The organism is Microbacterium sp. bgisy203 (assembly GCF_965345155.1).
Lineage (GTDB): Bacteria > Actinomycetota > Actinomycetes > Actinomycetales > Microbacteriaceae > Microbacterium.
Window position 1 is genome coordinate 279,660 of the sequence record NZ_CBDRLZ010000003.1, and the last position, 56,565, is coordinate 336,224.

The 56,565-nt window shown below is 71.6% G+C and carries 49 protein-coding genes, 1 tRNA gene and 1 other RNA gene (2 of these 51 running past the window's edge); 28 read left to right on the top strand and 23 right to left on the bottom strand.

Going from position 1 to position 56,565, the window contains the following annotated elements; translation table 11 throughout:
• The 5 genes from cydC to ACRVYW_RS07195 all read right to left on the bottom strand — a co-directional run.
• Positions 1 to 210, bottom strand: partial view of a thiol reductant ABC exporter subunit CydC gene (gene cydC / locus ACRVYW_RS07175; RefSeq protein WP_431803095.1) — the 5' portion only. It extends 1,473 nt beyond the left edge of the window; only the first 210 of its 1,683 coding nucleotides appear in the window; the start codon lies at positions 208 to 210; its stop codon lies off the left edge, out of view.
• Entirely contained in the window at positions 207 to 1,952 is a 1,746-nt protein-coding gene (cydD, locus tag ACRVYW_RS07180) for a thiol reductant ABC exporter subunit CydD (RefSeq protein ID WP_431803097.1), read from the bottom strand. Before cydD ends, cydC begins: the two co-directional genes overlap by 4 nt.
• Before the next feature lie 48 nt (positions 1,953 to 2,000).
• Positions 2,001 to 3,032: a cytochrome d ubiquinol oxidase subunit II gene (gene cydB, locus ACRVYW_RS07185; RefSeq protein ID WP_431803099.1), complete on the bottom strand. Its 1,032-nt coding sequence runs from the start codon at positions 3,030 to 3,032 to the stop codon at positions 2,001 to 2,003.
• 11 nt (positions 3,033 to 3,043) lie between these two features.
• A complete protein-coding gene (locus ACRVYW_RS07190; RefSeq protein ID WP_431803101.1) occupies positions 3,044 to 4,486 on the bottom strand; it encodes a cytochrome ubiquinol oxidase subunit I in 1,443 nt (480 codons plus the stop codon).
• Positions 4,487 to 4,607: 121 nt separating this feature from the next.
• A complete protein-coding gene (locus ACRVYW_RS07195) occupies positions 4,608 to 5,231 on the bottom strand; it encodes a helix-turn-helix transcriptional regulator (protein ID WP_431803103.1) in 624 nt (207 codons plus the stop codon).
• Between the two features lie 219 nt (positions 5,232 to 5,450).
• Between ACRVYW_RS07195 and ACRVYW_RS07200 the strand changes: the two genes are divergently transcribed.
• Positions 5,451 to 8,207, top strand: coding sequence for a lamin tail domain-containing protein (locus ACRVYW_RS07200; RefSeq protein ID WP_431803105.1), 2,757 nt, complete (start codon positions 5,451 to 5,453; stop codon positions 8,205 to 8,207).
• 55 nt (positions 8,208 to 8,262) lie between these two features.
• Here the strand turns inward: ACRVYW_RS07200 and ACRVYW_RS07205 are convergent, their stop codons facing one another.
• The 3 genes from ACRVYW_RS07205 to ACRVYW_RS07215 form a co-directional block, all read right to left on the bottom strand.
• Positions 8,263 to 8,544 (bottom strand): putative quinol monooxygenase, encoded by a 282-nt coding sequence (locus tag ACRVYW_RS07205; RefSeq protein ID WP_431803107.1) that lies wholly within the window; start codon positions 8,542 to 8,544, stop codon positions 8,263 to 8,265.
• Between the two features lie 105 nt (positions 8,545 to 8,649).
• Positions 8,650 to 9,681 carry an LLM class flavin-dependent oxidoreductase gene (locus ACRVYW_RS07210; protein WP_431803109.1) on the bottom strand — a complete coding sequence of 344 codons (1,032 nt, stop codon included), beginning with the start codon at positions 9,679 to 9,681 and terminating at the stop codon, positions 8,650 to 8,652.
• Between the two features lie 302 nt (positions 9,682 to 9,983).
• Positions 9,984 to 10,475: an FBP domain-containing protein gene (locus ACRVYW_RS07215; protein ID WP_431803111.1), complete on the bottom strand. Its 492-nt coding sequence runs from the start codon at positions 10,473 to 10,475 to the stop codon at positions 9,984 to 9,986.
• A gap of 271 nt (positions 10,476 to 10,746) precedes the next feature.
• Between ACRVYW_RS07215 and ACRVYW_RS07220 the strand changes: the two genes are divergently transcribed.
• Both ACRVYW_RS07220 and ACRVYW_RS07225 read left to right on the top strand, forming a co-directional pair.
• Complete coding sequence (locus ACRVYW_RS07220; RefSeq protein ID WP_431803113.1) at positions 10,747 to 11,703, top strand: aldo/keto reductase; 957 nt, start codon at positions 10,747 to 10,749, stop codon at positions 11,701 to 11,703.
• Positions 11,704 to 11,749: 46 nt separating this feature from the next.
• On the top strand, positions 11,750 to 12,565 hold the full coding sequence (locus ACRVYW_RS07225) for a methyltransferase domain-containing protein (protein WP_431803115.1): 816 nt from the start codon (positions 11,750 to 11,752) through the stop codon (positions 12,563 to 12,565).
• A gap of 73 nt (positions 12,566 to 12,638) precedes the next feature.
• Here the strand turns inward: ACRVYW_RS07225 and ACRVYW_RS07230 are convergent, their stop codons facing one another.
• Complete coding sequence (locus ACRVYW_RS07230) at positions 12,639 to 13,310, bottom strand: TetR/AcrR family transcriptional regulator C-terminal domain-containing protein (RefSeq protein ID WP_431803117.1); 672 nt, start codon at positions 13,308 to 13,310, stop codon at positions 12,639 to 12,641.
• Between the two features lie 122 nt (positions 13,311 to 13,432).
• On the opposite strand from ACRVYW_RS07230, the gene ACRVYW_RS07235 reads away from it, so the two are divergent.
• Together ACRVYW_RS07235 and ACRVYW_RS07240 are read left to right on the top strand one after the other, a co-directional pair.
• On the top strand, positions 13,433 to 14,446 hold the full coding sequence (locus ACRVYW_RS07235; protein ID WP_431803119.1) for an SDR family NAD(P)-dependent oxidoreductase: 1,014 nt from the start codon (positions 13,433 to 13,435) through the stop codon (positions 14,444 to 14,446).
• 88 nt (positions 14,447 to 14,534) lie between these two features.
• Positions 14,535 to 15,641 carry a DNA glycosylase AlkZ-like family protein gene (locus tag ACRVYW_RS07240; RefSeq protein ID WP_431803121.1) on the top strand — a complete coding sequence of 369 codons (1,107 nt, stop codon included), beginning with the start codon at positions 14,535 to 14,537 and terminating at the stop codon, positions 15,639 to 15,641.
• Between the two features lie 73 nt (positions 15,642 to 15,714).
• Here ACRVYW_RS07240 and ACRVYW_RS07245 read toward each other — a convergent pair whose 3' ends face one another.
• Positions 15,715 to 16,803, bottom strand: a complete 1,089-nt coding sequence (locus tag ACRVYW_RS07245; RefSeq protein ID WP_431803123.1) for a zinc-binding metallopeptidase family protein — start codon at positions 16,801 to 16,803, stop codon at positions 15,715 to 15,717.
• Between the two features lie 117 nt (positions 16,804 to 16,920).
• On the opposite strand from ACRVYW_RS07245, the gene ACRVYW_RS07250 reads away from it, so the two are divergent.
• Both ACRVYW_RS07250 and ACRVYW_RS07255 read left to right on the top strand, forming a co-directional pair.
• The gene (locus tag ACRVYW_RS07250; protein ID WP_431803125.1) at positions 16,921 to 18,234 is read left to right on the top strand and encodes an O-acetylhomoserine aminocarboxypropyltransferase/cysteine synthase family protein; all 1,314 of its coding nucleotides are present in this window, start codon (positions 16,921 to 16,923) and stop codon (positions 18,232 to 18,234) included.
• Complete coding sequence (locus tag ACRVYW_RS07255) at positions 18,231 to 19,556, top strand: LLM class flavin-dependent oxidoreductase (RefSeq protein ID WP_431803127.1); 1,326 nt, start codon at positions 18,231 to 18,233, stop codon at positions 19,554 to 19,556. Before ACRVYW_RS07250 ends, ACRVYW_RS07255 begins: the two co-directional genes overlap by 4 nt.
• Positions 19,557 to 19,755: 199 nt before the next feature.
• Here ACRVYW_RS07255 and ACRVYW_RS07260 read toward each other — a convergent pair whose 3' ends face one another.
• From ACRVYW_RS07260 to ACRVYW_RS07275, 4 genes are read right to left on the bottom strand one after another with little or no spacing between them, the layout of a single operon-like run.
• A complete protein-coding gene (locus ACRVYW_RS07260) occupies positions 19,756 to 20,688 on the bottom strand; it encodes a glycine betaine ABC transporter substrate-binding protein (protein ID WP_431803129.1) in 933 nt (310 codons plus the stop codon).
• A 60-nt stretch (positions 20,689 to 20,748) separates the two neighbouring features.
• Complete coding sequence (locus tag ACRVYW_RS07265) at positions 20,749 to 21,519, bottom strand: ABC transporter permease (protein ID WP_431803131.1); 771 nt, start codon at positions 21,517 to 21,519, stop codon at positions 20,749 to 20,751.
• Positions 21,516 to 22,208: an ABC transporter permease gene (locus tag ACRVYW_RS07270; RefSeq protein WP_431803133.1), complete on the bottom strand. Its 693-nt coding sequence runs from the start codon at positions 22,206 to 22,208 to the stop codon at positions 21,516 to 21,518. The genes ACRVYW_RS07265 and ACRVYW_RS07270 overlap by 4 nt, the downstream gene beginning before the upstream one ends.
• The gene (locus ACRVYW_RS07275) at positions 22,205 to 23,107 is read right to left on the bottom strand and encodes an ABC transporter ATP-binding protein (RefSeq protein WP_431803135.1); all 903 of its coding nucleotides are present in this window, start codon (positions 23,105 to 23,107) and stop codon (positions 22,205 to 22,207) included. Before ACRVYW_RS07275 ends, ACRVYW_RS07270 begins: the two co-directional genes overlap by 4 nt.
• A 94-nt stretch (positions 23,108 to 23,201) precedes the next feature.
• Between ACRVYW_RS07275 and ACRVYW_RS07280 the strand changes: the two genes are divergently transcribed.
• From ACRVYW_RS07280 to ACRVYW_RS07290, 3 genes are all read left to right on the top strand, one after another.
• The gene (locus tag ACRVYW_RS07280; RefSeq protein WP_431803137.1) at positions 23,202 to 24,665 is read left to right on the top strand and encodes a dihydrolipoyl dehydrogenase family protein; all 1,464 of its coding nucleotides are present in this window, start codon (positions 23,202 to 23,204) and stop codon (positions 24,663 to 24,665) included.
• A gap of 134 nt (positions 24,666 to 24,799) precedes the next feature.
• Positions 24,800 to 25,456, top strand: a complete 657-nt coding sequence (locus ACRVYW_RS07285) for a PadR family transcriptional regulator (protein WP_431803139.1) — start codon at positions 24,800 to 24,802, stop codon at positions 25,454 to 25,456.
• Between the two features lie 93 nt (positions 25,457 to 25,549).
• Entirely contained in the window at positions 25,550 to 27,190 is a 1,641-nt protein-coding gene (locus tag ACRVYW_RS07290) for an ABC1 kinase family protein (protein ID WP_431803337.1), read from the top strand.
• A 48-nt stretch (positions 27,191 to 27,238) separates the two neighbouring features.
• Here ACRVYW_RS07290 and ACRVYW_RS07295 read toward each other — a convergent pair whose 3' ends face one another.
• A complete protein-coding gene (locus tag ACRVYW_RS07295; protein WP_431803141.1) occupies positions 27,239 to 28,099 on the bottom strand; it encodes an SDR family oxidoreductase in 861 nt (286 codons plus the stop codon).
• 115 nt (positions 28,100 to 28,214) lie between these two features.
• Positions 28,215 to 28,883 (bottom strand): NADPH-dependent F420 reductase, encoded by a 669-nt coding sequence (locus ACRVYW_RS07300; protein ID WP_431803339.1) that lies wholly within the window; start codon positions 28,881 to 28,883, stop codon positions 28,215 to 28,217.
• A gap of 71 nt (positions 28,884 to 28,954) precedes the next feature.
• Between ACRVYW_RS07300 and ACRVYW_RS07305 the strand changes: the two genes are divergently transcribed.
• Positions 28,955 to 30,247 (top strand): M18 family aminopeptidase, encoded by a 1,293-nt coding sequence (locus ACRVYW_RS07305; RefSeq protein WP_431803143.1) that lies wholly within the window; start codon positions 28,955 to 28,957, stop codon positions 30,245 to 30,247.
• A gap of 34 nt (positions 30,248 to 30,281) precedes the next feature.
• Here the strand turns inward: ACRVYW_RS07305 and msrA are convergent, their stop codons facing one another.
• Positions 30,282 to 30,818, bottom strand: a complete 537-nt coding sequence (gene msrA, locus ACRVYW_RS07310) for a peptide-methionine (S)-S-oxide reductase MsrA (protein WP_431803145.1) — start codon at positions 30,816 to 30,818, stop codon at positions 30,282 to 30,284.
• Positions 30,819 to 31,093: 275 nt separating this feature from the next.
• Between msrA and ACRVYW_RS07315 the strand changes: the two genes are divergently transcribed.
• Positions 31,094 to 32,413 carry an MFS transporter gene (locus tag ACRVYW_RS07315; RefSeq protein WP_431803147.1) on the top strand — a complete coding sequence of 440 codons (1,320 nt, stop codon included), beginning with the start codon at positions 31,094 to 31,096 and terminating at the stop codon, positions 32,411 to 32,413.
• A gap of 91 nt (positions 32,414 to 32,504) precedes the next feature.
• On the opposite strand, the gene ACRVYW_RS07320 is transcribed toward ACRVYW_RS07315, so the two are convergent.
• The gene (locus tag ACRVYW_RS07320; protein ID WP_431803149.1) at positions 32,505 to 33,536 is read right to left on the bottom strand and encodes a lactonase family protein; all 1,032 of its coding nucleotides are present in this window, start codon (positions 33,534 to 33,536) and stop codon (positions 32,505 to 32,507) included.
• 46 nt (positions 33,537 to 33,582) lie between these two features.
• Between ACRVYW_RS07320 and ACRVYW_RS07325 the strand changes: the two genes are divergently transcribed.
• From ACRVYW_RS07325 to ACRVYW_RS07355, 7 genes are all read left to right on the top strand, one after another.
• Positions 33,583 to 34,023 (top strand): DUF3054 domain-containing protein, encoded by a 441-nt coding sequence (locus ACRVYW_RS07325; protein WP_431803151.1) that lies wholly within the window; start codon positions 33,583 to 33,585, stop codon positions 34,021 to 34,023.
• Between the two features lie 26 nt (positions 34,024 to 34,049).
• Positions 34,050 to 34,739 carry an SDR family oxidoreductase gene (locus ACRVYW_RS07330; RefSeq protein ID WP_431803153.1) on the top strand — a complete coding sequence of 230 codons (690 nt, stop codon included), beginning with the start codon at positions 34,050 to 34,052 and terminating at the stop codon, positions 34,737 to 34,739.
• The gene (locus ACRVYW_RS07335; protein ID WP_431803155.1) at positions 34,736 to 35,284 is read left to right on the top strand and encodes an NYN domain-containing protein; all 549 of its coding nucleotides are present in this window, start codon (positions 34,736 to 34,738) and stop codon (positions 35,282 to 35,284) included. The genes ACRVYW_RS07330 and ACRVYW_RS07335 overlap by 4 nt, the downstream gene beginning before the upstream one ends.
• Before the next feature lie 10 nt (positions 35,285 to 35,294).
• Positions 35,295 to 36,170 (top strand): hypothetical protein, encoded by an 876-nt coding sequence (locus ACRVYW_RS07340; protein ID WP_431803157.1) that lies wholly within the window; start codon positions 35,295 to 35,297, stop codon positions 36,168 to 36,170.
• A gap of 113 nt (positions 36,171 to 36,283) precedes the next feature.
• The gene (locus tag ACRVYW_RS07345; RefSeq protein ID WP_431803159.1) at positions 36,284 to 37,111 is read left to right on the top strand and encodes an SDR family NAD(P)-dependent oxidoreductase; all 828 of its coding nucleotides are present in this window, start codon (positions 36,284 to 36,286) and stop codon (positions 37,109 to 37,111) included.
• Between the two features lie 81 nt (positions 37,112 to 37,192).
• A complete protein-coding gene (locus tag ACRVYW_RS07350) occupies positions 37,193 to 37,426 on the top strand; it encodes a FitA-like ribbon-helix-helix domain-containing protein (RefSeq protein WP_431803161.1) in 234 nt (77 codons plus the stop codon).
• Positions 37,410 to 37,832 carry a type II toxin-antitoxin system VapC family toxin gene (locus ACRVYW_RS07355; protein WP_431803163.1) on the top strand — a complete coding sequence of 141 codons (423 nt, stop codon included), beginning with the start codon at positions 37,410 to 37,412 and terminating at the stop codon, positions 37,830 to 37,832. Before ACRVYW_RS07350 ends, ACRVYW_RS07355 begins: the two co-directional genes overlap by 17 nt.
• On the opposite strand, the gene ACRVYW_RS07360 is transcribed toward ACRVYW_RS07355, so the two are convergent.
• Positions 37,810 to 38,739 carry an ATP-grasp domain-containing protein gene (locus tag ACRVYW_RS07360; RefSeq protein WP_431803165.1) on the bottom strand — a complete coding sequence of 310 codons (930 nt, stop codon included), beginning with the start codon at positions 38,737 to 38,739 and terminating at the stop codon, positions 37,810 to 37,812. The genes ACRVYW_RS07355 and ACRVYW_RS07360 overlap by 23 nt on opposite strands.
• A gap of 188 nt (positions 38,740 to 38,927) precedes the next feature.
• On the opposite strand from ACRVYW_RS07360, the gene ACRVYW_RS07365 reads away from it, so the two are divergent.
• The 3 genes from ACRVYW_RS07365 to ACRVYW_RS07375 all read left to right on the top strand — a co-directional run bounded on the left by ACRVYW_RS07365 (position 38,928) and on the right by ACRVYW_RS07375 (position 41,665).
• Complete coding sequence (locus ACRVYW_RS07365; RefSeq protein WP_431803167.1) at positions 38,928 to 39,608, top strand: NUDIX hydrolase; 681 nt, start codon at positions 38,928 to 38,930, stop codon at positions 39,606 to 39,608.
• An 83-nt stretch (positions 39,609 to 39,691) separates the two neighbouring features.
• A tRNA-Ser gene (locus ACRVYW_RS07370) sits at positions 39,692 to 39,783 on the top strand.
• A 361-nt stretch (positions 39,784 to 40,144) separates the two neighbouring features.
• On the top strand, positions 40,145 to 41,665 hold the full coding sequence (locus ACRVYW_RS07375; RefSeq protein ID WP_431803169.1) for a dicarboxylate/amino acid:cation symporter: 1,521 nt from the start codon (positions 40,145 to 40,147) through the stop codon (positions 41,663 to 41,665).
• A gap of 238 nt (positions 41,666 to 41,903) precedes the next feature.
• Here ACRVYW_RS07375 and ACRVYW_RS07380 read toward each other — a convergent pair whose 3' ends face one another.
• The 3 genes from ACRVYW_RS07380 to ACRVYW_RS07390 are packed head-to-tail and all read right to left on the bottom strand — an operon-like array spanning position 41,904 to position 46,435.
• Complete coding sequence (locus ACRVYW_RS07380) at positions 41,904 to 44,216, bottom strand: transglutaminaseTgpA domain-containing protein (RefSeq protein ID WP_431803171.1); 2,313 nt, start codon at positions 44,214 to 44,216, stop codon at positions 41,904 to 41,906.
• Complete coding sequence (locus tag ACRVYW_RS07385) at positions 44,203 to 45,447, bottom strand: DUF58 domain-containing protein (protein WP_431803173.1); 1,245 nt, start codon at positions 45,445 to 45,447, stop codon at positions 44,203 to 44,205. Before ACRVYW_RS07385 ends, ACRVYW_RS07380 begins: the two co-directional genes overlap by 14 nt.
• 10 nt (positions 45,448 to 45,457) lie before the next feature.
• Positions 45,458 to 46,435, bottom strand: a complete 978-nt coding sequence (locus ACRVYW_RS07390) for an AAA family ATPase (protein ID WP_431803175.1) — start codon at positions 46,433 to 46,435, stop codon at positions 45,458 to 45,460.
• Positions 46,436 to 46,543: 108 nt separating this feature from the next.
• Here ACRVYW_RS07390 and ffs point away from each other — a divergent pair.
• The 5 genes from ffs to ACRVYW_RS07415 all read left to right on the top strand — a co-directional run bounded on the left by ffs (position 46,544) and on the right by ACRVYW_RS07415 (position 53,497).
• Positions 46,544 to 46,640, top strand: an RNA gene (gene ffs, locus ACRVYW_RS07395) — signal recognition particle sRNA small type.
• 121 nt (positions 46,641 to 46,761) lie between these two features.
• Positions 46,762 to 48,915: a phosphate acetyltransferase gene (gene pta / locus ACRVYW_RS07400; RefSeq protein WP_431803177.1), complete on the top strand. Its 2,154-nt coding sequence runs from the start codon at positions 46,762 to 46,764 to the stop codon at positions 48,913 to 48,915.
• Entirely contained in the window at positions 48,912 to 50,105 is a 1,194-nt protein-coding gene (locus ACRVYW_RS07405) for an acetate/propionate family kinase (protein WP_431803179.1), read from the top strand. Before pta ends, ACRVYW_RS07405 begins: the two co-directional genes overlap by 4 nt.
• A gap of 90 nt (positions 50,106 to 50,195) precedes the next feature.
• Positions 50,196 to 50,924, top strand: a complete 729-nt coding sequence (locus tag ACRVYW_RS07410; RefSeq protein ID WP_431803182.1) for an HAD family hydrolase — start codon at positions 50,196 to 50,198, stop codon at positions 50,922 to 50,924.
• 29 nt (positions 50,925 to 50,953) lie between these two features.
• Positions 50,954 to 53,497: a glycoside hydrolase family 65 protein gene (locus tag ACRVYW_RS07415; protein WP_431803341.1), complete on the top strand. Its 2,544-nt coding sequence runs from the start codon at positions 50,954 to 50,956 to the stop codon at positions 53,495 to 53,497.
• Positions 53,498 to 53,551: 54 nt separating this feature from the next.
• On the opposite strand, the gene ACRVYW_RS07420 is transcribed toward ACRVYW_RS07415, so the two are convergent.
• Entirely contained in the window at positions 53,552 to 54,652 is a 1,101-nt protein-coding gene (locus tag ACRVYW_RS07420) for an NAD(P)-binding domain-containing protein (RefSeq protein ID WP_431803184.1), read from the bottom strand.
• 94 nt (positions 54,653 to 54,746) lie between these two features.
• Here ACRVYW_RS07420 and ACRVYW_RS07425 point away from each other — a divergent pair, with 94 nt between their 5' ends.
• Positions 54,747 to 56,565, top strand: partial view of a DNA polymerase III subunit gamma and tau gene (locus ACRVYW_RS07425; protein ID WP_431803186.1) — the 5' portion only. It continues 422 nt past the right edge of the window; the window shows 1,819 of its 2,241 coding nt (coding positions 1-1,819); the start codon lies at positions 54,747 to 54,749; its stop codon lies off the right edge, out of view.

Consider the following 56,565-nt stretch of genomic DNA (forward strand, 5'->3'; position numbering starts at 1 on the left):
CGCGCGGCTCAGCGCGAACGCGCGCACGCCGACGACCGCGACCGAGAGGTACATGACCGCGGGCTGCTCGCTCGCGCGCACGATGAGCCACGCGCTGCAGGCGAGGAGGGCGACGGCGGATGCCTCGGACAGGAACCCCGATGCCGCGCCCGGCCAGAAGCGTCGCAGGGACGGCATCGCACGGCGGAGGATGTCGTTCGCGGTCGTCATGAGACCACCTCCGCGGTGCGGGCGGAGAGCGTCACGACGCGGTCGGCGATCTCGCGGGCGGAGCGCCGGTGCGAGACGAGGACGACGGTGGCCCCGGCATCCGCGAGAGCGCGGACATTCGCCCACAGTGCGGCCTCGGTCTCGGCATCCAGCGCCGAGCTCGGCTCGTCGAGGGCGAGCACGGGCGCGAGGCCGCGCAGGTGCCGGTGGAACGCACGGGCGACGGCGACGCGCTGCGCCTGCCCGCCGGAAAGGCCCGAGCCCTGCACGCCGAGCTCGGCGGCCGGATCGAGATCGCCCGCCTGCGCGAGCTCGAGGGCCTGGACTGTCAGCGGGTGCGGGTGAGTGCCGGCGTCGGGGTCGGGGTCACCGAGACGGACGTTCTGCCCGATCGTCCCCGCGATGAGCCCCGGGTTCTGACCCGCCCACGCCAGCCACGACGCGGGGGAGAGCGTCGCCGCCTCGACGCCGTCGACGAGTGCGTTCCCCTCGTAGTCGGCGGCGCCGCGGAGTGCGGCCAGAAGGCTCGACTTGCCCGATCCGCTCGGCCCCTCGACGAGGGTCACGGTGCCGGGCTCGGCGGCGAAGGTCACGGGGGGCAGCAGCAGGTCGCCGCGCCGCACGCGCAAGTCGCGCACCTCGAGCCGGCGCGTCACGGGGGCAGGAGAAATCGTGGAGGCAGGACCGTAACCGGCCGCACCGTCCTGTGTCGGTGATATCTCCTGCGTCGGCGACGCCGCCCCGGCGCCGGACCCCGACGCCGCCGCCTCATCGAGGACGGCGAACACGTCGTCGGTCGCGGCGACGCCCTCGGCGGCGGCGTGGAACTGCACGCCGACCTGACGCAGGGGCAGGTACGCCTCCGGCGCGAGGAGCAGGACGAACAGGCCCACGGTGAGCGTCAGCGACCCCTCGAGCAGGCGGAAGCCGATCGAGACGGCGACGATCGCCACGGAGATGGATGCCAGCAGCTCCAGCGCGAACCCGGAGAGGAACGAGACCCGCAGCACGCGCATCGTCTCGCGCCGGTAGCTACGGGTGACCCGGTCGATCGAGTCGGCGGCGCGGTGCTGGCGGCCGAAGACCTTGAGCGTCGACAGGCCCTGCACGGTGTCGGCGAAGCGCGCCGCGAGGTGGCCGAGCGTCTTCCACTGCTTCTGCTGGACGCTCCGCGTCGCGAGACCGATGAGGATCATGAAGACGGGGATGAGCGGGAGCGTGAGGAGCACGGTGAGGCCTGAGATCCAGTCCTGCCACCACATCACGGCGAGGAGGACCGGCGTCGTGATGACCGTGAGCACGAGCTGCGGCAGGTAGCGGCCGAAGTAGGCATCCAGCGCTTCGAGTCCCCGCCCCGCCGTGATCGCGAGCTGCGCCGTGTTGCGGGACGCGAGCCATGCGGGGCCGAGGGCGTCGACGGCATCCACGAGCCTTTCGCGCAGCTGCACCTGCACGCGCGCCGCCGCCCGCGCCGACAGGGCCTCGCGCGCCCAGAGCAGGAGCGCGCGAAGCACCACGACGACGGCGAGGGCGATGAGGGTCTGCTGCAGCCGCGCCCACGGGACGCCGTCGATGACGCCGGTGATCGCCTGGGTCAGGAACCACGCGAACGCGATCACGACGAGCGTCTGCGCCGCGCCGATGAGGGCGATCGCGACGAAGAAGCCGCGGGAGGCGCGCGCGTAGCGCAGCAGGCGCGGGTCGACCGGGCGCGAGCGCGCGGGAGCCGGGTCGGATGCCATGCTTCGATCCTGCCTTACGAACGCCCCGCGAGCCCCTCGGGCGACGCGTCAGTGCACCTCGGCGGCAGCCCTCTCGATCGACGAGCGGCTGACGCGCTTGCGGAACACCCAGTAGGTCCAGCCCTGGTAGAGGAGGACGAGCGGCAGGAAGATGACCGCCGCCCACGTCATGATCGTGAGCGTGTAGTCGGAGCTCGACGCGTTCTCGATCGTGAGGCTGTACGCCGGGTCGGTCGTGGAGGGCATGACGTACGGGAAGAGTGCGAGCCACAGTGTCAGCACCGCGAACACGATCGTCACGGCTCCGGCGGCGAACGCCTTTCCGTCGCGGTCGATCCAGTTGAGGTACACCGACAGCAGCAGCGCCACGGCGGCGATCACGCCGCACGCGATCACGGCCCACAGGAGCGGCGCCTCGCGCCCGGCCGCGATGACGACCGTCCAGACGACGCAGCCGGCGGCGAGCACGACCGTCGGGATCGCGAGCTTCTTCGCGAGCGCCTGCGCGTCGTGATGGACCTGCCCGTCGGTCTTCAGTCCGACGAAGTAGACGCCGTGGAGGAAGAACAGGAACAGGGTCGTGAGGCCCACCCACAGTCCGTAGGGGTTCAGGAGCGTGAGGAGCGAGCCGGTGAACTCCTTGTTCTCGTCGATCGGCACACCCTGCACGATGTTGCCGACGGCGACGCCCCACAGGAGCGCGGGGACGACCGAGCCGATGACGATCATGATGTCGTAGCGGCGACGGGCGGCCGGGTCCTCGGTGCGGTGGCGGTACTCGAACGAGACGCCGCGGAGGATGAGGGCCAGCAGGATCAGCAGCAGCGCGAGGTAGAACCCGCTGAAGAGCGTCGCATACCACTCCGGGAACGCGGCGAACAGGCACGCGCCGGCGACGATCAGCCATGTCTCATTGAGGTCCCAGACGGGCCCGATCGTGTTGATCACCTGGCGGCGTGAGACGTCGTTCTTGCCGAGGAAGGGGAGCGACATGCCGACACCGAAGTCGAAGCCGTCGAGGACGAAGTAGCCGACGAACAGCACGCCGACGATGAAGAACCAGAGGTAGGCGAGATCCATGACCGGGCTCCTTAGTAGACCGTCGCGAATTGGTCGTCGAGTTCGGATGCCGAGTCATCCGGCGGCTCGATTCCTCCGGGCCCCTTCTGGGCGGCCTTCTTGATGAGCTTGAACTCGACCACCGCCAGGGCGGCGTAGATCGCGGTGAACGCGATGAGGGAGATCAGCACGTTCCACGCCGGGACGCTCGGCGAGACGCCGTCCTCGGTGAGCATGAGACCGAACACGATCCAGGGCTGACGGCCCATCTCGGTGAAGATCCAGCCGACGAGGCTGCCGAGCATGGGAAGCGGGGCCGACCAGATCGCGACGCGCCACGCCCAGTCGGGGACCGGCTTCGTGGCGTTCTTGCGGGTGAGCCAGAGGCCGACGATCGCGATGAGCACCGCGATACCGCCGAAGCCCATCATCCAGCGGAACGACCAGTAGGTGATCCAGATCGTGGGGGCGAAGTTCAGGCCCTCCGCCCCGAGCTGCGCGGCCCAGGCAGGCCACTGCTCGGAGTACTGGGCGTTGAGATCGTTGAGGCCCTCGACGCAGCCGTCGAAGGTCTGCGTCGAAAGGAACGACAGAAGATAGGGAACGCGCAGCGACCAGACCTCGCCCGTGCCGTCGGGTGTGCCGATCGAGAAGATCGAGAACGAGGCATCCCGCCCGCACGCCGTATCCCACAGGGCCTCGGCGGCGGCCATCTTCATCGGCTGCGTCGCGACCATCTGGAGGCCCAGCTGGTCGCCGGCGATGACGACGCCGACGAACGAGGCGATCATGAACCAGAGACCGAACTTCAGCGCGGGGCGCATCGTGTCGACGTGCTGGTGGCGGCGCAGGTGCCAGGCCGCGGTCGCGATGACGACGGCCGCAGCGAACATGAACGACGCGAACATGGTGTGCGGGAAGGTCGCGAGGGCGACGCGGTTCGTGAGGACGGCGAAGAAGTCGTTGAGCTCCGCGCGGCTGCCGTCGGCGGCCATCTGGTAGCCGACCGGGTTCTGCATCCAGGCGTTGGCGGCGAGGATGATGTAGGCCGAAAGGCTCGCCCCGATCCACGCCATCCAGATCGTCGCGAGGTGGATGCGGCGGGGTAGGCGCGTCCAGCCGAAGATCCACAGGCCCAGGAACGTCGCCTCGAGGAAGAACGCGAGCAGGCCCTCGAAGGCGAGCGGCGCGCCGAAGATGTCACCGACGAAGCGGGAGTACGACGACCAGTTCATGCCGAACTGGAACTCCTGCACGATGCCGGTCACGACGCCCATCGCGAAGTTGATGAGGAACATCCCGCCGAACAAGCGCGTCAACTGGAACCATTTGACGTCGCCCGTGCGGTGCCAGACGGTCTGGAAGATCGCGACGACCAGGCCCATGCCGAGGGTGAGCGGCACGAAGATGAAGTGGTACAGCGTCGTCAGGCCGAACTGCCAGCGGGCGAGCAGCAGCGGGTCCAAGAAGTCCATCTCGGTCCTCTCTCAGGGCCGGGCGCGGCGGCCCGGTCTTCCTTGTGACTGAAGGTACACAGGTTGCGCTCAGCGGCGAAGAGACCGGGCCGTGAATAAACCTCGCGCGCCCTCCTCGCGGTCAGGGCGTCTGCGAGGCGTGCAGCAGCTGCACGATGCACTCCCGCGGATCGCACGACGAGCGCATGCCGTCGACGGAGAGCGGGCCGTCGGCGGCGCTCAGCACGCTCTGCATGATGCCGAGGTGCACGCTGCAGAGGACTTCGCGGTGGGATGCCTGGGCCGACGCGTGCGCGCAGGGCGTGAGTTCGACCGTGAGTTCGTCCTCGTCCACCAGCGGGTCGAAGCCGGCGTCGACGAGGTCTTCGACGAGAGCGTCGATCTGGTGGAGGGCGCTCTGTTCCAAATCGGGCGCGGCACCCGGGATGACGCGGCGCATGAGGTCGCCGCGTTCGGCGGCGGCGCGGACGCGGCGGTGCTGGACGGCGCTGCGGGCGACGACTCCGTCCGTCGCGCTGTAGAGGACGCGGGGTCGGCCACGCGTCGTGCGGTTCTCGGTCTTCGACACGACGTAGCCGTCGTCGATGAGCCGTTGGAGGTGTTCGCGCACCGTGTTGGGGTGGAGCTTGGTCGCCGAGACGAGTTCGGAGACGGTGCGCTCGGGGCGATCCTGCACGAGGTGGAGGATCTCGACGCGTGAGTAGTTGGAGATGGCGCTGTAGCCCGCCGGGCGACCTGTGGTCATACCACTATTATTCACGGCCTCGGCCCTCTCCGCCAGCGCCGCGCCGAATCTCTTCGGCGGAGGCACCGCGCGGGCGCGACGCGGTGCGGCGAGCGTGGCGCCGCAGATCGTTCCGCATCCGTTCACCCGGCGTGTGCCGCGCGTTCGCCCGGGCTCGGCACTCTCTCCGGGAACCCCCGCTCCGCCGCGCCGTCGGGCGCCGACCCCCCGGGAAACCACATGCTCTCCGTCGCTTCGCGCGCGCGCCTGCTCGCCGCCACCGCCCTCTCCATCGCCGTCGCCGCCGTCGCGGCCGCCGCCGTCGTCGTTCCCGCGCAGGCGGCGACCGAGACCGTCGTGATCAACGAGGTGGAAAGCAGCGGTCCGGACTGGATCGAACTCACTAACACCGGAACGGATGCCGTCGACATCTCCGGCTGGATCGTCAAGGACGACAAGGACGAGCGCACCGACGCGGTTCCCGCCGGAACGGTGCTCGCCCCGGGCGCGTACTACGTCTTCGGGGGGCCCGACATGACCTTCGGCCTTGGCAAGGCCGACGCCGCGCGCCTGTTCCGTCCAGGCGGGGGCCTCGTCGACACCTTCACGTGGACGACCGAGGCCGCGACGACCTACGGCCGCTGCGCGGACGGCGTCGGCGCATTCACGGTGACCGCCGCCCCGACGCCGGGCGCGAGCAACGCGTGCGCGACCCCGACGGCCACGCCGACCGCGACCTCGAGCCCTGCTCCGACGCCGAGCTCCTCGCCCGGGGTGCCGCTCCCGCCGGCGGGCGCGCTCGTCGTCAACGAGATCGAGTCGAACGGCGACGACACCGACTGGTTCGAGCTGTACAACACGACGGAGGCGCCGATCGACGTCTCGGGCTTCGTCGTCAAGGACGACGACGACAGTCGCACCGATCGGCTCCCGGAGGGATCGGTGGTACCTGCCCGCGGCATCCTGCTGGTCGATCAGAAGACCGCGACCCAGCCCGGGTTCGACTTCGGACTCGGCAACGCCGACCGGGTGCGCGTGTTCGCGCCCGAGGTGGCGACGCTCGTCGCCCAGGCCTCGTGGACCGAGCACGCGCCCGGGACGAGCTACGGGCTCTGCCCCGACGGCGTCGGTGAGCTCCGGATCACGAGCACGACGACGAAAGGCGCCCCCAACGACTGCTCACTGCCCGTGCGCATCAACGAGGTCGAATCGAACGGCGGCACGCCGGGCGACTGGATCGAGCTCGTCAACCGCTCGGCGTCGGAGGTCTCGGTCGCGGGCCTCGTCGTGACCGATTCGGAGGTTGCCGGTCACCGCTACACGATCCCCGCAGGTACGACGATCGCCGCGCAGGGCCGCCTCGTGCTCGACGAGTCCGCCTTCGGATTCGGCCTCGGCGGCACGGATGCCGTGCACCTCTTCGACGCGGACGGGGAGACCGAGCTCGACGCGACGTCGTGGGCGGGGCACGCCGCGACGACCTGGGGTCGGTGCCCCGACGGTACGGGAGCCTTCGCGGTCACCGCCGAGTCGACCAAGGGTGCGCCGAACCGTTGCGCCGGAGAGACGGTCGTCGAGGCGTGGCCGGGCGGCGCCGACGTCACGGTGCTCGATGAGGAGGGGACCTTCGCCGGCGATCTGTCGGGACTGGACTGGGCCGACGGGGGACTGTGGGCGGTCGAGAACGGCAACGGCATCCTGTATCGCCTCACGGGCGAACGGCTCGCGCCGTCGTCGTCCTGGACCCTCCGCTACCCCGACGGCACCGGGCGTGTCGACGCGGAGGGCGTGACCGCGGTCGGGTCCAACGTGTACGTCTCGAGTGAGCGGAACAACGCGCAGGGCTCCGTCAGCCGGCCGTCGGTGCTGCGGTACACGCCGGTCGCTTCCGGCGGTGACCCGCTCGCCGCCGATGCCGAGTGGAACCTCGCCGCCGACTTCCCGGGGCTTGGGGCGAACGCGGGGCTCGAGGGCATCACCTGGGTGCCGGATGCCTTCCTCACGGAGCAGGGGTTCCTCGACCAGCGGACGGCGACCGCGTACGACCCCGCCCGCTACCCGGGGCACGGCGACGGCCTCTTCTTCGTCGGCGTCGAGGGCACCGCGAAGGTCTACGCCTACGCGCTCCAGGAAAGCGGCGCCTTCGCGCGGGTCGCGACGGTCGACACTCCCTTCGCGCTCGTGGCCGACGTGCAGTTCGACCGCGGCCTGCTCTGGGTCGCGTGCGACGAGGCGTGCGACGGTCGCACCGCGACGTACGAGATCGGCCCCGACGGCGCCTTCGCCGCAACGCACGTGTACGCGCGGCCGGCGAACGCCCCGAACGTCGCGAACGAGGGCTTCGCGATCGGTGCCGCCTGCGCGGACGGGGTCGCGCGGACGTTCTACGCCGACGATGCCGACACCGACGGGTTCTCGCTCCGGTCGGGAACGCTCGCGTGCACGGCGGGCGCGGAGCCGGAGCCCGAGCCGACCGTTTCGCCGGAGCCGACCGTTTCGCCGGAGCCGACCGTTTCGCCGGAGCCGACCGTTTCGCCGACTCTTCCCGCGACGGGCGGTGCGCCGTCCGCAGCGGAGCTGGTCGATGATGTCCGCGGCGGGCTCGTCGGGCCGGCTTCGGTCGCGGCGGGCGGCACGGTGACCCTCACCGTCCCGCGCGCGGCACCCGGACAGGCAGTGCACGGCTGGCTGTTCTCGACGCCCACCGACCTCGGCGCCGCGACCGCATCGGACTCGGGGACGGTGGCGCTCATGATCCCCGCGTCCACTCCCGCCGGGCTGCACCGCATCGCCGTGACGGATGCCGCCGGTGCGGTGCTCGGGTGGACCGAGCTCGAGGTCACGGCACCGCACGGCGCCGCATCCACGGGTTCGGCTGGTTCGACGGGTCTCGCGGCCACGGGTGGCGACGGTCACGTGGCGGGCATCCTCGCGATCGCCGGGGTGCTGCTGCTGGCGGTGGGCGCGGGATTCGCGCGCCGAGCGCGGCGCGGCTGAGCGGTGGGGCACCGGCCGGCGGCGGCAGAGAACCGTCGTCGGGCCGGCGCGCGCCTCAGCCGGTGACGGTATAGCGGCGCTGGATGCCGGCGGTCCCGCGCCCCCAGGCGCTCGCCGCCGCGCGCTCTTGATGCGCGGCGAGAGCGTCGCGATCGCGGAATCGCTCGTTCACCGTCCACTCGAACGGGCTCGCGGGCAGGACGTCGAAGGCCAGGCATCCCGGCTCGGCGCGGGTGAGCGCGATGTGCTCGGGCAGGAGCTCGCGCACCCGCGCCGCCTCGGCGTCATCGGCGCACACGAGAACACCCTCCAGCGAGACCGCGGCGACATCACCCATGGCTCCAGCGTGGCACGCCCCGCATGCCATGGTCACGCGATCCGCGTGTTCCGTGTTCAGTCTCCGCGCCATTCAGTCTCAGCGCCGTGCCCGCACGCCGCGGCGTCACGCCTCGGTGTTCGGCTTCCACCCGAGCGCGGGTGCGACGTGCTGCGCGAACGACTCCACGATGTGCAGATTGAAGGCGACCCCGAGCTGCGAGGGGATCGTCAGCATGAGCGTGTCGGCGCTCATGACCGCGGCATCCTGCTGCAGCTGCTCGATGAGGACGTCGGGCGACGCCGCATAGGTCTTGCCGAAGGTGGAGCGGAGGCCGTCGATGTAGCCGATGCCGTCGCCCTCCTGGCTGTGCCCGAAGTACAGCTCGTCCTGGGCGGTCGTGATCGGGAAGACCGAACGGCTCACCGAGACGCGCGGGGTGCCGGGGTGCCCAGCCTCCTTCCACGCGGCGCGGAAGCGGTCGATCTGCTCGGCCTGCAGGATGTCGAAGGGGCGGCCGTCGGCCTCGGTGACGAGGGTCGACGACATGAGGTTGAGACCTGTGCGTCCGGCCCATTCGGCGGTGTCGCGGGAGCCGGCGCCCCACCAGATGCGGTCGCGGAGGCCCGGCGACTGGGGCTCGATGCGCTGCAGACCGGTGCCGCCGCCGAACGGCGAGTTCGGGTCGCGCTCGGCGATGCCCTCGCCGCCGATCGCGCGCCAGAAGAGATCGAAGTGCTCGCGGGCGAGATCCGCACCGCGCGGGTCGTTGCCGCCGGTGTAGCCGAACTTCTCGTAGCCGCGCACGACCGTCTCGGGTGAGCCGCGGCTCACGCCGAGAGCGAGCCGGCCGTCGGAGATGAGGTCGACAGCGGCGGCCTCTTCGGCGAGGTAGAGCGGGTTCTCGTAGCGCATGTCGATGACGCCGGTGCCCATCTCGATGCGCTTCGTCGTCGCGGCGATCGCGGCGAGCAGCGGCATGGGGGATGCCTGCTGGCGCGCGAAGTGGTGCACGCGGTAGAAGATGCCGTTGGCGCCCAGGTCGTCCATGCCCTGCGCGAGGTCGATCGCCTGCTTCAGCGAGTCGCCCGCCGTGAGCTGCTGCCCGTTGCCGAGCGGTCCGTAGTGTCCGAACGAGAGGGTTCCGAAGCGTTGCATGATGGCTGCAACGCTACGCCGTCGGAGTGTATTCCGCTGAATGGATGCCGGGATGCGCGCTCCTCCCTCTGCCCGCGCCGCACCTCCCGCCCCCGCCCCTTCTCCCGCGCCTCCCTACCGCCGCACCTCCCGCCCCCGCCCCTTCTCCCGCGCCTCTTCTCCCGCGAGACCGCGTGTTCGCGACGAGACCGCTGGAACTTTCGCGGGGTCTCGTCGCGAAAAGCGGGTCTCGCGGGAAGGAAGAGGGGGTCGGGGGAGGGAGGAGGAGGGAGGAGGAGGGGGCCGGGGTGTCTCGCAGCGGGTCAGAGGCCGTCGCGGACGGAGCGGACGAAACCCTCGACCGACTCGCGCATCGCGGTGATGCGCGCCGCGCGGGCGGCCTCGCGATCGAAGCCGGTGTAGGCGAGCGGCGGGAGCTTGCGGGCGTTGACGTTGCACTGGAACCGGTCGCAGACGAGCGTGCCGACGGTGTCGCCGCGGCGCCCGGCATCGCCCGTGCGCTTCGCAGTGAACAGGAGCACGTCGTTCGGCAGCTGGACGTCGTTGCACCACGAGCACTGCGCGCGCGTGCGCGGCTTCGACTCGGCCTGGCGGAGGAGAAGTCCCGTCGGTTCGCCGTCGAGTTCGACGACGACGTAGCCCACGAGGGCGAGCTTGCGGTCGCGGGCGCCGTAGAAGTCCACGGCATCCCACGCCGTGTCGGCGAAATCCTCGGGGAGGGTGAGGTGCGAGCGTTCGGACTTGGTGACGTTGATGAGGCTGGCGCGGATCTGCGCCTCGGTGAGAGCGTGCATGAGGTCCCTTTCGGGGAATCGTGAGGGTGAGGATGCCGCGGAGTCCGGGTCGGTGACGGCCGCGGCTCAGAGGGGCGCCCGGTCTGCGGGCGCGACGAGCGGGGCGCCGTCCACCTGTGTGCTGCGGTCGCGGCGCCGGGGCGGCGTCATCTCTCGACGGCGGAGGATCCGCCGACGACCTCCCCTCGGCCACGCGGGCTGCTCACGATGTTCACGCCTCCAGGGTACGCCCGCCGCCCCGAGTGTCGGCGGGGCGTGCTTGGATCGGAGCATGACCCGCATCGGACACAGTGAGCTCGACGTCTTCCCCCTCGCCCTCGGTGGCAACGTGTTCGGCTGGACGGCCGACCGCGACGAATCGTTCGCGATCCTCGACGCGTTCCACGCCGGCGGCGGCAACTTCATCGACACGGCGGACTCCTACAGTGCGTGGGTCGACGGCCACGAAGGCGGGGAGAGCGAGCGCATCATCGGCGCGTGGCTCGCCGACCGGAGGCCCGACGGCGTCGTCGTCGCGACGAAGGTGAGCCAGCACCCGCAGTTCCGCGGTCTCGGAGCGGCGAACGTGCGCGCGGCCGCCGAGGCATCGCTCGAGCGCCTCGGCGTCGAGTCGATCGACCTCTACTACGCGCACTTCGACGATCCCGAGACGCCGCTCGAAGAGACCGTCGCCGCGTTCGGCCAGCTGGTCTCCGACGGGCTCGTGCGGGACACGGCGGTGTCGAACTACTCGGCCGACCGCATTCGCGAGTGGGTGCGCATCGCGCGCGAGCTGGGCGTGCCCGAGCCTGTCGCGATCCAGCCGCACTACAACCTCGTGCACCGCGAGACCGAGACCGACATCGTGCCCGTCGCCGAGGAATACGGCATGAGCCTCGTGCCGTACTTCGCGCTCGCCAAGGGGTTCCTGACGGGCAAGTACCGCTCGACGGATGCCGATGCCGACGGCCACACCTCGCCGCGGGCCGAGGCGGCGGCGAGGTACGCGACGCCGCAGGGGCTGCAGATTCTCGAGGTGCTTGAGCGTGTGGGCGACGCGCATGGCGTGTCGATGGCCTCGGCGGCGCTCGCGTGGCTGCGCGCGAAGCCGACCGTTGCGGCTCCCATCGCGTCGGCGTCGAAGGTCTCGCAGGTCGCCGACCTGCTCGCCGGGGCGACCACCGACCTCACCGCCGACGAGGTCGCCGAGCTCGACGCCGTCTCGGAGTGGACGCCCGCCGACATGTGACACCGCACGGGCGCGGCGATCAGACGCAGCAGGACAGGATGGACGCATGCCCGACGCCTACACCCACGGCCACCACGACAGCGTCCTGCGCTCGCACCGATGGCGCACGGCCGAGAACTCCGCCGCCTACCTGCTGCCCGAGCTCGCCCCGGGGACGTCCGTGCTCGACGTCGGCGCCGGCCCCGGCACGATCACGCTCGACATCGCGGCGCGGGTCGCGCCGGGCGCGGTCCTCGGGGTGGATGCCTCCGCCGATGTCATCGCGCAGGCGGATGCCGACCGCGTCGCCGCCGCGGTGAAGAACCCCGCGCTGGAGAACCTGACCTATGCGGTCGACGACGCGTACGCGCTGGACTCTCCCGACGACACGTGGGACGTCGTGCACGCTCATCAGGTGCTCCAGCACCTCGCGCGACCCGTCGATGCGCTGCGGGAGTTTCGCCGCGTCGTGAAGCCGGGCGGCGTCGTTGCGGCGCGCGACGTCGACTACGAGGGCGTCATCTGGTGGCCGCGCCTCCCCGCGCTCGACGAGTGGATCACCGTGTACCTCGCCGCGCATCGCGCGACGAGCGGCGAACCCGCCGCGGGCCGCGAGCTGAAGGCGTGGGCGCGGGCGGCCGGCTTCACCGACGTGCGCTCATCGGCATCCCTCTGGCTCTACGAGACCCCCGAGGACCGGGCGTGGTGGGGCGGCATGTGGGCCGATCGCGCGCTGCACTCGTCCTTCGCCGAGACCGTCGTCTCCCGCGGCATCGCCGACCGTCCGGCGCTCGAGCGGATCAGCGCGGGGTGGCGCGAGTGGGCCGAGAACCCCGACGGGTGGATCCTCCTGCCGCACGGAGAAATTCTCGCCCGCGGCTGAGCCGCGAGGGGAAATTCTCGCCCGCGGCTGAGCCGCGAGGGGAGATTCTCGCCCGCGGCTGACGCGTCGCCCGTCAGGACTCGCGCGGCGCGAGTCGTTCGATGCCCGCGAGGAACGTGTCGAGATCGAACGCGAACTGGGCCGCGCCGAAGTTGTCGACGCGCGCGTCGACGAGGCTCCGCAGGGCCGGGTATCCCGCGCGCTCGACGGCGAGCGCGGCGCGCAGGTCCTCGATCTGCGGATGCCCTCCCGACCGGCTGCCGGTGACGGCATCCTGCGCGAAGCCGCGGCAGATCGTGACGAGCAGGTGCATCGCGCGGCTGACGGTGACGGTGTCGAATCCTGCGGCGAGCATCCGCTCGGCGATCACCTCCGCGGGCTCCGCGATGACGAGGTCGCGGGGATTCGTGAAGCGGAAGTAGGGGAGCCACTGCCCGATGTCGACGAGGCTCCGCCACAGGCTCTCGGCGTAGGCGCGGCAGGCATCCTGCCACGTCGTGCCGAGGTCCCGGTCGTCGAGGTCGACGCGGCGGCGGAACGCGTCGATGGCGAGCAACTCGAGGAGGCTCTCGCGGTCGGTGACGTGGTGGTTCAGCGCCTTGCGGTCGACGCCGAGCGCCGTGGCGACGCCCTGCATCGTGAGGGCGTCGGGATCGATTCCGCGGGCCGCCCCGAGGATCACCTCGAGGTCGAGGCCGGCCCGTGCGCCGCGGCCGCGACGGGAGGGAGCCTTCGGAGTGGACACGTCTCGACTCTAGTCTCGCGCGTGCGTTATTTCCCGCAGGGGAATAAGATTTCCCTAGCGGGAATTGCACCGGACGAACGATCCGGGTGCACCCCGCGCCCGCTCACGAAGGAGATCGAGACATGTCGGAGAAGACACCCCTCACCGCGTCCAGCACCATCGGCGCCTGGCTCGACAGCGAGAACGGCGGTCCGCTCGTCCGCGGACTGCTGGCCGCGTCCGGCGCCTCGGAGGAGATCCTCGCGCCGCTGCGCGGTCTGCCTCTGCAGCAGCTCGTCGCGCTCAGCCAGGGCCAGACGCCCCAGTCGGTCGTCGACGACCTCGTCCTGAAGGCGAACGACGGCGTCATGCCCACTGACACCGGCGACGCGGGCTGGGTCGAACAGGTCACCCCCGGCCGCTTCACCGGAAAGACCGTCATCGTCACCGGAGCTGCGAGCGGCATCGGTCGCGCCACCGCGGCGCGCATCGCCCGAGAGGGCGGCCGCGTCATCGCCGTCGACGTGTCGGCCGAGAAGCTCGGCAGTCTCGAGGAGGCGCTCCCGGACGCCGACATCGTGACGGTCACCGGTGACATCACGAGCCAGGAGTCGGTCGACGCGATCGCCGCCGCCGCGGGGGAGCGCATCGACGGTCTGGCCAACGTCGCCGGGATCAACGACGACTTCTCGCCGCTCCACGAGACGACGGATGCCATGTGGGAGCGCGTCATGGCGGTGAACGTCACCGGGGCGTTCAAGCTCACCCGAGCCGTGCTCCCGGCCATGATGGCGGCCGGTCGCGGATCGATCGTCAACATCACATCCGAGGCGGGTCTGCGCGGCTCGGCGTCGGGCAACGCCTACACGACGTCGAAGCACGCCGTCATCGGTATGACCCGCTCGGCGGCGTTCATGTACGGACCGCAGGGCATCCGCGTCAACGCCGTCGCGCCCGGAGGGGTCGCCACCGGCATCCCCTTCCCGCCGCACGTGTCGGAGGCAGGGCAGGCGCGCCTGCAGCCGTTCCAGGCGTCGATCCCGACGCTCGCGACGGCGGAGCAGCTGGCGGCATCCATCACATTCCTGCTCTCCGACGACGGGGTCAACCTCAACGGCGTCATCCTGCCGAGCGACGGCGGGTGGTCGGTGCAGTAACCGCTGCGGTGGCCGCAGCCGCCGGGTCGCCGAGGTCGCCGACACGCACCATCTCGTGCGTGTCGGCGGCCCGGCGTAGCCTTCGGTCATGACCGACGACGCCGTCCACGACCTCAGCCGTGACGAGGCCCGGCGGCTCGTCGTGCGCGCGCAGCTGCTCGATGCGGAGCGCCCGGGCGACGTCGTCGAAGTGGCCGAGCAGCTCGGCTCGATCAAGATCGACCCCACCGCGGTCATCGCCCCCTCGGAGCAGACGATCGCGTGGAGCCGGATCGGCTGGGCCTACGAGCCGGGGCAGCTGCGGAAGGCCGTGGAGCAGGACCGGCTGCTGTTCGAGTACGACGGGCACTTCCATGCGGCATCCCTCCTGCCCGCGCTCCTCGCGCGCATGCGCGGGCGGGTCTTCCGCGCGCGGGCCGCGGGGTGGATGGAGGCGAACGCCCGCTTTCGCGCCGACGTGCTCGCGCGCCTGCGCGCGGAGGGACCGATGCTCGCGGCGCAGATCCCCGACACCAGTCAGGTCGCGCATGGTGACGAGGGCGGCTGGTACGGCTCGAATCAGGTGCCGATGATGCTCGATCTCCTCTCGTATCTCGGCGAGGTCGGGATCGTCGGGCGTGAGGGTCGTCAGCGCATCTGGGACATCGGCGAGCGCGTCTTCGCGGGCGTGCCCGAGCGCGACTACGACGAGGCCGGTGCCGAGCTCGACGCGCGGCGCCTGCAAGCGGCGGGCCTCGCGCGGCAGAAGTCGCCGTGGACGCCCATCGGCGACGCCGGGGAGCCCGCGCGGGTGGAAGGATCGGACTGGAAGTGGCGCGTCGACCCCGCCGCGCTCGAGACGCTCCACGACGATCCCGGCGGTCGCGTCGCGATCCTGAACCCCTACGACGGCATGCTGTTCGATCGACCGCGGCTGAAGGAGCTGTTCGACTTCGAGTACATCCTCGAGCAGTTCAAACCCAAAGCGCAGCGCGTCTACGGCTACTTCGCGCATCCGATCCTGGTCGGCGACCGGTTCGTGGGCCTTCTCGACGCGGCGCTCGACAAAAAGAAGGAGAATCTCGTCGTCACCGCGGTGCACGAACTCGACCTGACCGCGCCCCTCGACCCCGAGGAACGCGAGATGGTGGATGCCGAACTCCGCGATCTCGCCGAGTGGGTGGGGGTGCCGCTCGTCTTCGCGGGCGAGCGGTGACCGGGCCAGCGGTGCGGGCGGTGACCGGGCCAGCGGTGACGCGGGCGAGCGGTGACCGGGCCGCCGGTGCCGCTCAGTTGCGTTCGTCGCCCTGTGGGGCGAGAGCGAGTTCCACCTGTTCGGCGGTCGTGAGGCGCGCGCGCGTGATGATCTCGTGGATGAACGCGAGCTTGCGCTGCACCGGCGGGGTGATCGTGAAGGGGTACAGGTCGGCGAGCCCCATCGACCGGTTCACCCGGTTGAACGCCTGCGAGAGCGCAGCCCAATCGCTGAGTGTCCGTCCGACCGACTGATCGCCGTAGTCCTCGCGCGGTTCGACATCGGTGTCGCGGAGGGTCGACGCGCCCGCCTCGAGGTGGATGCCGATCGCCGCCGCCGTCTGCAGCGTCCCGACGATGTGCAGGTAGTGGGCGAAGGTCTCGGCGAAGTCCTCCCACGGGTGCATCGTCGCGTACTCCGAGATGAACGCGTCCGACCAGTTCTGCGGCGCGCCGAACTCGTAGTGCCGGTTCAGGGCGTCGCGGTAGCTCTCGCGCTCGTCGCCGAACAGCTCGCGGCAGCGCGACCACGTGGCGTCGTCGGTGATGAGCACGTTCTGGAAGTAGTGCCCCGCCTCGTGGCGGAGGTGCCCGAGGACGGTGCGGTACGGCTCACCGAGCTTGACGCGCACCGCCTCGCGGACATCGTCGAGGCTCTCGGCCAGATCGGTCGTGATGATGCCGTTCGCGTGCCCGATCGTCACCTTCTCACCGTCGGAGCGGCTCGACAGCAGATCGAACCCCAGGCCGCCCGGCTTCTGGTACCAGCCCTCGATCGGCGGACCCAGGTCCCCGATCTGCAGGACGAGCCGGCGCTTGGCCTCTTCGACCGTGGCGAGCTTCTCGAGCGCGATGGTGTCGTCCGCGTCGGGGCGCCGCCGTGTCAGCCGGCACGAGGAGCAGCGCCCCGCGGGCGCGTCTTCACGCACGAGCCAGTTGCACCCCCAGTCGCGTTCCGAGCAGGTGAACCACGTCACGCCGTCGACGACCGTGCGGCCCGCGTGCACCGCCTCGAAGACGCGCTCGATCACCTGGAGCCCCATCTCCGTCCCGCACGCGGGGCAGACGAGGGTGTCGAGGTAGACGAAGCGGCGGCACGAGGGGCAGCGCGGGGTGGTGCTCACCTGATCACCGTACTGCGGCGGTGCACGTCCGCCGCGCGCGTAATACGACGACACGCGATCCGCGTCGGGGTGCCTCCGGGCGCGACGATGGAACCCACAGGCGCGGAAGGGGCGACGATGGCACGGCGGGGATTCACGACACGGCAGGTGCACGAGCGTGCGGCATCCGCCTCTCCGAGCGCGCGGGCGACGCCGATCTACCTCACCGCGGGGTTCGAGTTCGACGAGTACGACGACGCCGCCGCGCACTTCGGCGAGGGCCGCGGCTACGCGTACACCCGTGTCGCGAACCCCACGATCGACGCCGTCGAGCACACCCTCGCCGCCCTCGAAGGCGGCTCGCAGGCGCTCCTGCTCGCGAGCGGCCAGGCGGCGACGGCCGTCGTGCTCCTCGCCCTCGTCGAGACGGGCGGACACATCGTGTCCTCGACCCACGTGTACGAGGGCACACGCGGGCTCTTCCGCGACAATCTCGCGCGCCTGGGCATCGAGACGACGTTCGTCGACGACATCGACGATGCGGATGCCTGGGAGGCGGCGATCCGGCCCGAGACGCGCGCCGTGTTCGCCGAATCGATCTCGAACGCCGCCAACCGGCTCATCGACATCGGCGCGGTCGCCGAGGTCGCGCACCGCCACGGCATCCCGCTCGTGATCGACAACACGTTCGCGACGCCCTACCTCGTGCGCCCGCTCGAGCACGGGGCGGATGTCGTCGTGCATTCGGCGAGCAAGTTCCTCGCCGGCCACGGGTCGGTGCTCGGCGGCGCGATCGTGGACAACGGCCGCTTCGATGCCGAGAGGTCGGGTGCGCTCTTCCCGCACCTCGTCGCGCCGGGGCGCCTCGGCGAGCCGAGCATCGCCGAACGCGTCGGCGGTGACGCGCGCATCGCCTACGCCCGTGAGAGCGTCGCTCTGCGGTTCGGGACGACACCGTCGCCGCTCAACGCCTTCCTCATCGGGCAGGGGATCGAGACCCTGAGCCTGCGCGTCGCGCGCCAGAGCGCCAACGCGCTCGCCGTCGCCCAGTGGCTCGACGATAGGCCCGAGATCGCGTCGGTCGACTACGTCGGACTGCCGTCCCACCCCGACCACGCGCTCGGTGCGGCGCTGCTGCCCGACGGCTTCGGCTCGGTGTTCACGTTCACCGTCCGTGGCGGGGCCGAGGCCGCGCGGCGGCTCATCGAGTCCGTCGACGTGTTCACGCACATGACGCACCTCGGGGACGTCCGGTCGCTGATCCTGCACCCGGCATCCACGTCGCACGTCGCGCTCACGGGCGCCGAGCGACGCGCGGTCGGGGTGGAGCCGGGCACGATCCGCATCTCGGTGGGCATCGAGGACGCTCCGGACCTCATCGACGATCTCGCCCGCGCGCTCGCCGTCGCCGCCGAGCCGGTCGACGAGGTCGACGTCGCGGTGGTCGCGTGAGCGGGGCCGCCCGGCCCCAGCATTTCGGATGGTTCCTCGCGCGGGGCTTCGGGCCGCACGGGTGGGGGCATCCGTACCTCGACTGGGACTACGACTGGACGCGCCCCGACCTGTATCAGCAGTCGGCGCGTGAGCTCGAACAGGCCGGGTTCGACTTCGTCCTGATCGAGGATGCCCCCTCCCTCGGCTCGGCCGAGACGATCGATCTGCGGGTGCGGCACGCGTTCGGCGGACCCAAGCACGACCCGCTGCTGCTCGCGCCCTACCTCTTCCAGGCGACGCGGCACCTCGGCGTCATCCCGACCGTGAACCCGGCGGCCTTCCTGCCGTACACGGCGGCACGGCAGTTCGCGACACTGCAGCACCTGAGCGCCGACCGCCTGGGCCTCAACGTCGTCACCGACGCGGGGAGCGCGCGGCACTTCTCCGCCGAGAGCCCGCTCGGACACGACGCCGCCTACGACCGGGCCGAGGAGTGGCTGGGCGCCCTTCGCTCCCTCTGGCACTCCTGGGGCGAGGGTGCGCTCGTCCGCGACGCAGAGGCCGGCGTGTACGCCGACGGCACGAGGCTGGATGCCGTGCACCACCGCGGCGAGCACTACGCGTTCGACGGGCCGTTGAACGCGATCCCGTTCGACCGCGGCGACCCGGTGATCGCATCGCCGGGCGGATCGGGGAGGGGGCTCGCGTTCGCGGGCACCAACTCCGACATCCAGCTCGCCCTGTCGCCTCTCGACGAGGCGAGCGTCCGAGCGTACCGGGCGAAGATCCACGCGGCGGCGATCGCGCGCGGACGCACGCCCGACGACGTCACGATCATGTTCGCGATCCAGCCGGTGATCGTGTCGTCGCTGGAGGAGGCCGACCGGCTGGTCGCGGCATCCGCCCGCCCCTCGGACGACGTTCTGCGGACGATCGCGCAGCGGCAATCGAGCGACCTCGAGACCGACCTGACGACGCTCGACCTCGATGCCCCGCTTCCCGAGGGGCTCTTCGCCGAGCATGTGTCGCAGGGGTCGCTGCGCCGCCTCGTCGGAGACCGCGACGCGGCGACCGCACCCCTGCGCGCCCACCTGACCGCGCTCGCGCGGCTCGGTCGGATCACCGACCGGTCGGGCTTCGTGGGCACGGCGGAGGAGTTCGCCGACCTCATCGAAGAGCTCGGAACGTGGGGGAACGACGGGGTGCTCCTCTGGGGCGACCTGCACCCGGTCACGGTGCACCGGACGCTCGACGAGCTCGTGCCGGTGCTGCGACGCCGCGGCATCCTGCGCCGCGACTACACCGGGCAGGGCCTGCGCGCCGACCTCCGCGCCTTCTGAGCCTCGCGCTCGCGCCGTCTCCGGCTCTGCTCGCGAATCACCGCCGCTTTCCCGTGTCACCGCCGCTTTCGCGCGCATTCGGTGGTGATTCGAGAATCGGGCGGTGATTCGCGAGGGGTGCGCGGGGGAGGGCGGACGCGACGCGGCCCCGACGCGTGAGCGCCGGGGCCGCGGGGGTCGCAGGAGAGCGAGAAGAAGGTCAGCCGGCCAGGCCGTTGTCCTTCAGCCACTGCGTCGCGAGGGCCTTCGCGGACTTCTGGTCCTCGGTCGACTGGACGTTGAGGGCGACAAGACCCTCGGGCGTCAGCTTCGCGCTGACCTCGTTCAGAACTCCCGAGACCTTGTCGGCGACGTCGGAGCTGACGATCGGGACGACGTTGGATGCCAGGAACAGGCTCTCCGGGTCTTCGAGGGTGACGAGGCCCTGCGTCTGGATGCGCGGGTCGGCGGAGTAGACGTTCGCGACCTGGATGTTGCCTGCGACGAGCTCGTCGACGGTCGTGTCCGCGGTGGCCGAGAAGGTCACGTCGACCCCGTACTTCTCCTTCAGACCCTTGGGGCCGTAGGGGCGCTCCTCGAGCTCCGTTGCGCCGCCGAGGACGAGCGGCGAGATGCCCTTGAGGTCGCCGATGCTCTTCAGGTCGTGCTCGTCGGCGAATGCCTTGGTCACGTTGTACGAGTCCTGATCGGTCGCCGACGCGAAGTCGAGGGCCGTGAGACCGTCGGGGAGTGCGTCCTGGAGCGCCGCGAACACGTCGTCGGGAGAGGTCGCGGTCGTGTCGGGCTCGAAGAACTGCAGCAGGTTGCCGGTGTACTCGGGGAACACCTGGATCGAGCCGTCTTCGAGCGACGGGATGTACGCGTCGCGCTGGCCGATGCGGAACTGGCGGTCGACGGTGAACCCGTCGGCTTCGAGCGCCTGCGCGTAGAGCTCGGCGATGATCTCGTTCGAGTAGTAGTCCTGGCTGCCGACGACGATCGTGTCGGATGCCGGGGACTCGCTCGACCCCCCGTCGTCCAGGGGATCGCCGCCCGACGAGCAGCCGGCGAGGGCGAGCGCGGAGACGGTGACGGCGCCGAGCGCGAGCGCGAGGCGGGTGCGGGCGGTGCCGCGGGTTCGTGTGCGGGACATGACGTGCCTTTCGTGGATGCTGTGCGGAAATGGTTCGGAACGGAACGGGTGGCGGATGGGTCAGGAGGACGGCAACGCGGACGCGCCGGCGGCGGTGCGGATGGGGGCGGTGCGCGTCCGGCGGAGGCCGGCGCGTTCGTCGGGCTCCGACGTCCCTCTCGACCGGGCGCGCACGCCGCGCGGTACGACGAGCCGTTGCACGAGGGCGAACAGCCCGTCGAGGAGGAGTGCCAGCACGACGACGACGATCGAGGCGCCGAGCACCTGGTCGAAGCGGCGCAACGGAATGCCCTGCAGGATGAAGAAGCCGACGCCGCCCAGGCCGATGTACGCCGCGATCGTCACGGTCGCGACGACCTGGATCGCGGCGGAGCGCAGGCCCGCGATCAGGAGGGGGAGCCCGAGCGGCACCTCGATGCGCCAGAGGATCTGCCACTCCGTCATCCCGACCGCGCGGCCCGCGCCGATGACGGATCGGTCGATCGCCTCGAACCCGGCGTAGGCCCCCGCGAGGATCGACGGGATCGCGAGGACGACGAAGGCGACCATCGCAGCTTCCGTCTTGTAGAGAACGCCGATGATCAGATACAGCAGGATGACGAGGCCGAGGGTGGGGATCGCGCGCGCGGCACCGGAGAGCGCGACGGCGAACTCGCGGCCGCGGCCGGTGTGGCCGATCGCCCACCCCGCCGGGATGGCGATGATCGCGGCGATCGCGACGGCGGCGAACGTGAAGGCGAGGTGTTGGCCGATCGCGGCGGGCAGGGGCAGCGATCCGGTGAGCCGGTCAGGGGAGAAGATCCACGCGAGCGCGTCGAGGAAGAGGTTCATGCGGCACCCTCCGTGACGAGGCGGCGGACGGCCCGGCGCTCCGCGCGACGGCTCGAGCGGCGCTCCTGCCAGGGCATGAGCAGACGCCCGGCGACGACGAGGAGGACGTCCACGATCAGCGCGATGAGGACCACGGCGATGACGCCCGAGAACACCTCGGGGAGGATCCGCCGCTGGAACCCGTCGGTGAACAGATAGCCGAGGTTCTGCACGCCGATCAGGGCGCCGACCGTGACGAGCGAGATGGTCGAGGTCGCGGTCACCCGGAGGCCGGCGAGCAGCACGGGGCCGGCGAGAGGGAGATCGACCATCCAGAACCGTCGCCACGGGCCGTAGCCGATCGCGACGGCGGCTTCGCGCGTCGCGGGTTCGACCGAGCCGAGCCCGTCGGTGACCGAGCGGGTCATGATCGCGACGGCGTAGATCGTGAGGGCGACGATCAGGGTCGTCTCCGATTGGAACTTCAGCCCGAAGGCGGCCGCGACGATCGCGAACAGCCCGAACGAGGGGATCGTGTACAACAGGCCCACGGTCGTGAGGATCGTGCCGCGCAGCTTCGTGTAGCGGAACGCGACCCACCCGATCGGCAACGCGATGAGGAAGCCCAGCGCGATCGGGATGACGCTCTGTCGGACGTGGGGGATCGTCAGCCGCCAGATGAGGTCGAGGTTGTCGAGCACCCAGCTCACGGCGCCGCTCCCTCCCGAGCCGCATCCGAACCGGCATCCGCACGACCGGTACCCGCACGAGCCGCGTCGGCATCCAGGGCCCCGGCATCCGCGAGCACGCCCTGCGTGCGCCCCGCGGCGTCGACGAGCACCGTGCCGCGGGCCGTCCGCTTCGTGTGCAGCTCGCGCGCGCCGCGCTCGACGCCGATGAAGTCGGCGACGAACGCGCTCGCGGGGTTCTCGATGATCTCGCTCGGCGACCCGACCTGCGCGATCTTCGCGCCCTTCTCGAGGATGACGACCTGGTCGCCGAGCAGGAACGCCTCGTCGATGTCATGGGTGACGAAGACGACCGTCTTGTCGAGGTCGCGCTGGAGGCGGATCGTCTCGGTCTGCAGCTCGCGCCGGACGATCGGGTCGACCGCGCCGAACGGCTCGTCCATGAGGAGGATGTTGGGGTCGGCGGCGAGCCCACGCGCCACGCCGACGCGCTGCTGCTGGCCCCCCGAGAGCTGGCGCGGGTAGCGGTCGGCCAGCGAGCGGTCGAGCCCGACGACGTCGAGGAGCTCGAGCGCGCGCTCACGCGCCTTCTTCTTCGGCGTCCCGTTCAGGATCGGCACGGTGGCGACGTTGTCGACGACGCTCACGTGGGGGAGGAGGCCCGCGCTCTGCATGACGTAGCCGATGCCGCGGCGGAGCTTCACCGGGTCGCGCTCCTGGATGTTCTCGTCGTCGATCGTGATCTCGCCGCTCGTCGGGTCGATGAGTCGGTTGATCATCCGGAGGAGCGTCGTCTTGCCGCACCCCGACGAGCCCGCGAAGACCGTGGTCTTGTGGGCGGGCAGCACGAGGCTGAAGTCGTTCACGGCGACGGTGCCGTCGGGGAAGCGCTTCGTGACGGAGCGGAATTCGATCGCCATGCATCCTCCGGGTCGGGTGACCTACACAATCACATGGATCCGACATCCGTGCAGGGGGGTGGCACGAACCGTCACACTCGGGTAGACGTGGCACATGGCCGAACCACAGCAGACGCACCCGCAGCAGGCGCAGGCGGATGCCGCCGACTACGACCTCATCGTCATCGGCGCGGGCCCCGTGGGTGAGAATCTCGCCGACCGAGCCGTGCGCGGCGGGCTGACCGCCGCGATCGTCGAGAGCGAGCTCGTCGGAGGCGAATGCTCGTATTGGGCCTGCATGCCGTCCAAGACCCTCCTGCGCCCCGGGTCGGTCCTGCGCGCAGCGCGCGTCGTCCCGGGCGCGGCGGCGGCGGTCGGCGGGGGCGTCGACGTCGGTGCGACGCTCGCCTCGCGCGACGCGATCGTCCACGAGTGGAACGACGACGGTCAGATCGACTGGCTGCGCGACGCCGGCATCGACCTCGTGCGGGGGCACGGGCGCCTCGACGGCGAGAAGACGGTGCGCGTCGAGGCATCCGACGGCACCGAGCGCGTGCTCCGGGCGCGGCACGCGGTGGCGATCTGCACCGGGTCGGCAGCGCTTCTGCCCGACGTGCCGGGCCTTGCCGACGTCGATCCGTGGACGAGTCGGGAGGCCACCTCTGTCCATGAGGTGCCGTCGTCGCTCGCGATCCTCGGCGGGGGCGTCGTCGCGTCCGAGATGGCGACGGCGTTCGCCTCGCTCGGCTCGAGCGTGACGATGATCGTCCGCTCGCACCTGCTCGGGACGGTCGAGCCGTTCGCGGCCGACGCCGTCGCGCAGTCGCTCGAAGACGCGGGGGTGGACCTCCGCCGCGGCGTCGAGATCGCGCAGGCGACGCGCGACGGGGCGCTGGTGACCCTCACGCTGACCGATGGATCGACGGTGCAGGCGGTCGAGCTGCTCATCGCGACGGGGCGCGTGCCGCGCACCGGCGACGTGGGGCTGTCGAGCATCGGCCTCGAGGACGGGGCGTGGCTCGACGTCGACGACACCCTGCGGGTCGCGGGCACCGATTGGCTCTACGCCGCGGGCGACGTGACGCACCGCGCTCTTCTCACCCACCAGGGCAAGTACCAGGCACGAGCCGCGGGCGACGTCATCGCGGCGCGGGCGACGGGAGCCCCCGTCGACGACGCCCCCTGGGGCGCACACGTCGCGACCGCCGACCACCGGGCCGTGCCGCAGGTGGTCTTCACCGAGCCGCAGGTCGCCGCGGTCGGCCTGACCGCGCAGAAGGCGAAGGATGCCGGACTCCGCACGCGCACCCTCGAGGTCGACCTCGGTCAGCTCGCCGGCGCGGCGACGCGTGCCCGGGGCTACCGCGGGACGGCCCAGGCGATCGTCGACGAAGACCGCGGCGTGATCGTCGGCGCGACGCTCGTCGGGGACGACGTCGGCGAGCTGCTCCACGCGGTGACGATCGCCGTCGTCGGGGAGGTGCCGATCGATCGGCTCTGGCATGCGGTGCCGTCGTATCCGACGCTCAGCGAACTGTGGCTGCGCTGGCTCGAGGACTACGGGAGGCCGACGCCGTGATCTGCCCGTGGATGCGGTCGACGGTCGGCATCATGACGGGTCCCGCTCCGGGTGCGCTCTGGGCGAACTCACGGACACGGCATCCCCTGAACGATATATCGTTATGTATCGTTCGGAAGACAAGGGAGGCTCTCATGAGCAATGGATACGGACAGGGATTCGGCGGCTTCGGCTTCGGGGGCAGAGGCGCCTCGGGCGGACAGGGCGGCTTCGGCGGTCAGGGTTTCGGGGGCCAGGGATTCGGAGGCCAGGGGCTCAACGACCTCTTCGATCAGCTCGGTCAGCTCGGGCAGCGCTTCGAGGAGAGCGTCGGCCAGAAGGTCGGCTCCCGCATGGGCCGCGGCGACGTGCGCGTCGCGATCATCGCCCTGCTCGACGAGCAGCCGATGCACGGCTACCAGATCATCCAGCAGATCGAGGAGCGCAGCCGCGGCGCGTGGAAGCCGAGCCCCGGCTCGGTCTACCCCACGCTGCAGCTGCTCACCGACGAGGGCATCGTCGAGGTCGAAGAGGGCGACGGGCGCAAGACCTACTCGCTCACCGAGGCGGGGCGCGCGGAGGCTGCCGACAAGCCGGCTCCGTGGCGCACCTCGGCGGCATCCGGCTCGGCGTCGGGCTCGCAGGACAAGGCCGACGGACCCGGGTTCGGGGCACTGCCCAAGGCGGGCGCGAACCTCGCGCAGGCGGCCATGCAGGTCGGTCGGATGGGATCGCCCGAGCAGGTGCAGCAGGCGATCGACATCATCGACGAGGCGCGGCGCAAGATCTACGCCATCCTCGCCGAGGGCTGACGCTCCGTGCCGAGGTCTGGGGTGCCGGCGTCGGGGGCGACCGCCCCCGGGCGCGCCCGGTACAACCGGATCATCCGGTTCGCCACCGGCGTCATGCTCCAGACGTGGTGGTTCGAGTTGCTGCTTCCGCGCATCGGGCTCGCCCGGTGGGCGGAGCGCGGCCGCTCGGCCCGCCTGCAGAAGATCGCGCGGCGCTTCCGCGTGCTCGCCGTCGAACTCGGCGGCCTCATGATCAAGGTCGGGCAGTTCATGTCCTCACGCCTCGACGTGCTGCCGCCCGAGGTCACGAGTGAACTCGAGCAGCTGCAGGACGAGGTGCCGCCAGTCGAATTCGACGAGATCCGCGCGCTCGCCGAGCGGGAACTCGGCGTGCCGCTTGCGCGTGCGTACGCGTGGGTCGACGAGACGCCGCTGGCTGCGGCATCCCTCGGTCAAGCGCACCGGACCCGCCTCGCCGCCGACGACGCCGCGATCGCCGGGTTCACCGACGTCGTCGTGAAGGTACAGCGCCCCGGCGTCGACGAGCTCGTCGAGATCGACCTCGCGGCGCTCCGGACGATCGGCGAGCGCCTCAGCCGCATCCGGTTCGTCGCCTCGCGGGTCGACGCGCCGGCGCTCGTCGAGGAGTTCGCCGTCACGAGCCGCGAAGAGGTCGACTACCTCCATGAAGGCGCGAACGCGGAGCGCTTCGCCGCGATGTACGCCGACGGCAGCCGCATCACGACCCCCGACGTCGCCTGGGAGCGGACGACGCGCCGCGTCCTCACCCTCTCGGACGTCACCGCCATCAAGATCGGCGATGTTGCGGCGTTGCGGGCTGCGGGCATCGATCCGCGTGCCGTCGCGCGCGCGTTCGCCGAGGCGATGTTCGATCAGCTGTTCGGCGGCGGGTTCTTCCACGCCGACCCGCACCCCGGGAACGTCTTCGTCACGCCCCACGCGGCGGATGCCGACGGGCGCGCGTGGTCGCTCACCTTCATCGATTTCGGGATGATGGGCGAGGTGCCGCCCGACCTCCGTTCGGGCCTGCGGCAGATCGTCATCGCCGTCTCCGCACGCGACGGGAAGGGGCTCGTCGACGGCATCCAGGAGATCGGCGTCCTCCTTCCGGGCGCCGACACGGCGGAGCTCGAGCGCGCGCTCACCGAGCTGTTCGCGCGGTTCGGCGGCATGGCGTTCGGCGACCTGCAGAACATCGACCCGCGCGAATACCGCGTGTTCGCCGACGAGTTCGGCGAGACCATCCGCGACCTCCCGGTGCAGCTGCCCGAGAACTTCCTCCTCATCACGCGGGCCGTCTCTCTCACGTCGGGAGTGTGCACGGCGCTCGACCCGGCGTTCAACGTGTGGGAGTCGGTCGAGCCTTTCGCGCAGAAGCTCCTGCGCGAAGAGAGCCGGAACGTCGTGGCGGATGCCGGACGCGGCGCCCTCTCGTACGCCCGGACGGTCGCGGCGCTGCCGACGCGGATCGACCACCTCATCGCCAAGATCGACCGCGGCGACCTCGCCGTCGAGACCCCGCAGATCGATCGGCGCCTGGAGAGCCTCGAGGGGATGCTCCGCCGCACGATCGCGACGGTCGCGTTCGCGGCGCTCCTCATCGCCGGCGCGCTGCTCTTCGCTTCGGCCCCGGCGCTCGCGGTCATCCTCATGATCGCGAGCGCCGTGCCGCTCGGCGCCGCGCTCTTCGGCGGCCGCCGCTCGCGCCGCCGGCGCCGTATCCCCCGCCGCTGACCGGGCGCCGCTGAGCAGCCGCACCCCCCGATGGGTGGGGTGCGGGCGTCAGCGGCCGAGCGCGGTGCGCAGCCCGTCGACGAACGGCGTCGTCGGGCGGCCGATGAGGCGGGCGAGGGTGCCGTCGGTGTCGGCGAGGACGCCGCCGCGGATGCCGTCGTCCATGCTCGCGACGAACTCCGCCGTCCCGGCGTCGAGACCGGCCCCGGCGAGCCCTGCGAGCAGGTCGTCGCGGGAGATCCGCACGTACGACACCTCACGCCCGAGGACCTCGCCTGCGGCCGCGGCGATGTCGTCGTACGAGACGGCGACGTCGCCGCCGAGCTCGTACACCTCGCCGATGTGGCCGTCGCCGAGGAGCACGACCGCCGCGGCATCCGCATAGTCCTTCCGTGCGGCGGCCGCGACGCGCGCATCGCCGACGGATGAGGTGATCACGCCGGACTGCTCCGCGCGCTGCACGTCGGCGGTGTAGTTCTCGATGTACCAGTCGTTCCGGAGGATGACCGCCGGCAGGCCGCTTTCGGCGATCGCCTCTTCGGTCGCCTTGTGCTCGGCGCCGAGCGGCCAGTCGAACGTCGTCGCCTTCGAGACGCTCGTGTAGACGAACTTCGAGACGCCGGCCGCAGCCGCCGCGTCGATGACGTTCTTGTGCCCCGCGTAGCGCTTGCCGGGCTCGGATGCCGAGATCAGCAGCACGCTGTCGACGCCGTCGAGCGCCGCCGCGATGGTCTCCGGGTCGTTGTAGTCGAGGGCGACCGTGCGGACGCCGCGCTCGGCGAGGTCGGCGAGCTTGTCGACGCTGCGTCCGCCCGCGACGATGTCGGATGCGGGGGCGCTGCGCTCGAGGAGGGCGTCGACGACGAGGTGTCCGAGGTGGCCCGAGGCTCCGGTGACGAGGATGGTCATGATGGTTCCTTCCGATCGGTGATCCGATGAAGGCAACCTCGGGCAGGGCGCGCGGCATTCCGGCCGCCGCACAGCTTCTGCGTCAGCGCGCGCTGGATGTCGAGCGGACGCCCCGTCAGCGCTCGGCGCGCGCGAGGTTCTCGCGCAGCTCGTCGGCATCCTGCCGCACGACGTACGCGGGGCGGTCGCGCTCCACCCGCCAGCTCTCGGCGACCGAGCCGATGTCGACGGTGTCGAATCCGAACTGATCGTAGACCTCGGCGGCGAGCGCCGCCGCGTCGGCGTGGTCGCTCGCGATCGCGAGGGCGCGACGCCCCGGCGTGCCGGCGGGGGAGCCGGTCGTGAGGATGTCGCCGGCCATGATGTGGTTGAACGCCTTCACCACGCGGCTCGTGCGCAGGTGCTCCTGCACGAGCCCCGTCGTCGTCGCCCGATTCTCGTCGAGCGCGGCGATGTGCCCATCGCGCTCCCAGTAGTAGTTGTTGGTGTCGAGCACGATCTTGCCGGCGAGGGGCTCGACCGGCACTTCCTCGAGCGCCTTCAGCGGCACGGTGACGATCGCCCAGTCGGCGGCGTCGGCCGCCTCGTGCGCGGTCGCGGCACGGACGTGATCGCCGAGGCGCGCGACGAGGTCCGCGAGCGTCTCCGGCCCGCGGGAGTTCGCGATCACGACGTCGTAGCCGCGGTCTGCGAGACCCTCCGCGAGGGTGCTGCCGATGTGTCCTGCTCCGATGATTCCCACAGTCGTCATGGGGTCTGCGAACGACGCCGAGGCGCAGGACATTCCCACCCGGCGCATTCCCGCCCGCCTCTTGCGCCGTGCCGATCGCGGGTGGCGACGCCTACGCTGGAAGGGTGACCGCCACCGCCGACATCGCCCCCGACAACCTCGCTCACGCCGACGACCTCGCCGACGTCGTCGCCGCTTCGCCGTCGAGCTTCCACGCGGCATCCACCGTCGCCGCGCGGTTGGCGGATGCCGGATTCACGCCGCTCGACGAGACCGAGCCCTGGTCGGTCACCCCCGGGGCGAAGCAGCTCGTCGTCCGCGACGGTGCGGTGATCGCGTGGATCGTGCCGACGTCGGCGACGGCCGAGACCGCCTTCCACATCTTCGGCGCGCACAGCGACTCGCCGGCGTTCAAGCTGAAGCCCAAGCCCACCACCGGGCGCCTCGGCTGGCTGCAGGCGGGCGTCGAGATCTACGGCGGGCCGCTCCTGAACTCCTGGCTCGACCGCGAGCTGCGCCTCGCCGGCCGCCTCGCGCTCGACGACGGCACCGAGGTGCTCGCGGCGACCGGCGCCCTCCTGCGGCTGCCGCAGCTCGCGATCCACCTCGACCGCGAGGCGAACGACCGTCTCGCTCTCGACAAGCAGGCGCAGACGCAGCCGGTGTGGGGTCTGGGCGACGCGGCATCCGCCGATCTCCTCGCCGAGGTGGCGGCCTCCGCCGGCGTGGATGCCGCCCGCATCCGCGGGTACGACCTCGTGACAGCCGATGCGGCGCGAGGCGTCGTGTTCGGCAAGGACGATGCGTTCTTCGCGTCGGGGCGCCTCGACGACCTCGCCTCGGTGCACGCCGGGCTCGTCGCCCTCGAAGCCGCCGGCACGGATGCCCCGCACATCGCGATGCTCGCCGTGTTCGACCACGAGGAGGTCGGGTCGGGCACCCGGTCGGGCGCGGCGGGGCCGTTCCTCTCCGATGTGGTGGAGCGCATCCAGCTCGGCCTCGGCGCCGATCGCGACCAGCAGCTGCGCGCGCTGGCGGCGTCGTGGTGCGTCTCGAGCGACGTGGGCCACTCGGTGCATCCGAACTACCCGCAGAAGCACGACCCCGTCGTCCGGCCGGTGCTCGGCTCGGGCCCCATCCTCAAGATCAACGCGAATCAGCGCTACGCGACGGATGCCGCCGGCGCCGCCGCCTGGCACGGCTGGTGCGACACCGCCGGCGTCGTGTCGCAGGAGTTCGTCTCGAACAACGCCGTGCCGTGCGGGTCGACGATCGGCCCCATCACCGCGACGCGGATCGGGATCCGGACCGTCGACGTCGGCATCCCGATCCTGTCGATGCACTCGGCGCGCGAGCTCGCCGGCACCGCCGACCTCGTCGCGCTGACGCGCGTCGCCGCGGCGTTCTTCGCCGACTGAGCCGTTCGCGGTCGCTGGGCGAGTCGCGACCCGCTCAGACCTCGGCGCGCTTGGGCAGCACCCACCCGGCCCGAGGGAAGTGGCACGTGTAGCCGTTCGGGATTCGCTGCAGGTAGTCCTGGTGCTCGGGCTCGGCCTCCCAGAAGGGGCCGGCGGGCTCGATCGTCGTGACGGCCGGGCCGGGCCACAGGCCCGAGGCATCCACATCGGCGATCGTGTCGCGCGCGACGCGCTCCTGCTCCTCGCTGAGCGGGAAGATCGCCGAACGGTAGCTCGTGCCGATGTCGTTGCCCTGGCGGTTCAGCGTCGACGGGTCGTGGATCTGGAAGAAGAACGCCAGGAGGTCGCGGTACGTCGTCTGGGTGGGGTCGAAGACGATCTCGACCGCCTCGGCGTGACCCGGGTGGTTCCGGTACGTCGCGTGCGCGTTGGTGCCTCCGGTATAGCCGACGCGCGTGTCGAGCACGCCCGGCTGGCGGCGGATGAGGTCCTCCATGCCCCAGAAGCATCCGCCGGCGAGGACCGCGGTCTCGGTCCCGGGGGTCTGCGTGATGGTGCCGTCGTCGCTCATGATGTCTCCTTCGTGTCGAACGGTGAAGCCGTCGTGCGGGCCGTGGGTACGCCCTCACACACACCCAACACCCGCACCCCCGATTCTGGTCCCTCGTGAACCTCACAGGACGCTGAGAGCCGGTCCGCGGTAGAATGGATGCCTCCGCAGCGCCCCTCCGCGACCCGCTCTTCGATGATCGCGGCGAGAACCACCGGCCCTGCGAGGTGCATCTACCGGCTCGATTCCCGAGATACGGCGGCACGTGAACAACGAGCCGAATCTCGGAGGAGTACGTGGACACCACCCGCACCGCCACCATCGACGTGCCGCCGCACGACACCCGCACCCGTGACGCGCGGCCCCGCCGGCGCACCCTGATCCAGCACACGGGCTGGGCATACTGGCCGATCGCCTTCATCGCGCGGCTGCCGTTCGCGATGATGACCGTCGGCGTCCTCATGCTCGTCGTCGCCGAGACGCGCTCCGTCGGCCTCGGCGGACTCACCTCCGCCGCCGTCGGGGTCGGTGTCGTCGTCGCGGGCCCGGTCATCGGCGACCTCGTCGACCGGCACGGACAGCGGCGCGTGCTCGTGCCGGTCGGTCTCGCCAACGGCATCCTCCTGGCCCTCTTCCCGCTGATCGTGATGGGAGGGATGCCGGAAGGTGCGGTCCTCGGCGCGGCCCTCGCCATCGGGCTGACCGCCCCGCAGGCCGCCGCGATGAGCCGCAGCCGGCTGCTCACGATCATCGGCTCGCGTCTTGATCCCGAGCGCCGCGGCGTCACGACGACCCGCATCATGTCGTACGAGTCGGCCGCCGACGAGACCGCGTTCGTCATCGGTCCGTTCCTCGTCGGCATCCTGGCCGCCGTCATCGCGCCGTGGGCGCCGATCGCCATCGCCGCGGTGCTCAGCTTCGGATTCGTGACGGCGTTCGCCCTGCACCCGACCGCGCGCGTGCGGCCGATCGTCGGCGATGCCGCCGCCGAGCGCGCCCCGATCCGCGCCGTCTTCTCGACGCGGATCCTCATTCTCGTTGGCGCGACGTTCGGCGTCGGCATGTTCTTCGGCGGCACGCTCACCTCGCTCACCGCGTTCGCGCAGGCGCAGGGTGACGAGGCGCGCGCCGGGCTCCTCTACGGACTCATGGGGATCGGGTCGGCCGTCCTCGCGCTCGGCGTCGTGCTGCTGCCGGCGCGCTTCGCGGCGCGGTGGCGGTGGATCCTCTTCTCGCTCGTGTTGACCCTCGCCGCCGTCGGATACACGAGTGCGCACGACTTCTCGTCGGTCATGGTGTGGTTGCTGGTCATGGGTCTCGGCGTCGGGCCGAACCTCGTGACGCTCTTCTCGCTCGCCGGCGAGCGCGCTCCCGCGGGCCGCGCCGCGACGACGATGACGCTCCTCGGGTCGGCGCTCACCCTCGCGCAGGCGCTGACGTCGGCCGTCGTCGGCTGGGTCGCCGAGGAGGTCTCGCTCGCCGCCGCGATGGCCGTGCCCGCCCTCGCCGGCGTCATCGTGCTGTGCCTCGGCATCCTGAACGCCGCCGCCTCGCGCCGCGCTCCCGCCGCCTCGGTCCCCCCTACCTCCCGCGAGACCGCGCAGATGTCACGATAAACGCGCGGGAAGCGTACATCTGCGCGGTCTCGCGGGCGGTGACGGCGCGGCAGCGCGCCGCGCGTCGCGCGCAGCGCGCCGCGCATCGGCGTCAGACGAAGCGCACCCAGTTCGCGCCGCGGCCGGTCTCGGCGCGCTGGAGCAGCGTCAGGCCCTCGTCGCCGACGGCGTAGAGGGAGACCGTCGTCGTCTTCTCGCCCGCCGCGACGAGGAAGCGTCCGTCGGCGCTCAGCGCGAACCCGCGCGGCTGCTGCTCGGTGACGGTGAAGACCTCGGCGTGTCGCAGTTCGCCGTCCGCGGCGATGTCGAGCGAGGCCAGAGTGGACTCCGTCCGCTCGGATGCCCAGAGCCGGTCGCCGGAACGGTGCAGGTCCGCGCCCCAGATGTAGTGGTGGGCGAGCGGATCGGCGCCGAACCGGCTGTGGCCGAGCCCGGCCGAGGTGTCGAACGCGGTCGCCGCGTCGAGATAGGTCAACGCACCCTCGATCGGGTCGCGCCGGTAGCGGAGCACCTCGCCCGAGAACTCGGTCAGCACGTACACGCAGCCGTGATCGTCGTCGATCACGAGGTGGCGCGGGCCGCTGCCCTGCGGCGCGGAGACGGTCGGCTCGGCAAGCGGGACCAGCTCGAGATCGTCGCCGAGCGTGTACTGCGCGACGAGGTCGGCGCCGAGCGAGACGAAGTACGCGAAGCGCCCGTCGGGGCTCGGGAGCACGGAGTGCAGGTTCGGGTACGAGATGCGTGAGACGGGTCCTCCGACCGAGCCGTCCGCGACGCGGCAGCTGATGCCGTACCCTCCGCCGTAGCTCGCACCCAGCAGCGCCGTGCCGCCGCGCGCGAGCGCGAGGTAGTTCATGCCTCCGGCGGGCAGATCGAGGCGCGACGACGGCGTCAGTTCGCCGCTCTCGCGGTCGAGCGAGAGCGTCACGATGCCCGCCGGCTCACCCTTCACGGCGGCGTAGACGAGGTTCCGCTCGGCATCCACCGCGAACGTCGAGCACCCCGTCAGCCCGTCGGTCACCGCGATCCGCTCCAGCCCGGAGCCGTCGAATCGGAAGGTCGAGATCGACCCGTCGCCGGCGTTGGCCACGAGCACGAGGGAGGAGGCGGGAGAGGCGGTCATTCCTCCAGCGTAGGCCGGGGAGCCGTGGGCGGGGGAGGATGGGGGCATGCCTCGGGAATCGACCGCCACCGGCTCCACCCGTTCCGCCCCGATCCCGATCGTGTCCGTCGCGATCGTGGTCGACGCGCTCCTCGTCGTCGCGTTCGCGGCGACGGGCCGGGCGAGCCACGATTCCGACGTCCTGTCGGGGCTCGCGGGGACGGCGTGGCCATTCCTCACGGGGCTCGCCGTCGGCTGGCTCATGACGCGTGCCTGGCGCGCCCCGCTCGCCCCCGTCCGGTCGGGGATCCCGATCTGGCTGTGGACGCTCGTGATCGGCATGCTGCTGCGCGCGGCGTCGGGGCAGGGCACGGCGCTGCCGTTCGTGCTGGTCGCTGCGGGCGTGCTCTTCGCCCTTCTCGTCGGCTGGCGGGCGATCGTCGCGCTCGTCCGCACGCTGCGGGGGCGCCGGGCCGGGACCTCCCCACGTGCCCGCCCGCAGCCGTAGGCTCGGGGAAACGAAAGGGGACCCCCATGGCCCGCATCCTGATCATCGGAGGACACGGCAAGGTGGCCCTGCTCCTCGAGCCGCTCCTGGTCGCCGCGGGGCACGAGGTCTCCGCCGTCATCCGGAGGCCCGAGCAGGCCGCCGAGGTCGCCGACACCGGTGCGACCCCGCTCGTCGCCGACATCACGGCCGGCGATGTCGAAGCGCTCGCCGAGCTGTTCGACGGGCAGGAGGTCATCGTGTGGTCGGCGGGCGCGGGCGGCGGAAGCGCCGAGCGCACGTACGCCGTCGACCGCGATGCCGCGATCCGGTCGATGGATGCCGCGGCCGCCGCCGGTGCGCGCCGGTACGTCATGGTCTCGTACTTCGGCGCCGGGCCCGATCACGGCGTCGACCCGAGCGACGCGTTCTACGCGTACGCCGAGGCGAAGACCGCCGCCGATGCGCACCTGCGCGAGACCGCGCTCGACTGGACGATCCTCCAGCCCTCCTCCCTCACCCTCGATCCGCCGACCGGCCTCATCAACGTCGACGACGAGCGCGGCTCGCACGTGCCGCGCGCCGACGTGGCGGCCGTCATCGCGGCATCCATCGCCGAACCGACGACCATCGGCAAGACGATCCGGTTCAACACCGGCGACCTCCCGATCGCGCAGGCGCTGAGAGCCGCAGGTGGAGCCGACGGTGGGGCCGCGAGCGGGGCGGAGCGCGCGTGACCGGCACCACCTGGGTGCTCGTCGACGGCGAGAACATCGACGCGACGCTCGGCAGCTCGATCCTCGGGCGCCGCCCGCAGCCCGATGAGCGCCCCCGCTGGGACCGTGTGCTCTCGTTCATCGCGGGCCGCTGGAACCAGGACGCGCAGGGGCTCTTCTTCCTGAACGCGTCGACGAACCTGCCGATGCCGTTCATCCAGGCGCTTCTCGCCCTCGGCTACCAGCCGATCCCGCTGTCGGGCGAGACCGACGAGAAGGTCGTCGACATCGCGATCCAGCGGACGCTCCGTGCGCTCCGCGACCGCGGCGGCGACGTCGTGCTCGTGAGCCACGACGGCGACTTCGTCGATGACGTCGGAGCACTCCTCGACGGGCGACGCGTCGGAGTCATGGGGTTCGCCGAGTTTCGCAACGCGGCGTTCTCGGAGCTTCCCGGCATCCAGTTCTTCGATCTGGAGTACGACGTGCACGCGTTCGATACGCCGCTGCCGCGCGTGCGGGTCATCCCGATCGACGAGTTCGACCCGACGCAGTTCCTGCGCTGACGGGCCTGCCGTGCCCGGGGACCGGACGACGCCGTCGACGTCGCTGCAGCGGACGTACCGGTACCTGCGGCTCGCGATCGCGGGGGCGGTCGTCGTCGTCTTCACGGCGGTCGGGGTCGCGATGCCCGCGGTGGGAATCCTGCCGTCGCTCAGCCACTACTACTACACGTCGGCGAACACGATGTTCGTCGGGGCGCTGCTGACGGTGTCGGTGTGCTTCTTCGCGCTGTCGGGTCGCGGTGTGGAGCGAGCGTTGCTGGATGCCGCGGCGGTCGTCGCCCCGCTCGTCGCGATCGTGCCGACGGTCATCGCGCCGGGCTCGGTGCCCGGCATCTCGGAAGGGTGCCCGGACGGGGCCGAGGTGTGCATCCCCGTCGCGTTCGACGCGGGCGTCGACAACGGCGTCGTGACCTACCTCGTCGTGGCGTCGGTCGTCGTCGTGATCGCTCTCGCGCTCCTCGCCGCGGGGGAGGTGGAGCGGGCGGGGACGGCGCTGTCGCTCGGCGTCGCGGTCGTCGTGCTCGCGGCGGTGTGGCTGACATGGTGGCTCGCTCGTGACGCGTTCCTCCGCTGGGCGCACGTCGCGGCGGCGGTCGGGTTCTTCGCGCTCATCGGCGCGGTTGCGGTCGTCAACGCGATCGCGCCCGAGGTGCGCTCGGGCCCGCCGTGGCTGCGCGCGTCGTACGTCGCGATCGCCGTGGCGCTCGCGCTCGTCGTCGTCGGGATGCCGCTGTACGGCAGCCTGCACGTCCGCGCCCCGGGTGGCGACGTCTACGGGGTGTTCGTCGGCGAGGTGCTCGCGCTGCTCCTCTTTGCGGCATTCTGGGTGCTGCAGTCGGTGCAGTACTGGCGGGCCGACGACCCCGCGATCATCGCGCGGGGCTGAGTCGCGCGCTGACGAGCGGCTCTCCCGGCCGCCCCGCGAGCGCAGCGAGTCGACACGCCCGACGGAACCGTGACCCCGGTGCATCGCCACCGTCGGCGGGGTAGTCTCGCCCGATGGCGAAGACGATCATCATCACGGGCGCGAGCGACGGCATCGGGGCGGCCGCGGCACGGCAGCTGCACGCGGCGGGGGAGCGGGTGGTGGTCGTCGGGCGCAACCCCGACAAGACCGCCGTCGCCGCCGAACCCCTCGGCCTCGACTGGCACCTCGCCGACTACACCCATCTCGATCAGGTGCGCGAGCTCGCCGCAACGCTCCTCGACCGATACGAACGGATCGATGTGCTGGCCAACAACGCCGGCGGCATCTTCGGCGAACGCGAGGTCACGGCCGACGGCTTCGAGAAGACCTTCCAGGTGAACCACCTCGGCGGATTCCTCCTGACGAACCTCCTCCGCGAGAGGTTGATCGCGAGCGAGGCATCCGTCATCCAGACCTCCTCCATCGCGGCACAGCGCTTCTCGAAGTTCGACATCGACGATCTGCAGGGCGAGCGGCACTTCTCGGCCTCGAACGCTTACGGCAACGCGAAGCTCGAGAACATCCTCTTCACGAAGGAGCTCGCCCGCCGCTACGACGGCGACGGTCTCTCCGCCGTCGCGTTCCACCCCGGCGCGATCGCGTCGAGCTTCGCGTCTGGCTCGAGCGGCGCGTGGCACTGGCTGTACACGAATCCGCTGGCCTCGAAGCTCCTCACGAGCGTCGAGGTGGGCGGCGCGCGCCTCGGCTGGCTCGCGCTCGGCACGCCCGGCGTCGACTGGCAGCAGGGCGGCTACTACGCGCGGAACCGCCCGGCCCGCACGAGCCCTCTCGCCGCCGACCCGCTCCTCGCCCGGCGGCTGTGGGAGCGCAGCGCCGAGATGGTCGGGCTCTCGGACTGAGGCCCGCGAGGGCGGGGATGAGCGGGGAGCGGCTCGCATAATGTGCATGCATAATGCATGCATCGGCGTTAGGATGCCGGGATGGCGGTGACGATCACAGTACGCAACGTGCCCGACGACGTGCGGGACGAACTCGCAGCACGCGCCGCGCGGTCAGGCCGGTCACTGCAGGAGTACCTCTCGGCAGAGCTGCACCGGCTCGCCACGACCCCCAGCGCGGCCGAGGCGATCGCGCGTGCCCGGCTCAACGCGCAGTCGTACCCCTCGATCCCGATGATCGACATCGTGGATGCCGCGCGTGTCGACCGGCCCTGAACCGGCCGAACTCGTCGTCGTCGACGCGTCGATCGTCGTGGCGCTCGTCGCGACGCGCGCCGGTGATACGCGAGCGCTCGCCGAGCGACTCGACGGGTGCCTCCTGCACGCGCCCACGCACCTCGCGGTCGAGGTCGACAGCGCGCTGCGCGGGCTCGAGCGCGGGAGACGCCTCACTCAGGCTCAGGCGGAGGCCGCGCGCGCCCAGGCCGCAGGGCTGCCGATCGACCTGTGGTCGTGGTCGCTCGTCGCGGACCGGGCGTGGGACCTGCGCCACGTCTTGACGTCCTACGACGCGGGATACGTGGCGCTCGCCGAGCGCCTGGGCGCCACGCTCCTCACCGGCGACGCGCGTCTCGCGCGGTCCGGCGTCGTCCGGTGCCCTATCGAGGTCGCGCCGCAGTAGCTCGGGCCGGCGCGGTCGCCGCCGCGGCGAGGATCCCGCGCACCACGGCATCCGTCGCCTCGGGGGCGACGTGCAGGTTGAGCGCGGGCTCCGCGAGCTCGACTTCGAGCAGGCACAGTCCGTGCACGGCGGAATCGATCGTGTCGACGCGGGCGTAGAGGGGCATGTCGCCACCCGTCACCTCGCGGACGGCGCGCAGCACGTCCGACGCGAACGCGCGCTCGACGGCGGACGCCGTGACCGGATCGGGATTCTCGATGTAGACCCCGCCGCGGAAGCCCCCGCCGTGGGCGAGGAGCGCGCCCTTCGCGATCGCGTGCGTGAAGGCTCCGTCGATCGCGTAGAGCGCCTTCTCGTGGCCCGCCGACAGCTCGGCGATCTCCGGCTGGACCATCGCGACGCCGCCGCTGTCGACGATCCGCGCCGCGAGGGCGAGCGCCGCCGGGTCGTCGGCGTCGAAGAGGCCCGTGTCGCGGGCTCCCGCGGAGACGGCGGGCTTCACGACGACGCGCTCGTGGCGCGAGATCGCGCGGGCGGCGGCATCCTGCGTCGTCGCATAGTCCGTCGGGACGATGCGGATGCCGGCGGATTCGAGCTCGGCGAGGTAGTGCTTGTCGAGGTTCCAGCGCATGGTCGCGGGGTCGTTCACGACGCGGGTCGCCGCCTCGGCGCGGCCGAGCCACGCGTGGAACTCGTCGGTGCGTTCCGGATAGTCCCACGGCGAGCGGAGGACAAGGAGATCGAACGCCGCGAGATCGACGTCCGCGTCGTGCCAGACGACGGCCTCGGCGTCCGCGCCGGCACCGCGGAGCGCGTCGACGAGGATCGGGGTGTCGTGGTCGGGGTCGTCGTCGGCGTAGACGTCGGTCACGACGATGCCGATGCGCGGCGGGGCTGCGGTGGTCACGGCATCCACGCTACCGAGCACCACCGACACGGGCCGCCGCGGCCGCGTGGTGACCCACCCCATCCGGCTTGACACGGCGCAAGACGGGCGGCGAAGGTGAGGGGACAGGTCGACACGCGAGGAGGACGGATGCCGCAGGAGAGTCTCCCGAGGTCGACGCAGCGGCGCGGTCGGGTGACCCGCACACCGTGAGCGGCGCCCGCGAAGAACTCGCCGCGCTCGCCGCCTCGCCCGACCCGTGGGACGAGCGGCTCCGCGCCCTCCCGGTCGGTGAGGATCCGCGCGCGGCGGCGGTGCTCATGCTGTTCGGGACGCTCGACCGCGTGCCGAGCGAGCGTGAGGCGCAGGATGCCGCGGTCTCCCGCGACCTCGACGTGCTGCTCCTCGCCCGGGCCACGACCCTCCGCGCGCACCCCGGGCAGATCGCCTTCCCCGGCGGACGGCTCGACCCGGGCGACGACGGTCCTGTCGACGCAGCCCTCCGCGAGGCGGTGGAGGAGACGGGGCTCGACCCGCGCGGCGTCGAGGTGCTCGGCGCCCTGCCCGACGTTCCGCTCGAGCGCTCGGGCCACCTCGTGACCCCGGTGCTCGCGTGGTGGCGGCATCCCTCGCCCGTCCGGGTCGTCGACGTCGCCGAGTCGGCCGAGGTGTTCCGCGTGCCGGTCGCCGATCTCCTCGACCCGCGTCATCGCGGCGTGACCGTGATCCGCGACCGCGGGCGCGAGTTCCGTGGCCCCGCGTTCGAGATCGGCGACCGCCTGCTGTGGGGGTTCACCGCGATTCTCCTCGACGGCCTGTTCACGCGTCTCGGCTGGACCGAGCCGTGGGACGACACCCGCGAGCTCGCCCTCGCCTGGCAGCCCCGCTGACTGCGCCGGGGGATGCCAGGGGAGGAGGTGACGACGACGGCGCCCGCACGGGCGCGCACGCGGCCGATGATAGGATCGTCGGCGGAAGTGTGTCCGAGCGGCCTAAGGAGCATGGCTGGAATCCATGTAGGCGGGGTAACTCGCCTCGCAGGTTCAAATCCTGTCACTTCCGCCACGAAGGGCCCCCGCTGCGGCGGGGGCCCTTTTCGTTTTCGTCGGCGCAGATCGCGGTCTCGACCGGGATAGTCGGCGCATATCGCGGCATCCCATCACGGACACGACGATTCGCGCCGACATTCCCCTGCCGCCTTCGACCGCTTCTCGCACTCAGGTTTCTCCCGCAGGTTTTCTCCCGCGCCGGGAATGGTGCCCGCGCATCGCGGGTTGTCATTCCCCGTCACATGCGCCTGGCGCGCGTGTGACGCGACGTAGCGTCGAAGGACGCCCGCCCCCGCGGGTGGCCCCCATCGCGGCATCCGCCGCACGCCCCACCACCGGCACGGCCCTCACCGCCGCCGCACAGGAGACACCCCCTCATGAGTTCCACCCCCACCGCCGCGCCCGCGCGCGGACCGAAGAGCACGACAGCGAAGAGTGCGACGCCGAAGAAGAAGCCGTTCTACCGGTCGTTCGGGTTCCAGATCACGGTCGCGCTCATCGCCGGCATCCTGCTCGGTATCCTCGCGCTGAACCTCGGACCGGATGCCGAGGGCAACCCGAACGGTCTCACCGCGACGCTGAGCACCATCGGCAACGGCTACGTCACGCTGCTGAAGGCCGCGGTCGTGCCGCTCATCTTCCTCGCGATCGTCGCGAGCATCACGCAGCTGCGGAACGTCACCAACGCTGCCCGTCTCGCCGGTCAGACACTCCTGTGGTTCGGGATCACGGCGCTCATCGCGGTGACGATCGGCATCGCGCTCGGCGTCACGATCCAGCCCGGCAACCGCGTCGGGCAGGGCGAGCTCGCCCCGGACGACCCGTACGCCGTCGGCACCTGGTGGAACTTCCTCAAGGGCCTCATCCCGCAGAACTTCCTCGGTCTCACCGTGTCCAGCTCGCAGGATGCCGCGACCGGCGCGATCTCCTCGACGGTCGGGTTCAACATCCTGCAGGTCATCGTCGTCTCGGTGGCCGTCGGCATCGCGGCGCTCAAGCTCGGCCGCCGCGCCGAGCCGTTCGTCGCGTTCACGCAGTCGAGCCTCAAGATCGTCCAGCGCGTGCTGTGGTGGATCATCCGCATCGCCCCGATCGGGACGCTGGGCCTCATCGGCGCGGCGATCGTGAACTACGGCACCGACAAGCTGCTGACCCTCATTTGGTTCGCCGTCGCCGTGTACATCGGCCTCGCGCTCGTGATCTTCGTCGTCTACCCCACGCTCGTGAAGGTGCACGGCCTCTCGATCCGCCAGTACTTCTCGGGCGTGTGGCCCGCGGTGCAGCTCGCGTTCGTCTCGCGCTCGTCGATCGGCACGCTCCCCCTCACCCAGCGCGTCACGGAGCGGAACCTCGGCGTGCCGCGCGAGTACGCCTCGTTCGCCGTGCCGCTCGGTGCGACGACGAAGATGGACGGCTGCGCCGCGATCTACCCCGCGATCGCCGCGATCTTCGTCGCGCAGTTCTATGGCGTCGAGCTGAACATCGTGTCGTACCTGCTGATCGCGCTCGTCTCGGTCGTCGGCTCGGCCGCGACCGCCGGCACCACCGGCGCGGTCGTCATGCTGACGCTCACCCTCTCGACCCTCGGCTTGCCCCTTGAGGGCGTGGGCCTGCTCCTCGCGATCGACCCGATCCTCGACATGGGCCGCACGGCGGTCAACGTCGCGGGCCAGGCGCTCGTGCCCGCGATCGTCGCGAAGCGCGAAGGAATCCTGAACCTGGACCTCTACAACGCGCCGCGCGACGGCGAGCCGTTCGCCGACGACTCCGGCGACGACGAGGCCGAGGTGCTCGCGACGGTCCCGGTGGCGGAGCGCGCAGAGATCCGCGCGGAGATCGCGGCCGCGGCCCAGGATGCCGTGGACGACGGCATCCGCACGGAGTCCGTCCGCCCCTGACCGGGGGCGGTCTGTCTTTCCTCTCGCGACGGCGGGGGTGTCCCTCCGGGGTCGCCCCCGCCGTCGGCGTTCCCCTGTTCGCCGGCCGCGCCGCAGCGATTGTCGGCGGACCTCGTCGTCACCTCAGGAGACGGGGGCGCAAACTGCGGCATCCCGGGGGTGGATGCCGCCGTTCGCGCCCACTATTCGCCGCCCGGCGCCGCACCACCCGCAACCCCCGCACCCCCACTCCCGGAGCTCAGGCCGTCGCGTCGCGGTCGGCGAGCGCCGACCCGGGCCGCACCACGAGCGACCGGGGCGCGAGGCGCGCGCGCACGCGCCCCGCGGTGTCGAGCTGGGCGAACATCGCCCGGCGGATCGTCTCGGCGTCCGCGATCGCCTGAGCGGCGCGCGCCCGGGCGCCCTCGTCCGTGCGCCGCGTCTCACCCGCCGCGCGGGCGTAGTTGACGTGCTCCATGGCAGCGACCAGGCGCGACGTCTCGGCGGCGGGCGCCCCCCACTGCCCGGTGAGCAGAGCGCCGAAGACACGGGGCGACGCCGCGGCACCCACCGGAGCGCCGAGGTCGATCGCGGCGTCCTGCACGATCCGCCACGCCGCCCCGACCGTGCCGCGCCGCCGCAGCACACGGCGCCGCGCGAGGCCTACGAGCCCGGGAACGCTCACGATCAGCACGATCGCGGCGGCGAGCGCGAGCTGCGGGCGCGGGTCGACGCGCTGGGCTGTCGCGCCCGCGGCGTCGTTCGGGCGGTCTTCGGGTGCGTCGGCGGGCCGCGACGCCTCCGACGTCGGCACGGGCGCCGTGGGGGTCGGGGTCGCCGCCTCGCCCGGGGCGTCCTCCGACGCGGTCGCGGCGCTCGAGAACCGCGTCGCGAAGCCGAGGCTCTTCGTCGGCTCGAACGCGACCCAGCCGATCCCGGCGAAGTTCACCTCGGGCCAGGCGTGCAGCTGAGAGGTCGTCACCTGGGCGACCTGCTGCCCGTCGACCGTGTCGCCGGTGCGCTCGCCGGGGAGGAAGCCGACGACGATGCGCGAGGGCATCCCGAGGGTCCGCGCCATGAGGGCGAACGCGCCGGCGTAGTGGATGCAGTACCCCTCCTTCTCCTGGAGGAACGCGGCGACGGCATCCACGCCGGTGTCGTCGAATCCCTCCTCGACGGGGGCGGTGAGCGAGTACGTGAACTCCGACCCGCGGAACCAGCTCTGCAGCGCGATGAGCTTGTCGTAGTCGGTCGCGGCGTCGGCGGTCACCTCGCGCGCGAGGTCGCCGATGATCGCGGGGGTCCCCTCCGGCACGGCGTACACGTCGATCCGGTCTTCGTCGATCGTCGCCGACGACGCGCGGATCTGCTCCAGCGTGGGCTGGGCGACCTGCGCGGTGACGGCGTACTCCTGCCCTTCCGAGCTGGTGTTCGCGCTGAGGATCGTGCGGCTGTACGGCACCGACCGCCACATCCCCTCGAGCCCGTCGACCGCGACGGCAGGGTACGGGATCGGCAGGTACATCGAGGAGAGCTGCGACACCGCGACCGTCGTCCGGTACTCCTCGAGACGGATGCCGTCGCCCACCGCGACCGGCTCGAGCGTGGAGTCATCGAGGGGCACCGACCGCATCCGGTCCGGCATCCACACCTCTCCGTCGAACATCGACAGCGTCGTGACGCGCAGGTAGGGCAGCTGGGGCGCATCGCTGCGCATGGTGAGGACGGGCAGGTCCTCGCGCCGGCGCAGGTCGTTTCCGAGGTCGAGGGAGGGGTCGATGCGCGCGGCGACGCCGGGGCCGATCGCCGCGACGGTGGGAGCGGGCAGGGTCGGGGCGATCACGAGCGCTCCGACGATCGCGACCGCCCCGATAGCGGTCGCGACCGCGCCGACGCCCGCCCTGCCCGGTCCGGCGGTGGGAGTCTCGCGCGTGCGGTTCTCGGCACGGATGAGGAAGAGGAGGGATGCCGCGAGCAGCGCGAACAGAGCGACGTCGACGCCGGCGGGGACGGAGATCGCGGGGATCAGCCAGACGGCGATGAGGGCTGCGCCCGCAAGGAGCGGCATCCGCGCCGTCAGGACGACGTGGTCGAGGGCGACGGCGAGAAGGCCCACACCCGCGACGATGACGAAGGAGATGGCGTCCGTCGCCGCGATCGGTGCGATGCCCTGGAGGATTTCGTCCGAGGCCGTCTGCACGGCGAGCGGCACCTGCGCGAGGACGCCGCCGGTGGGAAGGAATCCGAAGAGCGCCTGGCCGGAGAAGAAGCCCACTGTCACGCCGATCGCCCAGACGGCCACCTGCACGAGGGTCACCGCGACCGCCGGCATCCGTCGCCGCCGCAGGACGAAGCCCACGGCGAGGGTCACCGCGGTGAGGGCGGCGACGCCGGGAATCCACGCGCCCGGCTCGACGACGCGCAGCAGCGGGGGGAGCGTGACCATGATCGCGAGCCACAGCGCGAACGTCAGGCGGGCCTCGCCGCGGGCGCGACCGACCGCGGCGGACGGAGGCGTCGACCGAGGCGTCGAGCGAGGCGTCGACCGAGGCGTCGACTCAGGCTTCGACACGGTGGGCCCCCCGATCCACGAGCACGCTCCACACGGCGCCCGAATCGTCCTCGCCGCTCAGGGCGACAGCGCGCCACCCCGCGCCCGTCAGTCGCTCGAGTGACCGGTGCTCCGGGGCGAGCGCGATGAGGAGGGGCAGGGCGCTGTGGTGCGCGAGCGGCGCCAGCACCGCCGCGTCGGCGTCGCCCAGGGCGCCGGTGATCACGACGACCGGACCGGCAGACACCCCCGCGAACAGCGCGACGAGCGCGTTCGGCGCCGCGTCGCCGTGGGCCGTGACGGTCGCGAGGTCGATGGCGAGCTGCTCCACGGCGACGGCGTCGCCGCCGGCGATCGGGTCGGCGAGAGGCATCCCGTCGCCGCTGCGCACCGTGACGACGTAACCCTCCTGGACGAGACGCGCCGCCGCCGAGACGCACAGCGACACGGCCGTCTCGAAGTCGGGGTCCGCGCCGGGGCTCCGCGACGCGTCGTCGTCCCAGCGGGCGCGGGCGGTGTCGAGGATCACCGTCGCCTCGGGGGTCGTCTCCTGCTCTTCCTGCCGCACCATGAGCTGGTCCCGGTGCGCGCTCGCCCGCCAGTGGATGCGGCGCATGGAGTCGCCGGGCACGTAGACGCGGGGGATGAGATTGTCGGATCCCTGGCCGAGCTGGTCGGTCGCCGTGTGCATCGAGCCGCCCGCCTCGCCCGGCTGTTCGACGAGGGGCCCGAGGTCGATGATCTGGGGGGTGATCGTGAGCGGGAGGGGGCGTCCGATCGTGTGCCGACGCCGGGCGAAGCCGAACGGGTCGGACGCGACGACCGACAGTGGCCCGATCAGGCGGACACCGCGCCGCTCTGCCGTCACCGTGTAACCGAGCTCGACCGCCTCGCCGCCCGAGCGCATGCTCGACCCTGTCGCCGGGAACACCCCGAACGCGTCCCCGCTCACCCCGTCGGGCACGGCGTCGTGCCACCGACCCTGCGCGGCGGGGATCGGTGAGCGCGTCTTCACGCGCAGCCGCACATCGACCTCGCTGCCGGCCGACGCGACGTCGGGGTGGAAGGCGCGCGCGACGGTCTCCGTGCGCCGCGCGAGCGCGAGCGCGATGAGGCTCGCGGCGACCGCCGAGAGCAGCAGCACGCCGATGAAGATCAGCTCGATGATGCGGAACGCGTGCGCCGCGACGAAGCACCCGATCGCGAGCGCGACCGCCCCCGTTCCTCGGGGGGTCAGCGGCCAGCGGGACATCGTCGTTCTCTCAGCGGGTCGCGAGGGGAACCCGCACCGAGCCGACGATACTCCGCAGCACCGTCGAGATCGCGTCGGCGCTCGAGCGCGCGCGGGTGGTGGCGGCGCTGCGCGCGGCGATCAGGCGGTGCGCGAAGACCGGTTCGACGAGAGTGGCGACGTCGTCGGGGATGACGAACTCGCGCCCGTCGAGGGCGGCCCACACCTTCGCGGCGCGGATGAGCTGGAGGGTCGCGCGCGGGCTCGCGCCCAGGCGCAGGTCGGGATGTTCGCGCGTGGCACGGGCGAGCGCGACGGTGTACTCCTCGACGGCGGGGGAGACGTGGACGCCCCGAGCCCAGGCGATCAGGCCGCGCACGCCGTCGGCGTCGATCACGGGGGCGAGCGCGTCGAGCGGGTTGACCACGTCGCGCTGGCGCAGCATGAGCGCTTCGTTCTGGGCATCCGGGTAGCCCATGGAGATGCGGATCATGAAACGGTCGCGCTGCGCCTCGGGAAGCGCATAGGTGCCCTCCATCTCGAGGGGGTTCTGCGTCGCGACGACGAGGAAGGGGTCCTCCAGCAGGTGCGACGTGCCGTCGACGGTCACCTGGCGCTCCTCCATCGCCTCGAGAAGCGCCGACTGGGTCTTGGGGGAGGAGCGGTTGATCTCGTCGGCGATGACGATGTGCGCGAAGATCGCGCCGGGTTTGAACTCGAACTCGCGGTCGACCGGGTTGTAGACGCTCATCCCTGTGACGTCGCCCGGCAGCAGGTCGGGCGTGAACTGGATGCGGCGGACGGTCGCATGGACGGATGCCGCGAGCGCCCGCGCCAGCATCGTCTTTCCGACCCCGGGGACGTCCTCGATGAGCAGGTGCCCCTCGGCGAGGAGGCACACGAGGGCTGCGCGGACGGCCGCGGGCTTTCCGTCGATCACCCGCGCGACCGACGCGATCACGGCGTCGGTGGAGCGGGCGAACTCTTCGGCGGTGGTCGGCTCCGGCATGCGGGGGTCGTCTCCCGAGGTAGAGGGCGATGCCGCGTCGTCGCGGCGCTGGTGCGTCGATGCTAACCCCGGGCGGCACGGGGCGGCTCGGATGTCGGGTAAACTCCTAGAAGCTCTCCGCGAGGCGGCATCCAGGCCAACTCCCCCAGGACGGAAACGTAGCAAGGGTAACCAGGCTCTGCCGGGTTCGCGGAGAGTCTTACTTTTCTCCGGGTCCTTCCCCGGAGTGCTTCCCCGGAGTCCTTCCTGGAGCGGCCCCGCGTCGGCCGCGATTACTCCCGGTGCATGCCTGGCCGCACCGCGCACCGCGCCCGTAGGCTGGCGGGGTGGCACGCAGCATCTACATCACCTCGACCGAGGGCTTGTCGGGCAAGTCCACCATCGTGCTGGGCGTCATCGACGCCCTGACCCGCTCGATCCCGCGGGTCGGCGTCTTCCGCTCCATCGCGCGCTCGACCGACGAGCGCGACTACGTCCTCGAGATGCTCCTCGACCACGTCGGCGTCGACCTGACATACGAGGAGTGCGTCGGCGTCACATACGACGAGGTGCGGCGCGATGCGGATGCCGCGATGTCGAAGATCGTGGAGCGGTTCAAAGCCGTCGAGGCCAAGTGCGACGCGGTCGTCATCGTCGGCAGCGACTTCACCGACGTCGGCACGACGAGCGAGCTCGGCTACAACGCCAGGATCGCCGCGAACCTCGGCGCCCCCGTCCTCGTCGTCCTGAACGGCCGCGCGGGGGAGGGCGACCGGCTGGGCGTGAGCGTCGCGCGGACCCCCGAGCAGCTCGGCCAGGTGATGGAGCTCGCCCTCACCGACATCACCGGCCAGCGCGCGGAGCTGTTCGCGGTCATCACGAACCGCGCCGACCCCGAGCGCCTTGACGAGATCAACGCGGCGGTCGGCGAGGTCGTCGCCACGGCCCCCGCCGTCGACGGCACGCGCGAGGCCCCCGTCGGGGTCTGGGCGATCCCCGAGGACGTCTTCCTCATGGCGCCGTCGGTGCGCGACCTCATGCTGAGCCTCGACGGCCGGCTGCTGCGGGGGGACGAGAGCCTCCTGAACCGCGAGGTCCTCGACGTCGTCGTCGCGGGGATGTCGCTCAACAACATCCTCCCGCGCCTGGCCGAGGGAGCGATCGTGATCGTCCCCGCCGACCGCACCGAAGTGCTGCTGGGCCTCCTCCTCGCCAACTCCTCGGGCACGTTCCCGTCGATCTCGGGCATCATCCTCAACGGACCCTTCCCGCTGCCGTCGGTCGTCGAGACGCTCATGGTCGGGCTCGACTCGCCGCTGCCGATCGTGCAGACCGATCTCGACACGTACGACACCGCGGTACGCGTGATGGGCACCCGCGGCCGCCTCACCGCCTCGTCGCAGCGCCGTCAGGACACGGCGGTCACCCTCTTCGAGCAGAACGTCGACACCGACGAGCTCACGCGCTCGCTGGGCCTCGCCCACTCGGCCGTCGTGACGCCGCTGATGTTCGAGTATCAGCTGCTCGAGCGTGCCCGCACGTCGCGCAAGCGCATCGTCCTGCCCGAAGGGAACGACGACCGCGTGCTGAAGGCGGCGGCCACCGTCCTCGCCCGCGGCATCGCCGACCTCACGATCCTCGGCGAGGAGAGCGAGGTGCGCGGCCGCGCCGTCGAACTGGGCCTCGATCTGTCCGCCGCGACAGTCATGAGCCCCTTCGACCCGAAGACGGTCGACCGGTTCGCGCGCGAGTACGCCGAGCTCCGCAAGCACAAGGGCGTCACGTACGAGAAGGCCGCCGACACCGTGACCGACGTGTCGTACTTCGGCACGATGATGGTGCACCTGGGCCTCGCCGACGGCATGGTCTCGGGCGCCGCGCACACGACGGCCCACACGATCCGTCCGGCGTTCGAGATCATCAAGACCCGTCCGGGCGTCTCCGTCGTCTCGAGCGTCTTCCTCATGGCGCTCGCCGACCGCGTGCTCGTCTACGGCGACTGCGCCGTCATCCCCGACCCGACCGCGGGCCAGCTCTCCGACATCGCGATCTCGTCCGCAGCGACGGCGCAGCAGTTCGGCATCCAGCCCCGCATCGCGATGCTGTCGTACTCGACGGGCGAGTCGGGCACCGGCGAAGACGTCGACAAGGTGCGCGAGGCGACGGCGCTCGTGCGCGAGCGGGCGCCGGAGCTCCTCGTCGAGGGACCGATCCAGTACGACGCGGCGGCGGATGCCGCGGTCGCGCGCACCAAGATGCCCGATTCCCAGGTCGCGGGCCGCGCGACGGTCTTCGTCTTCCCCGACCTCAACACCGGCAACAACACCTACAAGGCGGTGCAGCGCTCCGCGGGGGCGATCGCGATGGGGCCGGTCCTCCAGGGCCTCAACAAGCCCATCAACGACCTGTCGCGCGGCGCGCTCGTCGACGACATCGTCAACACGATCGCGATCACTGCGATCCAAGCGCAGTCGACGGGAACCGAGGGAGCCTCCGCATGAGCGTCGTCCTGGTCATCAACAGCGGCTCTTCGTCATTCAAGTACCAGCTGATCGAGGTGGAGACCGCCGAGGCCCTGGCCTCCGGTCTCGTCGAGCGCATCGGCGAGCCGATCGGCGCCTCGAAGCACAAGACGGCGGAGGGCTCCTTCACGGCCGAGGTCCCGATCCCCGACCACACGGCGGGATTCCAGGTGATGCTCGACGCGTTCGCCGAGCACGGGCCGTCGCTCGAGGCCCTCGCCCCCGTCGCGGTCGGCCACCGCGTCGTCCAGGGCGGCGCGCGCTTCTTCGAGCCGACGCTCATCACGCCGCTCGTCGAGATCAACATCGACGAGCTGTCGCTGCTCGCGCCGCTCCACAACCCCGGCGCGCTGCAGGGCATCAAGGCGGCGCGGGCGGCCTTCCCCGACGTGCCGCACGTCGCCGTGTTCGACAGCGCGTTCCACCAGAGCATGCCCCCCGCGGCATACACCTACGCGATCGATCGCGACGTCGCCGAGAAGCACCGCATCCGCCGCTACGGCTTCCACGGAACGAGCCACAAGTACGTCAGCGAAGAGGCCGCACGCTTCCTCGGACGTCCGCTCGCCGGGCTCAGACAGATCGTGCTGCACCTCGGCAACGGCGCGTCGGCGACCGCGATCGACGGCGGCAGATCCGTCGACACCTCGATGGGCCTGACCCCGCTCCAGGGCCTCGTCATGGGAACGCGCTCGGGCGATCTCGATCCGTCGGTGCTCCTCGTCCTCGCGCAGCGCGAGGGATGGTCGCCCGTGGAGCTCGACCGGTTCCTCAACACGCGCAGCGGCATGCTCGGTCTCGCGGGGGCGAGCGACATGCGCGACGTCGAGGAGCGCCACGAGGCGGGGGATGCCGACGCCACGCTCGCCTTCGACGTGTACATCCACCGGCTGCGGGCGTACATCGGCGCGTACCTGGCACAGCTGGGCGGCGTCGACGTGATCTCGTTCACGGCGGGCGTCGGCGAGAACTCGCCGCTCGTGCGCCGGGCGGCCACCGAGACGCTCGGGTTCGCCGGCATCCACCTCGACCCCGCTCGGAACGAGGCCCGCGAGCGCGGCACGCGCGTCATCTCGACGGATGACTCGCCCGTGACGGTCCTCGTCGTCCCGACGAACGAAGAGCTCGAGATCGCCCGCCAGACCCTCGAGGTGGCGCGCACGCAGTGACGGGGGCGCGCACGCCGTGACGCGGGCGTGCACGCCGTGACGGGGGCCGGGCGATACACGCCGGACACACCTCGCGACTACGCTTGCAGGGTGACCGCTGAGCTTCCCGACCTCACGACCTACGACGGTGTGCTCTTCGACCTCGACGGAGTGCTGACGCCGACCGCCGAGGTGCACATGCACGCCTGGCGGACGATGTTCACCGAACTGTTCGCACAGTGGGACATCCCCCCGCCCTACACCGACGACGACTACTACCGGTACCTCGACGGCAAACAGCGCTACGAGGGCGTCGCGAGCCTCCTGCGCTCGCGCGACGTCGAGGTACCGTGGGGTGATCCGTCCGATCCGCCGACTGCCGACACGGTATGCGGCATCGGCAACCGCAAGAACGAGGTGTTCTCGTCTGTCCTGCGGACCGAGGGCATCGCCCCGTACCCGGGCTCCCTCGCGCTCATCCAGCAGCTGCACGGCGCCGGCACCCCGATCGGCGTCGTCTCGAGCTCCAAGAACGCCGAAGAGGTGCTGACCGCCGCCGGCATCCGCGCCTACTTCCCCGTCGTCATGGACGGCGTCGTCGCCGCCCGCGAGCAGCTCCGCTCCAAGCCCGCGCCGGACATGTTCCTCGAGGGTGCCCGCATGCTGGGCGTCGACCCGACCCGCGGTGCGGCATTCGAAGACGCCCACTCCGGTGTCGCCTCGGCGGCCGCGGCGGGCTACGCGCTCGTCGTCGGCGTCGACCGCGGCGCCGGCGCGCAGGCCCTCCTCGATCTCGGCGCGAACATCGTCGTCAACGACCTCGGCGCGTTCGTCGCATGATCCGGGCACTGACCGAAGGGATGGACCCGATGGACCGCCAGCGCTTCCCCGTCGATCCGTGGCGCCTCGTCGAGACGCGCCCGTCGCTCGACGACACCGGCGTCACCGAGACGCTCTTCGCCCTCGGCAACGGCTACCTGGGCCTGCGCGGCAACCAGCCCGAAGGCCGCGACGCGCACGAGCACGGCACCTTCATCAACGGGTTCCACGAGGTCTTCCCGATCCGCCACGCCGAGCAGGCGTACGGCTTCGCCGAGGTCGGCCAGACGATCATCAATGCGCCCGATGCCAAGGTCATGCGCGTCTACGTCGACGACGAGCCGCTCTCGTTCGACATCGCCGACATCCGCGAGTACGAGCGCGTCCTCGACATGCGCTCGGGCATCCTGTCCCGCCACGTCCGATGGGTCACCCCGAGCGGCAAGGACGTCGTCCTCGACTTCGACCGGATGGTGTCGTTCGAAGAGAAGCACCTCGCGATCATGCGGGTCACCGTGACGGTGCTCAACGCCGACGCGCCCGTGACGATCAGCTGCCAGCTCATCAACCGGCAGGACGGCGAAGACGTCTACGGCGGTCGTGCCCCGCACAAGCCGCGCTCGGGCTTCGATCCGCGCAAGGCCGAGAAGATCCAGGAGCGCGTCCTCCAGCCGCAGGAGTACTGGCAGGACGGCGAGCGTTCCGCGCTGTCGTACAAGGCCACCGAGTCGGGCATGACGATGGCGCTCGTCGCCGACCACCTCATCGAGACCGAGAACGAGTACTCGGCGCGCACCCTCATCGAGCCCGACATCGCCAAGAACGTCTTCCGCGTGCAGGCGAAGGCAGGCGTGCCGATCACGGTCACGAAGCTCGTCAGCTACCACACGTCGCGCGGCGTGCCCGCCCGCGAGCTCGTCGACCGCGCCCGCCGCACCCTCGACCGCGTCGAAGCCGAGGGCGTGCAGCGCCAGTACGACCGGCAAAGCGCGTTCCTCGCCGACTTCTGGGAGCGCTCCGACGTCGTCATCGGCGGCCACGACGACCTGCAGCAGGCGACCCGCTGGTGTCTGTTCCAGCTCGCGCAGGCCGCGGCCCGCGCCGACGGCCACGGCGTGCCGGCCAAGGGCGTGTCGGGATCGGGCTACAGCGGTCACTACTTCTGGGACACCGAGATCTACGTCTTGCCGTTCCTCATCTATACGACCCCGCAGTGGGCGCGGAACGCCCTTCGGATGCGGTATCTCATGCTTCCCGCGGCGCGCAAGCGCGCGGCCCAGCTGAACGAAGCCGGCGCCCTCTTCCCGTGGCGGACGATCAACGGCGAAGAGGCATCCGCCTACTACGCCGCCGGCACGGCGCAGTACCACATCAACGCCGACGTGAGCTTCGCGCTCGGCAAGTATGTCCGTGCGACCGGCGACGACGAGTTCCTCTACCGCGAGGGCGTCGACATCGCCGTCGAGACGGCGCGCATGTGGTCGACGCTCGGCTTCTGGCGCTACAACGAAGACGGCGCTCCCGAGGTCTTCCACATCCACGGCGTCACCGGTCCCGACGAGTACACGACGGTCGTCAACGACAACCTCTTCACGAACGTCATGGCCCGCTACAACCTGCGCTTCGCGGCGCGGGTCGTCCGCGAGATGGCCGAGGAGGCACCCGAGGAGTACGCCCTCATGGCGCAGCGCCTCGGCCTCGGAGACGGTGAGGCGGATGCCTGGGATGCCGCCGCGACCGCGATGCACATCCCGTACAGCGAGGCCCTCGGCATCCATCCGCAGGACGCGGTCTTCCTCGAGCGCGAGGTCTGGGACCTCGAGTCCACCCCGCCCGAGCAGCGTCCGCTGCTCCTGAACTTCCACCCGCTCGTGATCTACCGCTACCAGGTGCTCAAGCAGGCCGACGTCGTGCTCGCGCTGTATCTGCAGGGCAACCACTTCACCGACGAGGAGAAGCTCGCCGACTTCGAGTACTACGATCCGCTCACGACGGGCGACTCGACGCTGTCCGCCGTCGTGCAGTCGATCCTCGCGGCGGAGGTCGGCTACCAGGGGCTCGCCCTCGAGTACTTCGCGCAGTCGATCTACGTCGACCTCGGCGACCTCCATCACAACGCGGCCGACGGCGTGCACGTCGCCTCGGCGGGCGGTGTGTGGACGGCGCTCGTCGCCGGCTTCGGCGGCATGCGCGACCACTACGGCCTGCTGTCGTTCGACCCGCGCCTGCCGAAGGACTGGCCGTCGCTGTCGTACCCGATCGGCTGGCGCGGCACGCGCCTGCAGGTGACCATCACGCGCGACGCGCTCACGGTCGAGGCGGGCGAGGGCGAGCCGGTGGAGTTCTCGGTGCGCGGCCGCGAGTACGAGGTCACCGGCGGCGGAATGGTCACCGTGCCGCTCGCCGGTCAGGGGCCGGTGCTGCGGGGGCGCCCGACGCTCGACGACATCGGCGAGTCGCTCCGCGAGGACGGCACGCTGCTGTCGGCATCCGTCCCCATCTCGACCAACACGACGGCGATCCCGGTGATCACCGGCTCGATCTCGGTCGTCGAGGGCGGCCGCGAGGAAGGCAACCTCGGCGTCGACAGCTGACGCGCTCCCCTCTGCTGATCGCTCTCCCTCCGCTCGCGAGATCAGGGCGCGCGCTCAGTCGCCGTCGGCCACGATCGCGCGCACTGCGTCGCGGCCGGCGCGGTTGGCCCCGACGGTCGACTGCGACGGGCCGTAGCCGATGAGGAAGAGGCGCGGCTCGTCGAGGGCGCGCCCGTTCGCGACGCGGATGCCGCCGGCTTCGGTCCGAAGGCCGAGAGGCGCGAGGTGGCGGATGTCGGCGCGGAACCCCGTCGCCCAGAGGATCACGTCGGCCTGTTCGAGCGAGCCGTCCGGCATCCGGACGCCGTCCGGCTCGATCGCGGTGAACATCGGATGCCGCACCAGCACGCCCCGCTCGCGCGCCGCCTCGGACCACGCCGTGCGGTGCTGGCCGGTGACGGAGATGACGCTCCCGGGCGGCTCGCCGCGCCGGACGCGCTCCTCGACGCCCGCGATCGCGGCGATCCGCGCCGCGGTGTCGAACTCCGTGGCATCCCACCGCACTTCTCGCCGGGTCACCCAGAAGGTATCGGCGACGCGGGAGATCTCGTCGAGCAGCTGCACCGCGGAGATCCCCGCCCCCACGATCACGACGCGCTGACCGGCGAACTCCTGTGCCGACACGTAGTCGTGGACGTGCAGCTGCCGACCGCGGAACGTCTCGGCGCCCGGGACGTGCGGCCAGAACGGGCGCCGCCACGTGCCGGTCGCGTTGATGACGTAACGCGCCGACCAGGTGTCCGTGTCGGTCTCGACGAGCAGACGCCCGTGCGGTTCGTCTTGCGCGTCGTCCCTGCGCCGGACGGCGCGTACCTCGACGGGCCGGCGCACCCGCAGGTCGAACCTCTCCTCGTACGCGGCGAAGTAGGCGGGCAGCACGTCGCGCGCGGATGCCTCGGGATCGGCCGGCGGCACGGGGAACCCCGGCAGCTCGTGGATGCCGTTGACCGTCGCCATCTTCAGCGACGCCCACCGGTGCTGCCACGCGCCGCCGGGCGCGGCGTCGGCGTCGAGCGCGACGTAGGTCGGCGCGTCGGAGTCTGCCGGCGACGTGGTTCCGGCGGGGATGAAGCCGCGGCGGCGCAGGTGGTAGGCGGCCGAGAGCCCCGCCTGCCCGGCGCCGATGACGGCGACGTCGACGGGGTGCGGGCTCACGTCGGGTCCAACCGGGCGGGGTTCCCGGGTGTTCCCGGCATCCGTCCCCACCCTTCCCGCCGCGATGTCGGAGGTACGCCGTAGGCTGGATCTCGTGACCACAGCCCTGTACCGCCGCTACCGGCCCGAGAGCTTCGGCGAGATGATCGGGCAGTCCCAGGTCACCGATCCGCTCATGACCGCGCTCCGCGGCGACCGGGTCGGTCACGCGTACCTGTTCAGCGGTCCGCGCGGGTGCGGCAAGACGACCTCGGCGCGCATCCTCGCGCGGTGCCTGAACTGCGCCGAAGGCCCCACCGACACCCCGTGCGGCGTCTGCGACAGCTGCGTCGAGCTCGGGCGCGGCGGCGGCGGGTCGCTCGATGTCGTCGAGATCGACGCGGCCTCCCACAACGGCGTCGACGACGCCCGCGACCTGCGCGAGCGTGCGATATTCGCGCCCGCGCGCGACCGCTTCAAGATCTTCATCCTCGATGAGGCGCACATGGTCACGCCGCAGGGCTTCAACGCCCTGCTGAAGCTCGTCGAAGAGCCGCCCGACCACGTCAAGTTCATCTTCGCGACGACCGAGCCCGAGAAGGTCATCGGCACGATCCGCTCGCGCACCCACCATTACCCGTTCCGCCTCGTCGCACCCGCCGCCATGCTCGCGTACGTCGAAGAGCTGTGCGCGCAGGAGGGCGTGCAGGTCGAGGCGGGGGTGCTGCCGCTCGTCGTCCGCGCCGGCGGCGGGTCGCCCCGTGACACCCTGTCGCTCCTCGACCAGCTGATCGCCGGGTCCGAGGACGGCGCTGTCACGTACGAGCGCGCCGTCGCCCTCCTCGGCTACACGCACGCCGAGCTTCTCGACGAGGTCGTCGAGGCGTTCGCGGCCCACGACCCGGCCGCGGCCTTCGCCGCCGTCGACCGTGTCGTGCAGACCGGCCAGGACCCGCGCCGGTTCGTCGACGACCTGCTCGAGCGGCTCCGCGACCTCATCGTCATCGCCGCGACGGGGGAGGGGGCCGCGTCCGTTCTGCGCGGGATGCCTGCCGACGAACTCGAACGGATGATGCGGCAGGCCGCCGCCTTCGGCGCCGACCGGCTCTCGCGCATCGCCGACCTCGTCGTCGGCACCCTCGACGACATGTCGGGCGCGACCTCGCCGCGCCTGCAGCTCGAGCTCCTCGTCGCGCGCGTGCTCGCGTCGGCTTCCGCCGCCCCCGCCACCCCGGTCGTCGAGCGAGCGCAGCGAGTCGAAACGCCCGCCGCCCTCGCCGCCCCCGTCGCTACCCCGCCCACCCCGGTCGTTGAGCGAGCGCAGCGAGTCGAGACGCCCGCAACACCGCCCGTCCCGCGAGCGCAGCACATCGAGACGCCCCCCACATCTCCGAGCCCCGCCATATCTCCGAGCCCCGCCGCACCCGAGCCCACTCCTCCCGCGGGGCCGCTCACCGTCGCGCAGGTGCGCGACGCATGGCCGGCCGTCCTCCAGCAGCTCGAAGCCGTCAGCCGCACCTCGTGGCTCCTCGCCTCGACGGCGACCCCGCTCGCCTACGCCGACGACGTCCTCACACTCGGCTTCCCGAGTCAGGCCGACGTCGCCGCGTTCAAGAAGCTCGCCGCAGGCAAGGGGCCGAGCGAAGACCTCCGCGGCGCGATCCTCGCCGTGCTCGGCGTGCGCGTGAAGTACGTCGCCCGTCACGAGCCCGACGCCGGCCGTTCCGCGGGTGGGGAGGGCGACGGGCACGCCTCCGCCGACTCGGAAGACCCTGATCCGCGCGGCACGGCACCGGCCGAGCCCGCAGTGCACGCCGAGGCCGCCCGCCCCGGAAACGACCGGGGCCCCGCGTCGGGCGGCGCCACCCGCGGCGGGAGCGCGGCCGCGCCCGCAACCGGCTCGCCGGGCGGACCTCCGGCATCCTCCGCTCGCC

What these genes read in the sequence shown, in the direction of transcription:
- cydD (WP_431803097.1), bottom strand. Translation starts at nt 1,952, where the DNA reads ATGGCATCCGACCCGGCTCCCGCGCGCTCGCGCCCGGTCGACCCGCGC.
- cydB (WP_431803099.1), bottom strand. Translation starts at nt 3,032, where the DNA reads ATGGATCTCGCCTACCTCTGGTTCTTCATCGTCGGCGTGCTGTTCGTC.
- ACRVYW_RS07190 (WP_431803101.1), bottom strand. Translation starts at nt 4,486, where the DNA reads ATGGACTTCTTGGACCCGCTGCTGCTCGCCCGCTGGCAGTTCGGCCTG.
- ACRVYW_RS07195 (WP_431803103.1), bottom strand. Translation starts at nt 5,231, where the DNA reads ATGACCACAGGTCGCCCGGCGGGCTACAGCGCCATCTCCAACTACTCA.
- ACRVYW_RS07200 (WP_431803105.1), top strand. Translation starts at nt 5,451, where the DNA reads ATGCTCTCCGTCGCTTCGCGCGCGCGCCTGCTCGCCGCCACCGCCCTC.
- ACRVYW_RS07205 (WP_431803107.1), bottom strand. Translation starts at nt 8,544, where the DNA reads ATGGGTGATGTCGCCGCGGTCTCGCTGGAGGGTGTTCTCGTGTGCGCC.
- ACRVYW_RS07210 (WP_431803109.1), bottom strand. Translation starts at nt 9,681, where the DNA reads ATGCAACGCTTCGGAACCCTCTCGTTCGGACACTACGGACCGCTCGGC.
- ACRVYW_RS07215 (WP_431803111.1), bottom strand. Translation starts at nt 10,475, where the DNA reads ATGCACGCTCTCACCGAGGCGCAGATCCGCGCCAGCCTCATCAACGTC.
- ACRVYW_RS07220 (WP_431803113.1), top strand. Translation starts at nt 10,747, where the DNA reads ATGACCCGCATCGGACACAGTGAGCTCGACGTCTTCCCCCTCGCCCTC.
- ACRVYW_RS07225 (WP_431803115.1), top strand. Translation starts at nt 11,750, where the DNA reads ATGCCCGACGCCTACACCCACGGCCACCACGACAGCGTCCTGCGCTCG.
- ACRVYW_RS07235 (WP_431803119.1), top strand. Translation starts at nt 13,433, where the DNA reads ATGTCGGAGAAGACACCCCTCACCGCGTCCAGCACCATCGGCGCCTGG.
- ACRVYW_RS07240 (WP_431803121.1), top strand. Translation starts at nt 14,535, where the DNA reads ATGACCGACGACGCCGTCCACGACCTCAGCCGTGACGAGGCCCGGCGG.
- ACRVYW_RS07250 (WP_431803125.1), top strand. Translation starts at nt 16,921, where the DNA reads ATGGCACGGCGGGGATTCACGACACGGCAGGTGCACGAGCGTGCGGCA.
- ACRVYW_RS07260 (WP_431803129.1), bottom strand. Translation starts at nt 20,688, where the DNA reads ATGTCCCGCACACGAACCCGCGGCACCGCCCGCACCCGCCTCGCGCTC.
- ACRVYW_RS07265 (WP_431803131.1), bottom strand. Translation starts at nt 21,519, where the DNA reads ATGAACCTCTTCCTCGACGCGCTCGCGTGGATCTTCTCCCCTGACCGG.
- ACRVYW_RS07275 (WP_431803135.1), bottom strand. Translation starts at nt 23,107, where the DNA reads ATGGCGATCGAATTCCGCTCCGTCACGAAGCGCTTCCCCGACGGCACC.
- ACRVYW_RS07280 (WP_431803137.1), top strand. Translation starts at nt 23,202, where the DNA reads ATGGCCGAACCACAGCAGACGCACCCGCAGCAGGCGCAGGCGGATGCC.
- ACRVYW_RS07285 (WP_431803139.1), top strand. Translation starts at nt 24,800, where the DNA reads ATGAGCAATGGATACGGACAGGGATTCGGCGGCTTCGGCTTCGGGGGC.
- ACRVYW_RS07290 (WP_431803337.1), top strand. Translation starts at nt 25,550, where the DNA reads ATGCTCCAGACGTGGTGGTTCGAGTTGCTGCTTCCGCGCATCGGGCTC.
- ACRVYW_RS07295 (WP_431803141.1), bottom strand. Translation starts at nt 28,099, where the DNA reads ATGACCATCCTCGTCACCGGAGCCTCGGGCCACCTCGGACACCTCGTC.
- ACRVYW_RS07300 (WP_431803339.1), bottom strand. Translation starts at nt 28,883, where the DNA reads ATGTCCTGCGCCTCGGCGTCGTTCGCAGACCCCATGACGACTGTGGGA.
- msrA (WP_431803145.1), bottom strand. Translation starts at nt 30,818, where the DNA reads ATGAGCGACGACGGCACCATCACGCAGACCCCCGGGACCGAGACCGCG.
- ACRVYW_RS07320 (WP_431803149.1), bottom strand. Translation starts at nt 33,536, where the DNA reads ATGACCGCCTCTCCCGCCTCCTCCCTCGTGCTCGTGGCCAACGCCGGC.
- ACRVYW_RS07325 (WP_431803151.1), top strand. Translation starts at nt 33,583, where the DNA reads ATGCCTCGGGAATCGACCGCCACCGGCTCCACCCGTTCCGCCCCGATC.
- ACRVYW_RS07330 (WP_431803153.1), top strand. Translation starts at nt 34,050, where the DNA reads ATGGCCCGCATCCTGATCATCGGAGGACACGGCAAGGTGGCCCTGCTC.
- ACRVYW_RS07345 (WP_431803159.1), top strand. Translation starts at nt 36,284, where the DNA reads ATGGCGAAGACGATCATCATCACGGGCGCGAGCGACGGCATCGGGGCG.
- ACRVYW_RS07350 (WP_431803161.1), top strand. Translation starts at nt 37,193, where the DNA reads ATGGCGGTGACGATCACAGTACGCAACGTGCCCGACGACGTGCGGGAC.
- ACRVYW_RS07375 (WP_431803169.1), top strand. Translation starts at nt 40,145, where the DNA reads ATGAGTTCCACCCCCACCGCCGCGCCCGCGCGCGGACCGAAGAGCACG.
- ACRVYW_RS07385 (WP_431803173.1), bottom strand. Translation starts at nt 45,447, where the DNA reads ATGTCCCGCTGGCCGCTGACCCCCCGAGGAACGGGGGCGGTCGCGCTC.
- ACRVYW_RS07390 (WP_431803175.1), bottom strand. Translation starts at nt 46,435, where the DNA reads ATGCCGGAGCCGACCACCGCCGAAGAGTTCGCCCGCTCCACCGACGCC.
- ACRVYW_RS07405 (WP_431803179.1), top strand. Translation starts at nt 48,912, where the DNA reads ATGAGCGTCGTCCTGGTCATCAACAGCGGCTCTTCGTCATTCAAGTAC.
- ACRVYW_RS07415 (WP_431803341.1), top strand. Translation starts at nt 50,954, where the DNA reads ATGGACCGCCAGCGCTTCCCCGTCGATCCGTGGCGCCTCGTCGAGACG.